The organism is Streptomyces sp. LMG1-1-1.1 (genome assembly GCF_040815545.1).
Classification (GTDB): domain Bacteria; phylum Actinomycetota; class Actinomycetes; order Streptomycetales; family Streptomycetaceae; genus Streptomyces.
Genome location: NZ_JBFPNH010000021.1, coordinates 55,991 through 112,067, shown reverse-complemented (window position 1 = coordinate 112,067; position 56,077 = coordinate 55,991). Strand labels below are relative to the sequence as shown.

Here is a 56,077-nt window from a genome sequence, read left to right as displayed (position 1 = left end):
GCGGCATGAACGCCATCAGTTGCTCGCGGCTGCGTTCCATGTGCCGGCGGCGGGCGCGCATCTCGCGTTCCAGCGGCCCGAGCGTGCGCTGGACGGCGTCGTCGGGCGCCACGGGCAGCACGGCGCGTTCCGGGGTGCGGCGCAGCAGGCCCATGTCGAGGAGGGCGGAGACGGCGGACTCCACCCGGGCCAGGGGGAGTTCCAGTTCCTCCGCGAGCTCGGCGGAGTGTGCCGCGGGCCGCGCCGGGTCGCGGTCGAGGACGCGGCCGTAGACGCGGGTCAGCGGGTCGTCGTCGGCGGTGGCCGCCTCGGCCGCGGGAAGTGCGGGGAGCGGGGTTCCCGGGTCGGCCTCCCGGACCGTTCGAGTGCTGCCGAAGCCCTGCCTTCTGTCGGTTATCGACACTTTGTCCCCCGTTTGTCATGGCGTCCTGTTGCTGCCATGCAGGCTCATGAGCCATGCGGTCGGACCCATAGGCATGCAGTCGCGGGATACGTTCATCCCACCGCCCAGAAGGTCAAAGCTCACCAAGCTCGCACAGCCCGTGAAGCTCGCAATCCCGCTCAGACCATCACGACCTCCTCGTGACCTCCTCGCGGCGTCCTCGCGACGCCCCCTCGCGGAAAGAGACACCCGACATGAAGCGGCGGATCCGCAGCAGCCTCCTCGCCACCACGCTGATCACCGGCCTCGCGGGTCTGGCCACCGGCACCGCGACCCACGCCGCCGGCGGCGCCGGAGCGCACGACACCGGATGGGGCGCGGCCGTCCTGAGCGGCCCGAACGGCACCGAAGGCACCGGAACGGGCACGTCGGTCGCCGGACCCGGCACGCACGACACCGGCTGGGGATGAACATGACCCTGCTCGACTGCACCCTGCGCACCGGCGGGCAGCTCACCGGCGGCTCCGTACCCCCCGCGCTGGCCGCCGACTACCTCGCGGTCTGCGCGCGGATCGGCGTCGACATCGTCGAGTTGGGCACCGTCCACGACCCCGCCGGCCCCGGCACCCCCTTCGGCGACCTGCTGCCGGTCCCCCTTCCCGGCGACCACGACGAGCGGTACGGGCCGCGCTTCTCCGTCCTGCTCGACACCGCCGCCCTGCCCGCCACCGACACCGCCGCCACGGCCGCCGCCGGCCGGATCGCCGAGGCGCTCGCCGCCGGCTCCGTCCCCGTCGGCCTGGTACGGCTCGCCGTCCGGTACGACCGGGTGGCCCGCGCCGCCGCCCCGCTGCGGCGACTGCGGGAATCCGGGCTCGGCGTCTGCCTCTTCCTCACCGACATCGACCTCGCCTCCTACCGCGAACTCGACGGCTGTCTCGGCGAGGCCGCGGCGCTCGGCCCCCTCGACGCCGTGTTCCTCGTCGACTCGCTCGGCTCGTTCCGTCCGGAGCGGGTCATCGAACTCGTCCAGTCCACCCGCGCCGCCGTCACCGCCCCCGTCGGCATCCACGCCCACGACAACCAGGGCTTCGCCCTGCACAACACCGTCGTCGCCCGCAGCGCCGGCGCCACCTGGCAGGACACCGCCGTGCACGGGATCGGCCCGGGTGCCGGACTGACCCGCACCGAGCAGCTCCTCGCCCTACTCGGCGCCGCCCCCGCCGACCTCACCCCGCTGCTCGCGCTCATCGCCACCCATGTCGCCCCGCTGAAGCGGCGGTACGGGTGGGGGGCCGGGCCCCGCCACATCATGGCGGGCCTCGCCCGCATCCCGGTCTCGGCGGTACGGGGACTGGACCCGCACGCCGGGGCCTGAGCGGCGGGGGCTGAGCCGGGGAGGCCTGGGCTACAGGGGCCTGGGCGGCGGGGCCGCTCGGCCTCGCCTCGCTGTGCCGCTGTTCCGCCCTGTCGGTCTTCTGCTGTGCCGCCCAGTCGCTGTGTCGCTGTGCCGTGATTCCCCCTGCCCGTCGCCGTCGCCGTCGCCGTCGTCGCCTGCCGCCCGCCGTCGTCGCCCGTCCGAGGAGACCCGTATGCCGTTCACCGCGCCCATCCCGCCGCCGGGAGAGCAGCCCCTCGCTCCGACCCCGTACGGCGATCTCGCCGAGACCACCGGAGCCGCGGCCTTGGCCAACCGCTTCCGCATCGACCGCAGTTCCGCCACGGAGGAGTTCGGTCTCGCCTGTCAGCGGCTGATCCCGTGGTCCGGCGGGGAGGAGACGCCCGTCGGGGCGATGGCCTGCTTCCTGCGGCCCGGGGGCGATTCGGACCCGGACTGCCACAACCAGGACGAGGTCATGATCATCCTGGCGGGCTCGGGGGCGGTGACGCTCGACGGCGTGCTCGAACCGCCGTTCCGCGCTGGCGACATCGTCGTCCTGCCGCGCAATCAGGAGCACGTCGTCCACAACACGGGCGACACCGAGCTGAGTTGGGTCTCCCTGTACTGGCCGCTGCGCGAGCCCGCGCTGCCCGCCGACAGCACCGACAGCTCCGATCGCACCGGCGGCACCGAAAGCACCGAAAGCGCCGACCGCACCGCCAGCGCCGACGACACCGAACGCACCGACGAGAACGAGGAGGTTGCCGCATGAGCGACAACGTGACGACCCAGACGACCGAGGCGACCCAGACGACCCAGACGACCCGGACGGCCCAGTGGATCACCGCCACCCCGCCCACCCCCAACGGCGACCTGCACATCGGCCACCTCGCCGGCCCGTACCTCGCCGGTGACGTGCTGCGCCGCTTCCTCGCCGCCGAGGGCACCGGACCGGTGCGGTACACGACCGGCCTCGACGACCACCAGAGCTACGTGCCCGTCCGCGGCATCAACGACGGCGGACGCAAGGGCGAGGAGGTCGCCGACGGCTACGGCGCCTCCATCGAGGCCGTGTGGAGCCGGGCCGGCGCGGACTTCGACGCGATCGTCCGCCCGCGCCGCGACGTCGGCTACCAGGCGGCCGTCCAGGAGTTCTTCCAGCGCCTGTACGACGCCGGGCACATCGTCGCCCGTACGGCACCGCTGCCGTACTGCACCGGCTGCGAGCGCTGGCTGTACGAGGCCTATCTGAAGGGCGACTGCCCGCACTGCGGATCCGGCTCCAACGGCAACGCCTGCGAGCCCTGCGGCCGCCCCAACGACTGCGCCGACCTGGCGAACCCCGTCTGCACCGGCTGCGGCGCCACCCCCGAACTCCGCGACTGCGAACGGCTCTACTTCCCCCTCGCGCCCTGGGAGCAGCAGCTCGCCGACTTCTGGGAGCAGGTCGACATGCCGCCGCACCTGCGGGCGCTGTGCGAAGGGATGCGGGCCGAAGGGCTCCCCGAGATCGCCGTCAGCCACCCCTCCGAGTGGGGCGTGCCGGTGCCCGTCGCGGGCTTCACCGAGCAGCGGATCTACGTCTGGTTCGAGATGGCCCCCGGCTACCTCCTGGAGTGGACCGCCGCCGGAGGCACCGGTCGCGCGCCCGCCCCCGTCCAGTTCTTCGGCTTCGACAACGGCTACTTCCACGCGCTGCTGTTCCCCGCCGCGTTCCGGGCGTACGACCCCGAGATCGCGCTGCCGAAGGCCTTCGTGGTCAACGAGTTCTACCGGCTCGAAGGCCTCAAGTTCTCCACCAGCCGCCGCCACGCCATCTGGGCGCACGAGGAGCTCGCCCGCACCGGCGCCGACGTCCTCCGCTACCACGTCCTGGCCGACCGCCCCAACGGCCGCCAGACCAGCTTCAGTTCCCAAGCCCTCGAAGTCAGCCGCGCCCGTCTCGCCGACCGCTGGGACGGCTGGCTCGGCCGCCTCCTCGCCGCCGTCGCCGAGGACACGGACGGCGTCGCACCCGCCGAGGCACCGCACGGCCCCGCATGGGAGCGGCTCCGCGACCGCCTCGCCGGAACCGTCGGCCAGCTGAGGGACGCGTACGGCATCGAGGGATACGACGCGCGGCGCGCCATCGCGCTGCTCGACGAGATCGTCGGTCTCGCCGAGGACTTCGGACACGTCACCGGCTTCGAGCGGGAGCGCCCGGCCGGCGGCCGCGCCTACCGGGCCGCCCTCGCCGCCCAACTCGCCGTCGCCGCCGCCCTGTCGGCCTGGGCCGCGCCCGCCCTGCCGTACGGCTCCGCTCGTCTCGCCGGCCTGCTCGCGCTCGCGCCCGAGCCGCGGCGGGTGGACGTGGACGCCCTGGCCCCCCTCGCCCCGGGGACGCCGGTGGCCGCCTGGCCCGGGGCGGTCTTCAGTGCCTGAATTCCTCTGGGACGCCGAGGCCGGCATCGGGGCCGCGGACACGGCCCCGGGCCCGATCGAGACCGAGGCCGTGTCCGGGGACGCGTCCGCGGTCGTCACCCCGGGCGGCGTCGTGTCCGCCCTCGGCACCTGGGCCGGCGCCGTGACCGGCCTGCGGTCCGCCGAGGCCGAGGCCGCGGCGGACGCGCTGCCGCGCGGGGCGGTGGTCGGCCCGTTCTCCGGCGAACGGGCCGCCTGGGGCGAACACCTGGAGCGGGCCGCCGACCACTACGGGTCCGCCGTCACCTGGGAGCTGTACGACGACCGGGGCGAGACGGAGACCGCCCGGCAGATCGCCGAGGCCGTCGTCGCCGAGGGCCGGCACACACTGGTCGTCGGGCACTTCAACAGCGCGGGCGCGCGCGTGGCCCTACCCGTCTACCGGGCCGCCGGACTCCCCGTCCTGCTGCCCCTCGCCACCACGCCCGACCTGCTCGCCGACAGCGCCGGCACCATCCTGCGCTGGTGCCCGGACGACCGGGCCCAGGCCGCCGACCTGCTGGCGGCCGTGCGGTCCGCCGGGCACACCCGGATCGCCGTCGCCCACGACGGCACCCCGTACGGATCGTGCCTCGCCCGGCTCGTCCGCGAACCCCGGCCCGCGCCCCCGGGAAGCCCCGCCCTGCCGTCGGGCGCCGTCGTCTCGGACGGCAGCGGCCCCGCGACGGGCGCGGTGGCGGTACCGGCGGTACTGACGCGGAGGCCCGGAGGCCCCGACGCGCCGTCCGGCACCGGACCCGACGCCCCCGACGGGCCCGCGGCGGTCGAGGTGCTCGACGGGAGCGGCGGGCCCGCCGCCGAGACCGCCGCCCGGATCACCGCGCTCGTCGTGTGCGGCACCCACGCCGGGGCCGCGCGGATCGGGCGGGAGTGGCGGGCCGCCGGGTTCGGCGGGGCGTTCTACTTCACCGACGACTGCGCGGTGGACGAGTTCGCCGCCCTGCTCGCCGAGCCGCCCGGCCGCCCCACCGCCCACGTGGCCCGGATGCGCGGGGGCCCCGAGACCCACGTCGACGCGGCGTTCGCCGCCGCCACCGCCGCGCTCACCGAGGACCCGGAACGGACCGGACGGACCCTGGTCGCCGCCGTCCGGGCCCATGCCGACCGGGGGTTCACCGCGCGCGGAGAACCGGAGGCCGGGAGCGTCGGATGGGACCTCGTGCCCGTGGCGGCCGCGCCCCGCACCAGCGCGCCCGTCCGCGGCCGGGCCTACGACGTGATCATCGTGGGCGCCGGGGTCGTCGGCGCCGCCACCGCGTCCGTACTCGCCCGACACGGAGCCCGGGTCGCGCTCGTCGCCCCCATGGACGGCGGCCAGGACCACGCCACCGCGATGTCCGGCGGGCTCGTACGGTCCTACGAACCCGACCCGTACCTGCGGGGGCTCGCCCTGCGCAGCCACCAGCTCGCCTGGGGGCCGGCCGCCCTCGCCCCCGGCCCGTACGGCTTCATGGCCACCGGATCGCTCGTCCTCTGCGGCGACCCCGACATGGAACAGGCCCGGAAGGGCGTCGCGGAACTCAACGGTGCCGGCGTGCCCGCCGATCTCCTCGCCCCCGACGAGATCGCGGCCCGCTTCCCCGGGCTCGCCGTCGACGGCGTCACCGCCGCCGTCTGGGAACCCGAGGCCGGCTACGCCGACCCGCCCCGCGCCGCCCGCGCCTACCGCGACCGCGCACTCGCCCACGGGGCCCGACTGCTGCCCGCGCTCGTCCGCGAACTCGTCGCCCCGCCCGGGGCCGACCGGGTCCGCGTCCTCCTCGAACCCGGCGGCCCCGTAGAAGCCCGCGCCATCGTCCTCGCCGCCGGCGGCGGCACCGGTCGCATCGCCGGACACCGGCTCAGCGGCGCGGACGCCGGACGCACCAAGAGCATCCGCTACGGCTTCTTCCACCACCCCGCCACGGTCGGCCTGCCGACCGTCGTCGACCTCGTCACCGGCGTCTGGGGCCGGCCCCAGCTCAGCGGCGAAGCCGCCGGCGGGTACATGGCCGGGCGGCCCGTCGACGAATGGGACGTACCCCCCGGGGGAGACGACACGCTCACCGACGAACAGGTGGCGTACATCCGCCAAGGTGCCGCCGTCCGCTGGCCCTGGCTCGCCGACCCCGCCACCCGCTTCCTCGCCGGGCGCCAAGGCGTCGACCTCTACACCCCCCACTCCCGCCCCCACCTCGGGCGCTCCCACCCCGGGAGCCGCGTCGTCCTCGCGACGGGGTGGTCCGGCGCCGGCTTCAAAACCGCGCCCGCCGCGGCCGAACTCGCCGCCGCCGAAGCCCTGGAGGCCCTCACGAACCTTTGACTCCAGCCGGTGCTGAACTCCGCTCCCGGCGACCCTGGGCTCCGCCCCGGCGACCCTCCGAACAGGGGCTTGCGCCCCGGGCTCGGGCTCCGGCCGGCTCCCGCCCGGTTGTGGGCAACTGTTCCGCAAGGGCGGAACGGGTGGGCACAACCCGACCACGGCGATCAGCCGCCCCCTGTCTGTAACCCGGGCCTTTTGGTGGGGGCGCTGGTCAGAGGTCTGGGCCTGGTGGGTGCCGTAGGTGCGGGGAGCCTAGGCCCGGCAGGGGCGCCGTCCGTTGTGCCCACCCGTTCCGCCCCAGCGGAACGATTGCCCACAACGGGGGTGGGCCCCGACCCGGCGGAACGCGTGCCCGTAGCGGGGTTGGCCCGCCCGGCGGAAGGAGTGCTCACGGCGGTGGGGAGGCCCGCGGGGCCGTGGGTGGTGAGTTGGTTGGTTGGTTGGTTGGTTCGTTGGGATGGAGGTGGCGGTGTGACGGATGTGGTGGCTCGGCCGGAGGTGGTCGAGGGGGGCCGTGAGGGGCTCGGGGTCAGGGCGTTGGTGGTGTTCTACGTCAGCAGTTTGGTGGGGACCGGCATTTTGCTGGTGCCGGGGCTGACGGAACGGCAGGCGGGTCCCGCGGCGCTGGTCGCGTGGGTGGCGCTGGCGGTGAGTTCGTATCCGTTCGCGCGGTTCTTCGCGGAGATGTCGGCGTGGCGGCCGGACGCGTCGGGGCTGGCCGCGATGGTGGAGGCGGGGTTCGGGCGGAGGCCGGGGCGGGCGGCGGGGCTGCTGTTGGTGGCGACGTACGTGATCGGGAACCCGGTGATGGGGATCGTGTCGGCCCGGTGTCTGCTGGGGCTGCTGGGTGAGCCGGACGGACCGGTGTACCCGATCGCGATCGGGTTCATGGTGGTGTCGGCTGCGTTCACGCTGCTGGGCCTGACGGCGGGTGCCCGGGTGCAGGCCGCCGCGCTGGTGGTGCTGCTGCTGGGGTTGGGCGGGGCGGTGGTGCTCGCGGTGCCGCGCTTCGACGCGGGGGAGTACACGCCGTTCGTCACGCACGGCTGGGGCGGGGTGGGGATCGCGGTCGTGACCGCGTTCTTCTCGTTCCTGGGCTGGGAGAACGTCTCGACGCTCGCCGAGCAGGTCGACGATCCGGCCCGGAGCTACCGGCGGGCCATCCGCTGGGCGGTCCCGATCGTGGGGCTGCTGTACGTGGCGGTGACGGCGGCGTATCTCGCCGTCCCGGGCGACGAACCGGTCGTCATCACGGCCCTGTTGGGTGCCTCGCTCGGCGAGGGCGGTGCCATGGCCGGTGATCTGCTGGCCCTGGGGCTCGCGGTGGTCGCCACCAACGCGTGGGTGCTCGGAGCGACGCGGGTCGTCCGGGCGGCGGCCCGCGAGCGGATCCTGCCGGGGCGGCTGGCGGACCGGCCGGTGTGGGCCACGGTCGCCCTGGCCCTCGCCTACGCGGCGGTGCTCGGTGCGCTGACCGTCGCGGGGACCGGCGAGGAGCCGGTGCTCGTCGTCACCAGCAGCGCCTTCCTGCTCCTGTACGTGGCGGCCGCGGCGGCCGCTCTGAGGGCGCGCGGCACCGGCCGCGCGCTGCGTGTGACGGCCGTCGTGACCCTGCTGATCGCGGCCGTGTTCCTGTCCTTCGCCGGCAAGGGGCTGCTGTTCGCCCTGGTCCTCGCCGCCGGGTGCGTGGCGTTGACGGCCGGCCGTACCCGTACGCCTACCCGTACCCCTGCCGGCACTTCCACCGGCACTTCTACCGGCATCCCTACCCGTACCCCTACCCGTACGTCCTGAAGACGTTTCTCCGATTCCGAAAGGCTTTTCGCCATGAGCACGAACGAGACCACTCCCGTCTACGACGTCGTCGGTGTCGGCTTCGGGCCCGCCAACCTCGCCCTGGCCATCGCGATCGAGGAGCACAACGAGCAGGCCGCGCCCGGCGAGGAGCTGACGGCGGTCTTCCTGGAGAAGCAGCCGGCGTTCGGCTGGCACCGGGGGATGCTCATCCCGGACGCCACCATGCAGGTCTCGTTCCTCAAGGACCTGTCCACGATGCGCAACCCGGTCAGCCGCTTCGGGTTCGTGCCGTACCTGCACGACCGGGGCAGGCTGGTCGACTTCATCAACCACAAGGCGCTGTTCCCGACCCGGGAGGAGTTCCACGACTATCTCCAGTGGGCGGCCAACGGCGTGGACCACATGGTCCGTTACGGCCTTGAGGTCACGGCCATCCGCCCCGCGGACCAGGCGGACCGGACGGACCGGGGCGGGCCCGTCGTCGAGGTCGACGTCGCCGCGCTCGGTGGTGCCGGCAGCGGCGCCGAGGCGGAGGCCGTCACCTACCGGGCACGGAACCTGGTCATCGGCACCGGCCTGGTGCCCCGGCTCCCCGAGGGCGTCGAGTCGTCCGAACGCCTCTGGCACAGCAGCGAGTTCCTGCACCGGCTCGCCGCGCTGCCGAGCGCGAACCCGCGCCGGTTCGTGGTGGCGGGGGCGGGGCAGAGCGCCGCCGAGATCGCCGACCACCTGCACCGTACGTTCGAGGACGCGGAGGTCGTCGCCGTGCACACCCGCTACGGGTACAGCCCGGCCGACGACAGCCCGTACGCGAACCGGATCTTCGACCCGGAGGCCGTCGACCTCTACCACGGCGCCGATCCGTCCGTCCGCCGCACGCTCATGGACTACCACCGCAACACCAACTACGGCGTGGTCGACATGGACCTCATCGAGGAGCTCTACCGCCGCTCGTACCAGGAGAAGGTGCGCGGCGAGCAGCGGCTGCGGATCCTCGGCGTCACCCGGCTCACCGGGGTCGAGGAGGGCCCCGACGGCGTACGCGTCGAGGTGCGGAACCTCGCCACGGACGAGACGGAGACGATGACGGCCGACGCCGTCGTCTACGCCACCGGCTACGGCGAGCCCGACCCGACCGTGCTGCTCGGCGAGCTCGACGCCGCCTGCCTGCGCGACGAGGACGGCCGGCTGCGGGTCCGCCGCGACTACCGGGTGGAGACCGCTCCGGGGATGGAGGCCGGGATCTACCTGATGGGCGGCACCGAGCACTCGCACGGCATCACCGCCAACCTGCTGTCGATGGCCGCCGTCCGGGCCGGCGAGATCTGCGACTCCCTCGCGGAGCACCGCCGTTCCGACAGGCGGGCGCCGGTGGCGGTGGCGGGCTGAGACCCCGTACAACATCTCCACACCGGTATGCGGAGCGAGAGGGAACCATGAGCACCACCATCGACACTCCCGACGACCAGTTGGTCGTCACCGAGCGGACCCGGCTGCGCCGCCTGCGCGAGAAGGGCAGTCACCGCCGCGCCGACCTGGACGCGGTGCTCGCGGCGGGCTTCCTCTGCCACCTCGGCGTCACCGTCGACGGGACGACGATGGTGGTGCCCACCGCGTACGGCGTGGACGGCGACCGGCTCTACCTGCACGGGTCCGTCGCCAGCCGCAGCATGGTCCAGGCCCCGGACGCCACCGTCTGCGTCACCGTCACGCACGTCGACGGCCTCGTCCTGGCCCGTTCCGTCTTCGAGCACGGCGTCAACTACCGCTGCGCGATGGTCTACGGCGTCCCCCGGCTGGTCACCGACCCGGACGAGAAGCTGCGCGGCCTGCGGGCACTCACCGAGCAGAGCTCCCCGGGCCAGTGGGAGTACGCGCGTCAGCCCAGCCGCAAGGAGCTGGCCGCGACCTCCGTCCTCGCGCTCGACCTCACCGAGGCCTCGGTGAAGACCCGCAGCGGTCCGCCGGACGACGGCGACTCCGAGGACGCGGCGCTCGGCCTGTGGGCGGGGGTCCTTCCCGTGGTGACCACCTTCGGCGAGCCGGTCACCGACCCCGTCCTCCCCGCGGACCTCGCCCCGCCGGCCCACGTCTCCTCGCGCACGGGCCGGCCGACGGACGGCCGCTGAACGGTTTCGTCACGCGACGCGGTCGGGGGTGCCTTACGCGGCCCGCGGGGGTGTCCTCCAGCGGCCGGGCGGGGTGGCCTGACGCGGTCCGGTCTGTCCTGATGCGGTCCGGTCTGTCCTGAGGTCGTCCGTCCTGACGCCGTCCGTCCTCCCGCCGTCTGTTCCGACGCCGTCCGTCCTCCCGCCGTCCCCCGTCCTCACGCCGCCGGGGGCAGCCGCGTCCCGTCGAGGAGCTGGAGGTCCAGACGGCTGACGTGGTCCTCGTCGGCGAGGAGGTCGACCGAGGTGATCAGGTCGTGGAGGACGGTGAAGCCGAGGACCGTGGCGTCGCCGGTGCCGGCGGGGTCGCCCTCGACCAGGCCCGCCATGCCGTCCACCAGGGCGGGGCGCGCCGCCCGCGCGTGCCGGGCGACCGGTCGGGCGACCGCCGGGGCTCCGTGCGCCGCGGCCGTGCCCGCGCGGACGGCGGCGGCGTCGGCCCTGAGCACCACGTCCGGGTCGAGCAGTACGAGGAGGCCGTCGAGGTCACCGTTGCGGGCGGCGGTCAGGAGGGCCGCGACGATCTCGCGGCCGCGGTCGGGATCGGGGTGCGGCATCTCCTCCGCGCCGCCCACCCGGTGCCGGGCCCGGCCGGCCAGCTGACGGGCGGCGGACGGGGAGCGGTCCAGGATGCCGGCGATCTCCTCGTAGGGTTCGGCGAACAGGTCGTGGAGGACGTACGCCAGCCGTTCGGAGGGCGTCAGGCCGTCCAGGACCTGCGGGAGGTCCGGGGCCGTGGAGTCGCTGTCGGCGGCGAGCAGGGCCCGCCGGCCGGGGTCGGAGACCTGCTCGGGCCGGTGCGGCCGGTTCGGTGCGCCGACGGCCCAGGGGTCCCAGGGATCCCACGGCTTCCCCCGGTGGGTCTCGCGGGCCCGGAGCCGCTCCAGGCAGACCCGTGCCACGACCTCGGTCGGCGGGTCGCCGCGCCGCACCGAGGCCCGTACCGCCTCCCGTGCCGCGCGCAGCACCGCCTCCCGTACGGCGTCGTCGGCCTCGTCGAACGTGCCGAGCAGGCGGTACGCGACGGCCCGCAGCCGCTGCCGCTCCTCCTCGAAGCGGGCGGTGACGGCCCGGTCGTCCCTGTCGTGCGTGTCGTCATCCACGGGGTGTGACCTCCGTGACGCGGGGTGCGGCCGCCGTCGGGGTCCCGGCGGCGGCCCTGGGTTCGCCCGGCGTCAGTCGCCGTGTCCGGTGCCCCCGCTGCCGAAGCCGCCGCTGGAGATCCCGCCCCACTTGCGCTTCTCCTCGCTGGGCGGGTCGGGCGAGCTCTCCGTACCGCCGGAGCCCTTCAGCTGGTACGGCATGAGCCGGTGCTCGCCGTCGGTCCGCGGCATCTCCTCGGCCCTGCGGTATTCGGACGTCTCGCCCGGCAGGGCGTCGGTGTCGGGCCGCTGCGGCTGTTCGTCGGGCTTCGGCGGCGCGGGTTCGCGGTCGCGGACGCGGAAGCCGAGCCAGACGGCGCCGATGAGCACGGCGACGATGACGAGTCCGCCGAGAACTTGTCCAAGCCCTGACTGCCAAACCCCAGCGGCCAGGATCTCTGCTGCGCTGAGAGTGTTCATACCTTCAGGATTACCCGATTCCGCTTGTTCGGATACGTCGGGCGGGAGATCCCCTCGGAATTCGTCGCGACCCGCTGAAACATTTCTCCGCCCCCATCGCGTCAATGAGGTGTACGGCGACCACACCACGTGACCGTGAGGGAAGGGAGGGGCATGAAAAAGTCCCGCGCGGACGAGTTCCTGGAGTTCGCCGCCGCACGCACGGGGCACCTTTTCCGGTCCGCATGCCTGCTGACCAGCGGCGACACCCACCTCGCCGAGGACCTCACCCAGGAGACGCTGGGCCGGATGTACGCGCTGTGGGGGCGCATGGCCCGTATCGGCAACCCCGCCGCGTACGCCCAGACCGTGCTGGTGCGCACCTTCCTCAATCACCAACGGCGCCGGTCCGCCACCGAGCGCCCGCTCGGCGAGCTGCCGGACCGCGCCCCCGACAACGGCGAGGACCCCGCACTCCGCATCGCGCTGCTCGACGCGCTGGCCGGACTCGCACCCAAGGACCGGGCGGTCGTGGTGCTGCGGTACTGGGAGGACCGCAGCATCGAGGAGACCGCCGACGCCCTGCACGTCAGCTCCGCCGCGGTACGCACCCGCTCGGTACGGGCGCTGGCGAAGCTGCGGGAACGACTCGGCGGCAGCATCACCGAGTTCGCCGCCCGCTGACCGCAGACGGTCGCCCACGGGCGACCGACCACTGGACTTCTTCACCCACGACCCGGAGACGGTGATTTCGGCATGCCTCAGAACGACGATTCCCAGTCCCAGTACGAAGGCTTCGAGGAGGAACTCGGCGCGGTCCTGCGCCGGGCCGGCGACGGCTTCTCCGTCGAGGGCCGGGGCGAGCTCGTCGCGGGCGGGCTCTCCCGCGGCCGGCGCCGCCTCGTGCGCCGCCGCCTCGCGGTGACGGGCGGCGCCCTCGCGCTCGCCGCCGTCGGCGTCGGCGGCGTGTACGGCGGATCCCTGATCGGCTCCGGCGGACAGACGACGACCGCCTCCGTGGCCGCGGCCCCCAAGCCGGGCAACGCCTCCGGCACCGCGACCGCCGCCGCCGACCCCAAGAAGGCCGCCGAGGCGCAGATCCCCGTCAAGGACATCGCGGCCGTCCTCAAGGCCCACACCCCGGCCGGGAAGTGGGAGATCCTCGACCTCGCCGGCAAGGGCCAATCCGCGGCAGGCGTCTACGACGACGGGCGCGGCAAGGCGGCCGTCTCCGTCGGCCTCTACCGCGGCTCCGGCGACGGCGAGGGGGGCGCGAGCCAGGTCACCTGCCCCGACAAGGTCGCCGTCCCCTTCGACGACTGCACCACGGAGCGGCTGCAGAACGGCGCCCGGCTGATGATCCTCCAGGGGTACGAGTACCCCGACAAGCGCGAGGAGACCAAGTCCTGGCGGGCGGTCCTGCTCACCAAGGACGGCTTCCTCGTCGACGTGAGCGAGTACAACGCCGCCGCCGAGAAGGGCGCCGCCGTCAGCCGGGAGAACCCGCCGTTCACCCCGGCCCAGCTGAAGGCGCTCGTCACCACCGACGCCTGGCGTCCGCTGCTCAGGCAGCTGCCCCAGCTGCCCCCGGCGAAGGTCGCCCCGGGCAACGTGGCCCAGCGGGCGGCCGAGCCGGTCGGCGACTCGGTCCCGGCCACCCTGCGTTCCCTCCTGCCCCAGGGCCTGAAGGTCACGGACAAGGGCGGCAGCGGCGGGTTCGGCTTCCTCGTCGTCGACGACGGCCAGGGCAAGAGCCTCGTCCAGATCAACGTCCAGGCGAACATGCAGAACGCCACCGACGACCTCTTCGGCTCCGGTGACGTCACCACGCTGCCCGACGGCCGCAAGGTCAAGGTCACCCAGCAGGCCGGCGAGAAGGGCGGCGCCGGCGTCGTCTGGTGGACCGTCGACACCATCACCCCGGCCGGCTTCCGGGTCGTCGTCGGTGCCTTCAACACCGGCGCCCAGCACGAGGCCGCCACGCGCGCCGAGCCCGCGCTCACCCTCGACCAGATGAGGACGATCGCCCTGAGCCCGAGGTGGCAGAAGCTCCCCCGCAAGTAGGCCGCTCCACACGGGGGAGAGGGGCGGCGGTCCGACCCGCCGCCCCGCGTGCCCGCGGGGGGCGGGCAAGTGCGTACGCCGGGGGGGGAAGGGGAGCCGGGCGGAAGGGGAGTCGGGCGGACGGGGGCCGGGCGGACGGCGAGTCGGGCGGACGGGAGCGGGGTGTGCCTCTACTTGGCTTCCGAGTAGCGCTCGACCGTGGCCGTCGTGAACGGGAACCGCACCGGCGTCTCGCCGAAGGCGATCCGCCCCGCCTCGTCCCCGGCCGCCCGGATCGCCGCGGTGACCGCCTCGGCCTCCTCCGCGGGACAGTGCACGATCACCTCGTCGTGCTGGAAGAACACCAGCTCCGCCCGCATCCCGGTGAGGGAGCGCCGCAGCGCCGCCAGCATCAGCAGGGCCCAGTCGGCGGCACTGCCCTGTACGACGAAGTTACGGGTGAACCGGCCGCGCGCCCGGGCGTTCCCGGAGGCGTAGCCCGGGACGAACTCGCCGCTCTCCGGCTCCGGTTCGCCGGAGTCCTGCGGCAGGCCGGCCTCGTCGTCGTCGCCCGAGCCGACCGCGCGCGGACTGGTCCTGCCCAGCCACGTCCGGACGAGCCGGCCCTCCTCGCCGGCCTTCGCCGCCTCGTCGACGTAGGCCACCGCGCGTGGGAAGCGGCGCCGCAGCGCCGCCAGGTTCTTCAGGCCGTCACCGCTGGTCTGCCCGTAGATCGCCCCGAGCAGCGCGATCTTCGCGTGGGCGCGGTCGCCGGAGAAGGCCCGGTCGGAGAGCCGGGCGTACAGATCGTCGGGGTGCCCCGCCACCTCCATCAGACCCGGGTCCCGGGAGATCGCGGCGAGCACGCGCGGCTCCATCTGGTCGGCGTCCGCCACCACGAGCCGCCAGCCCTCGTCGGCGACCACCGCCTGCCGGATCACCTTCGGGATCTGCAGCGCCCCGCCGCCGTTCGTCGTCCAGCGTCCGCTGACCGTCCCCCCGGGCAGGTACTCCGGCCGGAACCGGCCGTCCCTGACCCAGTCCGCCAGCCACGACCAGCCGTGCGCCGTCCAGATCCGGTACAGCTTCTTGTACGCGATCAACGGCTCCACCGCCGGGTGGTCGACCTCCTCCAGCTCCCAGCGGCGGGTCGACTTCAGCCGCACCCCGGCCTGCGCGAAGGCCTTCACCACGTCGGCCGGCAGATCCGGCCGGACCCGGCGGCCGAACGCCGCCGACACCTCGTCCGCGAGCTCCGCGAGCCGCCGCGGCTCGCCCCCGCCCGCGTACCGCTCGCCCAGCAGCTCGTTCAACAGCTCCCGGTGCACGTCCGCCCGCCACGGCAGCCCCGCCCGGTGCATCTCGGCGGCCACCAGCATCCCCGCCGACTCCGCGGCCGTCAGCAGCAGCATCCGCCCCGGATGCCCCGTCCGCTCATGGCGGCGCAGCTGCTCCGCGTACACCGCCAGCAAGCCCTCGAACGGTACGGACACCACCGGGCGCGGCTCGAACAGCGAGTCCTGCGAGCCCGGCTCCGCGCTCCGCTGCGGGGGATCCGGCGGCACCGGAGCGTTCCGCAGGCGCGCCCACGCCGCCGCCGCCGAACGGGGCTCCCCCAGCCGCCCCTCATGCCCCAGCAGCAGCTGCTCGGCGTCCTCCACGTCGTAGCACCGCTCCACCCTCACCCCCGCGGCCAGCAGCCGCGGGTACACCTCCGCGGTCGACCGCCACACCCACCGCGCCACCCCCGGCCGGCGCCGCACCGCCTCCACCAGGTCCGGCTCCCACAGCACCTCCCCCAGCGGCTCCCCGGCCGCCCCCACGGGCACCACCCACACCCCTTCCTCCTCGACCCCCAGCGCCCATCTCTCACCCATACGTCCGAGTCTGGCACCCGCCACTGACACACCCCTGGGCAGCGGGAGCGCGGGTCGCGGGGCCGGGTGGGGGGCCGGCCCGGCGGGGCCGGCCCGGCGGGGTCAGGCCGCGGCGTGGAAGAGGGCGGCGGCCTCGCCGCGCGAGTCGACGCCGAGCTTGCCGAGGATGTTGGCGACGTGGAACTTGACGGTGGACTCGCTGATGTGGAGCTCCTCGGCGATCCGCCGGTTGCGGTGCCCGAGCGCCAGATGCCGGAGGACCTGCACCTCACGCTCGCCGAGCCCGGCCAGGGGGTGCGCGGCGTCGGCCGGCGCCGAGGGGGTCGCGAGGGGCAGGATCGCGGTGAGGGTGGTGCCCCAGCCCGGGACGGCGTCCATGTCGAGGCGGCCACCGAGGACGTCGAGGCGGTCGCGGATGGTGCCGGCGCCGAGGTCGCAGGCGGCGAGCGCTCCGGCGCCGTCGTCGCGTACGGAGGCGCGCAGTTCGTGTTCGGTGAGCTGCCAGCCGACGTGGACGCGGCGCACCGAGTCCTGTTCGAGGACGACGAGGAGCAGGGCGCGGACGATGGCCCGCGCGCTGTGGGCGACGTCCGCGGCCAGGCCGCGGGTGGAGTCGGGGGCGCCGAGGTCGAGCCGCACGGTGCTGTGGCGCAGCATGGGCCGCAGCTCGCCGGCGAGGCGTTCGAAGGCGTCCTGGGCCGGCTCCTCGGCGAGTGCCCGGTCGTGCCGCTGGGCCGCCCGCATGTCGATCAGCGCCGAGGCCGCGAGATCGGTCGCGGTGGCCCGGGCGGTCGTGTCGCCGAGGGCGCGGCTGCGGAGCACGCCGAGGACGCCGGAGAGTGCGGCCGTGTGCGAGGCCGTCAGTTCGGCGATCACGCGCGCACGTGTGTCGGCCGCGGCCCGCGACCGCGCCAGCGCACCCGGCATGGCCTCCGTGGCGAACCGGTCGAAGTGGCTGGTCACCAGGTCCCACAAGGCCTGGGCGACGGCGAGTCCGGCCGCGTCCGCCGGCGCGGTGCCGTCCTCCCGTACGAGCACGAGGAGCGCACCGCGCCGGGTCGCGTGGCTCGTCACGGCGACGACCTCGCGCTCCCGGCCGCCGATCACCGCCACGCCCTGCCACGGACTACCGGGCACGCCCGCCGCGAGCAGCGGCGCCAGTTCGGAGCCGGTCAGCCCCTCCGTACCGCCGATCGCCTTGAACGGGGAGTGCGCGCAGTGCGTGGACAGTTCGGCCGCGTCCACATGCGGCACCACCGGCGCGAGGGCCGCGGAAACCCTCGGAAGGATCTCCCCGAGCGGCTGCCTCAGGATCTCGTACGCGGCGGTCAGCGTGAGCGCGTCCATGCGGTTCAGCCTAGTCGGGAGCGGCAGGTCGGGGCCGGTCTTTCGGCCAGGTGGGACTGGCCGTTGGGAGGGCGGGGGCGGGGTGCGCGCGGGCGCAGGATGAAGGCGTCGGAGATCGGAAGACAGTCCGGGAACGGGTCCGAGGACGGGTCCGAGACGGTTCCTGGATCTGGTCCGAGAACAAGTCCGAGAACAGCTCCTGGAAGAGTTTCGAGGACGCTTCCGACGGCAGTGCGGAATTCGGTAACTAGCAGCGGTGGAGGCTGAGATGGAAGCGATCACATACGAGGAGTTCGGCGGCCCCGAGGTGCTGCGCCACACGACCGGTGTCGACGTGCCGGAGCCCGGCCCCGGCGAGGTCCGCGTGAGGGTCGCCGCGGTCGGCCTCAACCCGGTGGACTGGAAGCGCCGTTACGGCTGGGTCGAGGAGTTCTACCCGACGACCTTCCCCGCCGTCCCCGGCCTCGAGTTCGCCGGCACCGTCGACGCGCTCGGCGAGGGCGTCACCGACCTGGCCCTCGGCGACGAAGTCCTCGGCTGGACCAAGACCGGCGCCTACGCCGAGTACGCCATCGCCGGCACCGTCGCCCCCAAGCCCGCGGGGCTCTCCTGGGAGGCCGCCGCGAGCCTTCCGGTGGCCGGCGAGACCGCGCAGCGGGTCCTCGACCTGATCGGCGTACGGGAGGGCGAGACGCTGTTCCTGCACGGCGCCGCCGGCGTCGTCGGCTCGGTCGCCGTCCAGCTCGCGGTCGCCGCCGGGATCACGGTCGTCGGCAGCGCCTCCGAGTCCAACCACGCCTACCTGCGCGAGCTCGGCGCGATCCCCGTGGCCTACGGCGACGGCCTCGCCGACCGGGTCAGGGCCGCCGCCCCCGACGGCGTCGACGCCGTCTTCGACGCGGCCGGCCACGGCGTACTGCCCGTCGCCATCGAACTCCTGGGCGGGGAGGGGGCGGCGGACAAGAACCGGATCGCCACCATCGCCGCCACCGACGCCGCCGAGTTCGGCATCACCTTCTCCGGCGCCTCGGGCGACCCCGACGACGTGCGGCGCGGCCTCACCGCCCACGCCCGCCTCGCCGCCGAGGGCACCCTCGCGGTCCGCCTGGCCGACACCCTCCCCCTCAAGGAGGCCGCCCGCGCCCAGGAGTTGAGCGAGTCCGGCCACGTGCGCGGCAAGCTGGTCCTGATCCCGTAGGGCCGCCCTCTCGTGGCGGAGGAGTGAGAAGATCCCTCCGCTGTGAGTGCTGGACCCCGACCGTGGAAGGCGACGACGATGTACGCGATATCCCTGGGAGACGACGGCGCGGAACTCCGCCCCCTCGAAACCTGGCAGGCCGACGAATTCCTCGCCCACATGGACCGAGGACGCGACTTCATCGGCGCCCGCAACGGCCTCCCCGACGTCGTCACCGACCTCGAGTCCAGCCGCGCCTTCCTCCGCCTCTACGCCGAGAAAGCCGCCGCCGACACCGGCCGCATCCACGGCATCTGGTCCCACGGCACCCTCGTCGGCGCCGTCATCCTCCGCACCCTCGACACCAAGAACGGCACCGCCGAAGCCGGCTGCTGGCTCGAACCCGCCGCCACCGGCCGCGGCCTCGTCACCCGCGCCGCCCACGCCCTCATCGACTGGGCCATCCGCGTACGCGGCATCCACCGCGTCGAATGGATCGTCAACTCCGACAACGCCCCCAGCATCGCCGTCGCCCGCCGCCTCGGCATGACCCTCGACGGCACCCTCCGCGAAAGCGCCCCCTACCGCGGCACCCGCCACAACCAACAAATCTGGTCCATCCTCGCCCCGGACTGGCCGAAGGCTTAGCCCTTGGGGCGCAACGGCGGACCCCACCCCCGCCCGGGTCGCTGGGCGGGGTCGGCGGGGGGCGGGGCGGTGACCCGGCTCCGACCCTTGTCACCGCCCCGTGGTCCCACCTTGGGGGGTCAGCGGGTGAGGCGCCACGCGGGGAGGGCTGAAGAGGCGAGGGCGACGAGGGTGCAGAGGGCGGTGGAGGTGGCGAGGGGGGTGAGGGGGAGGGCGAGGGCGACGGGGGCGGAGAGGGCGGAGAGGGCGGCGCCGAGGGTGGAGAGGACGGCGGCGGTGACGGCGAGGCCGAGGGCGGCGCCGATGGCGACGGCGAGGGTCGCCTCGCCCGTGACCGTTCGGAGGATCTGCGCCCGGGTGGCCCCGGCGAGCCGGAGCGAGGCGAGTTCGGCGCCCCGTACGGACGTCGCCATGAGGAGCGTGTTGGCGAGGCCGATCACGGTGTAGAGGAGTGCGATGCCGAGGACGAGGATCATGCCGAGCCGGGTCTGGGGGGTGTTCGTCGCGTGGCCGGCGGCGGCCCAGGCGTCGGCGGTGCGGACCGTCCCGCCGGCGGCTTCCAGGGCCCGTGTCGTCGCCGTGCCGCCGCCGCTCGCGTCGATGCGGTCGACGCCGGAGCCGGGGGCGTTGGCGCGGGTGACATAGGGGCCGTTGTCGCCGGTGCCGAGGGCGAGGACGGCGGCGACCCGCAGGGGCACCGGGCCGCTGCCGTCGGCCCGCCACACGTCGACGGTCTCGCCGACGCGGTGATGTGCGAACTCCTCGTTGACGACGATCGACCGGTCGTCCAGGTCGTGGAGGTCGCCTGCGACCACCGGCAGGTGAGCGAGGGCGGCGAAGGCCGCCGGGTCGGTGACCGCGCGGGCGCCGTACTTCACGACGGCCTCGTCGCCGTCCCGGACGAAGACGGAGGTGGCCGCGGTGGGGGAGATCAGGGCTTCGTCCGGTGCGGCCACCGGCCTCAACGCGGTTCCGGTCGCTACGTACTGAGCGGTTGTCTGCTCCCGCGCTTCGGCGCCACGCGTGCGCGTGACGCTCGTCGCCGCACCGAAGAGGGTGCCGGCGAGGGCGACGGTGACGAGGACGGGGGCGGCGACGGCGGCGGTGCGGCGGACGGAGGCGGCGCTGTTCTCCCGTACGAGTGTCGCGACGGCGCCCGGGAGCCGGAGGAGCCGGGCCGCGGGGCGGACCAGGAGGGGGGAGAGCAGGGCGACGCCGCCGATCAGGAGCATCGGGAGCGTGGTGTACGTCTTCCGCTTGAGCAGCTCGGACGGTTCGGTGGCGTAGGTCCAGGCGAGCAGTGCGGCTCCGGCCACGAGGAGTCCCGTGCCGAGCAGGGCCCGGCCGAGGGGCAGGGTGTCGGTGTCGACGTCCGCGTCGCGCAGTGCGGCTGTCGGGCCCACTTTCCCGGCCCGCCGTGAGGCGGCGACGGCGCCGCAGAGGGAGACGGTCACTCCGGTCCAGAAGGCCGTGTGGAAGGGCCAGCCGGCCCCGCCGATCGTGAACCACGCGGGCGCGAGGCCGCCGTCGACGAGGGTGCGGGCCAGCAGGGGCGCGCCCAGGGCGCCGAGCGCGCACCCGGCGGCCGACGCGATCACGCCGAGCGCGGCCGCCTCGGCGAGGAGGAGTCGCCTGACCTGCCCGGGGGTGGCCCCGGCGGTCCGCAGCAGCCCGAACTCGCGGCGGCGCAGCGCGACAGCGAACGCGAACGTGGAGGCCACCACGAACACGGAGACGAAGCCGGTCACCCCGCCGGCGGTGCCGAGGAGCGCGTTCAGCGCGGTGAGCGCCCGGGCGTCCCGCTCGGGGTCCGGGTCGGCGCGCACCCGGTCGGCGCCGGTGAGGACCTGGGCCCGGTCGCCGACCAGGGCCCTGACCTCGTCGGCGGGCGCGTCGACCCCGACGGCGTCCACCCCGACCCCGACGGCGTCCGGGCCTGCGGCGCGATCGCCGGCGACGCCCGAGCCGGCGGCATCCACACCTGCGCCGTCCGGGCCGCCGTCGCCCGTGGTCACCGTCCACCGGACCCGCAGTTCCCGAAGCAATTCTTTGTCCACAGGCTGTGGACGATCGAGCGGCAGCGCTACGGACACCGTCTCGGGCCCGCGCAGTACGTCGAGCACCAGCCGGTCCCGGCCCTGCACCACGACCGGCGACGAGGCGAACCGCTGGGGGGAACGCTCGGGCGCGTGAAAAGTGGCGGACAGGCCGAGGCCCATCGTGGTGAGCAGCCCGACCCCGAGGGCCAGCGCGACGAAGCCGCCGAGGAAGGAGGCCCAGCGGGCCCGGAGCCCGGAGAGGAGGACGGTCAGCATGCGGAGCTCCCCACGAGCCCGCCGGTACGGGCCGCGGCCGTCCCCGCTCCGGGCCCCGCCTCAAGGCCTGCCATCCGGGCCGCGACCGTCTCCACCGTCGGGGTCGGCAGTTCGCCGGCCACGCGTCCGTCGACGAGGAAGACGACGCGGTCGGCGCGGGCCGCCGCGACGGGGTCGTGGGTGACCATGACGATGGTCTGTCCGTCCCGGTCGACGAGGTCCCGGAGCATGTCGAGGACCTCGCGGCTGGTGGTCGAGTCGAGCGCGCCGGTGGGTTCGTCGCCGAAGAGGACGGCGGGGTGGGTGATCAACGCCCGGGCGATGGCGACGCGTTGCTGCTGCCCGCCGGAGAGTTCGCCGGGGCGGTGGCGTTCGCGCCCGGCGAGGCCCACGCGCGCGAGTGCGTCCTTTACCCGCGTGCGGGACGGGCGGCGGCCGGCGAGGCGGAGCGGCAGGGCGACGTTCTGCGCGGCGGTGAGGGAGGGCAGGAGGTTGAACGACTGGAAGACGAAGCCGGTGCGGTCCCGCCGGAGGAGGGTGAGGCGCCGTTCGCTCAGCCCGTCGAGGGCGACGCCACCGACCTCGACGCTGCCGGTGGTGGGCCGGTCGAGGCCGGCGGCGCACTGGAGCAGGGTGGACTTGCCGGAGCCCGAGGGGCCCATGACGGCGGTGAAGGTCCCGGCGGCGAAGTCGAGGTCGACGCCGTCGAGGGCGCGGACGTCCCGGTGGTGCCGGGTGATCCCCCGCAGCCGTACGGCGACGGTGGGAGCGTCGGGGGCGGCGGGGGCTGGGGTCGTCGTGGTCATGACTCAAGCGAACCGTTCCTGCCCGCCCGGATCACGACCACTGGCGGGCGTCCGGGGGTATGCCTGGCCCTACCTCTGCCGTACGGCCTCCCTCTCTCCCGTACGGCCTCCCTCCCTCTCTCCCGTACGGCCCCTCCGCCTCTCCCCGTACGGCCTTCGCGTATCCGTCCGCCCGGCCGGGTTCCCCGGGAGGCTGTGACGGCTGAGACCATCGTGGTGGGGGCGTGGGACGCGGGAGGCGTGACCGGCGTAAGAGATGTAACCGGTGTACGCGACCTAACCGGTGTTCGTGACGTAACCGGCGTACGAGAAGCGACCGGCGTACGAGAAGTGACTGGCGTACGAGAAGTGACCGGCGTACGAGACGTAAGGGATACGAGGGGCGCGGCGTGAGCACCACCAGCATCGACAGGGCCTTCGAAGCGCTGTACGCGAGCGACGACGGTTCGCTCGACACGGCGGCGTCGCTGCTCGCCGCCGACAGGGGCGCGGACGGGGAGCTGGTCCGGCGCGGCGAGGAGTTCGTCCGCGTGCTGTGGGGGCGTGGCTGGCAGCCGGCGGATCTGGTCCGGACGGCCCGCCGCGAGTTGTCGGACGAGCACGTCCGGCTCCTCTGCGGGCTGGTCAGGACGGAGACGGCCGGGTACGGCAGGCTGCCGCACCGCTGGCAGGCGCAGCTCGACGAGCTGGACGAGGGGATGGTCCGCCCGACGGACCGCTTCTCGTACGCGACGACCGTCCTGGAGCTGTACCGGCTGCTGGTCCGGCTGCCGCGCCTGGACGCGGTGGGCCCGGTCCCGGGGGACGTCCTGCCTCCGGCGGCGGCAGGCGAGCCCCGGATGCTCACGCGCATCAGGGCGCTGCTCGCGAAGGCGGAGGCGACGGGGTATCCGGAGGAGGCGGAGGCGCTGACGGCCAAGGCTCAGGAGCTGATGGCCCGGCACAGTCTGGACGAGGCGACGCTCGCGGCGGGCGCGCCGTCCCCGGAGACGCCCGGGGCGATCCGGATCGGGGTGGAGCCGCCGTACGAGCAGGCGAAGGCGATCCTGCTCGACGCGGTCGCCACGGCGAACCATTGCCGGGCCGTGTGGAACGAGGCGTACGGCTTCTCGACGGTGGTCGGCTTCGAGGCGGACCTGGACCCGGTCGAGCTGCTGTACACGTCGCTGCTCGTCCAGGGGACGGCGGCGATGACGCGGGCGGAGGCGGAGCAGCGGGCGGGCGGCCGCAAGCGCACCAAGTCCTTCCGACAGTCGTTCCTGCTCGCGTACGCCAACCGGCTGGGCGCCCGCCTGGCCTCGACGTCCCGCCGCGTCGCCTCCGAGGCTCCCTCGCTGCTGCCCGCCCTGGCCTCCCGCGATCTCGCCGTCACCAGCCGCACCGACGAGCTCTTCCCCGAGACCCGCACCACGCGCGTGCGTGCCGCCTGGGACGAAGCCGGCTGGAACCACGGCTCCTCCGCCGCCGACCGCGCCGGGCTGCACCCGGACCGCGCCTCCTTGCGCGACCGCCCGGAGTCGTAACAGAGCCGCACCCGGACCCCACCTCTTTGCGCGACCGCCCGGAGTCGTAACCCGAGCCGCACCTGAGCCGCACCCGAGCTGCACCCGGACCATGCCTCCTTACAGGAGCGCCCGATGCCGTCGCAGATGGGCTGAATGTCGGATAAGGGGTGGATCGCGGATACGCTCGGCCCATGAGCTGGCTTCGGGCGTTGAAGGCGACCTCCCGCTCGGGGCTCACCGTGGAGCGGCGTCCGCTGGAGCCCGCCATCGCGGCGAGGGGCGCGCTGGGGCTGGCGCTGGTCGTGGGGTTCTCGCTCGCGCTGTTCGGCCCGGCGGTCGCCGCGTCGTCGGCGTTCGGGGCGTTCCAGGCAGCCATCGCCACGTTCCAGCGTTCGTGGCGCCCCCGGCCCACGCTCGCCCTCGCGTCCGGGGCGAGCCTCGCCGTGTCGACGTTCCTCGGCTACCTCACGGGCGCGAACGAGGTGCTGTTCCTGGCGCTGCTGCTCTCGTGGACGTTCCTCGCGGGGCTGACCTGGGCCGCGGGTCCGACCGCCGGGATCATCGCCGCGTCCAATGTGGCGATCATGCTGGTGACGGTCACGCTCCCCACGTCCGTCGCCGAAGCCGCCGGCCACGCCGTCGTGATCTTCGCGGGCGGTGTCGTGCAGGCCGCGCTGGTCGTGCTCCTCCCGGTGCGCCGCTGGGGCGCGCAGCGCGACGCCCTGGCGGACGCGCTGGCCGCGGAGGCGGACTACGCCCGCCGCCTCCGCCACGACCCGGTCGCGCCCTTCGATCCGGTACCGCTCATGACGGCCCGCAGCGCCGCCGCCGTCACGCCCCGCCAGGCCCGCCGCCGCCCGGCGGAGCTCCACGGCGCGCGCGGGCTCGCCGAGCGCATCCGCCCGGTACTCGCCTCGCTGGCCGACCCGGCGGTCGGCGTCCCGAAGGAGGGCCCGCAGCGGGACCGGGTGCGGGAACTGCTCGCCGCAGCGGGAGAGCTCCTGGACGCCGCCGCCCACGCCATCCGGCACGGCGAACCGGTCACGCTCCCGCCGGCCGCCGTCGCCGCGCTCCGCACCCCCGACACGGGCGCCATCCTCTCCGGCCCCTCCCGCCGCGCCGCCGTCCGCCTCGCCGCCCTCCTCGGCGACGTCGTGGAAACGGCGGAGCCGCGCACGGAGACCTCGCCACGAGAAGCCCCGGCCCCACCGCCGGAGGAGGCGACCACCGAGGCCGCAGGCTCACCAGCACCCACAGCACCCATAGGAGCCACAAGAGCCACAGCACCCTCAGCACCCTCAGAAGCCACAGAAGCCCCAGCAACCCCAGCGCCCCCACCCACCAGGCCTCCGACCCGCACCACCCGGACCCGGCCCTCCCTCGTCCGGCTCGCGCCCGTCGCGGCCGCGAGCATGCGCGCCGAGCTGCGCCCCGACTCGCCGATCCTCCGCCACGCGGTGCGGATCTCGGTGGTCACGGCGGCCGGCTACCTCCTGGGGGCGGTGCTGCCGTTCGGGCACGGTTACTGGGCGCCGATGGCCTCGGTGATGGTGATGCGGCCGGACTTCTCACAGACGTACGCACGCTCGGTGGCCCGGTTCGGGGGCACGCTCGTCGGGGTGGCGCTGGCGACGGGGGTGGTGCAGTGGGCGCACCCGGGCACGTACCTGCTGGCGGCGCTGGCCGTGCTGAGCGCGTTCGGGATGTACCTGCTGATGCGGACGGGGTACGCGGCCGGACAGGTCTGCGTCTCCGCGTACGTCGTCTTCCTGCTGGGCATGGACGGCGCGGGGGTGACGCAGACCGTGCGGGACCGGGTGCTCCTGACCCTCGTCGGCGGGCTCCTCGCGATGCTGGCGTACGCCGTCTACCCGGCCTGGGAGACGCCCCGGCTGCGGGGCCGGCTCGCGGACTGGCTGGCGGCCGCGGGCCGGTACGCGGCCGCCGCCACCGCGCGGTACGCCGACCCGGTCGGTTCCGTCTGCCCCGACGTCCGGGAGGCGCTCCTGGACACCCGCGCGGCCAAGGTCGCCTGGCAGGAGGCCCTGGAACGGGCGACCCACGAGCCGGTGCGCCACCGGGGCCTTTCGCACGCGGCGGCGGAGCAGGCCGAGCATGCCCTCGCCCAGTTCGGCCGGGTGTCGATGCTCTTGGAGGCGCATCTGCCGGAGCGCGGCGCGCCGCCCGTTCCCGCCGCCGCGACCCTGGCGGAGTCCGTGCACCGGGCGACGGAGCGGGGTGCGAAGCAGGTGCGGGAGCGTAAGGAGCCCCAGTGGGACGACCTGCGCGAGACGGTCACCGCCTGGTCCGCCGATCCGCCGGACCACTTCCTCCTCCACAAGGGCGCCGTCCTCCTCCTGGAGGCCCTGGACGAGGTCTCGGTGGCCCTGGCGGAGTCCCGGCGCGCGCGTTAGGGCGTCGTCCTGGTGCCGCGTCGGTCGAGCGTGACCCAGCTCTCCTCCAGATTATTGGCAATGGATCCCATTTTCATTTACTCTCACTTCCATGGCACGCAATGAGCTCCGCCCCGTCGTCAAGATCCGGTCCACCGCCGGCACCGGATTCACCTACGTCACCCGCAAGAACCGGCGCAACGACCCCGACCGCCTCACCCTGCGCAAGTTCGACCCGGTCGCCGGCCGGCACGTCGACTTCCGAGAGGAGCGCTGACCCCGTCGTCGCGGACCGGGAGCCGTAGGATCGCGCGAGGGCCGCGCGGGGAACCGCACGGCCCGTCAGGAACGTCTGATCAGGGGAAGTTGCCCTGAAGGCGCTGGTGGCACGCTGTGTCGCGTAGCCACTACGCCACCCCTCGTGCACGTGCATCTGCTCATGCATCGGCATGTGAACACAGCTATGATCCGAGGAAGTTGACACCTGCACCAAGCAACTCGGGGAGCGACCAGTGCACCATGCGCATCACGCGTACAACGGCATGGCTGCCACGGAGCTGTCCGGTGTCGTGTGGCAGAAGAGCAGGCACAGCAACTCTCAGGGATCCTGCGTCGAGTTCGCCAAACTCCCGGGGGGAAACGTTGCCGTGCGCAACTCGCGCCACCCCGACGGTCCCGCGCTCGTCTATACGCCCGCGGAGATAGAGGCGCTCCTGCTGGGCGTCAAGGACGGCGAGTTCGACCACTTGGTGTGACCGCGGGCGCCGGCGAAGGCACGCGGAAGGCGCTCAAAAGACGTGCGGAAGACGTGCGGAAGGCGCGCGGAAGGCGCTCGACAGACGTGCGGAAGGAAGTCGGCGGTGGCCGACCGCGCGCGGAAGACGTGCGAAAGGTGCGCGAAAGACGTTCGAAGGGCACGGCGAAGGGCCCCGGCGGTGTGCGCCGGGGCCCTTTCCCGTGTCTGTCTCTCCCGCGGCGGTGCCGCTACTCCGGACCGACCCGGAACAGCGCCCACACCACCTTGCCCTGGAGTGTGCCGGCGAGGGGGTGCCACCCCCAGCTGTCGCTGAACGAGTCCACCAGGAACAGTCCGCGCCCCGACTCGGCGGAGAAGTCCTCCTCGCCGCCGCGCGCCTCCGGGCTCTCCCCGCTGGGGTCGCGCACGGCGCACACCAGGCGCGAGGCCCAGCGCATGAGGTGCAGCCTGACCGGCGGGTTCTGGCCTTCTTCCTGGGGCGCTTCGGTGGGTACGGCGTGGCGCAGCGCGTTGGTGACGAGCTCGGAGACGACCAGGGCCACGTCGTCGAAGCGTTCCGTCAGCTCCCAGCGGTCGAGCGTGGTGCTGGTGAACTTCCGGGCCCCGCGCACGGCTTCGTACCGGGCGGGCAGGGCGCAGGAAGCGGAGGTGGAGACGGCGCCGGGATCGAGCGGCGGTAGGCCCTGCCGTAACGGCTCGAGCACGGTCGATCCATTCGTCCCCATGCGAGGCACTCCCGGGAATCGCGACTGTGGTGCGACAACACGAACGAGTACGCGGCTGCGCGGGGTCCATGGTTCCGAATGCGACCACTGGATGCAAGGGCAGATGCACGTGCACGCGCCGGACCTGTCCGTCCCCGTGCGGAATCTGTGCATAAGTCGTCCGCCTGGTGAGGGGAACTTTCCGCGATGTGCGTGCCGCGTGCCCGCGCCTGCCCGGATCTCGCCGCCTTTCCGTAATCGAATGTGTACGCGCTGAAGCGTTTGGTGGCAGAATCCGGGGCTCGACGGGGGCTCGACACCGTAAAGGGGAGGCTGGGAGCCGTGACCGCAGGCGAATCGAGCGGAGCGAGCGGGAGTGTGGTGCGGCGCATCCTGCTGGGCTCCCAGCTGAGGCGGTTGCGCGAGTCGCGCGGCATCACCCGCGAAGCGGCCGGCTATTCGATCCGGGCGTCCGAATCCAAGATCAGCCGTATGGAGTTGGGGCGGGTGAGCTTCAAGGCCAGGGACGTCGAGGATCTGCTCACGTTGTACGGGGTCGGGGACGAGGCCGAGCGCGGCTCGCTCCTCGGGCTCGCCCGCGAGGCCAACGTCGCCGGGTGGTGGCACAGTTTCGGCGACGTCCTGCCGGGCTGGTTCCAGACGTACATCGGCCTGGAAGGCGCCGCCTCCCTCATCCGGGTCTACGAAGTCCAGTTCGTCCACGGCCTGTTGCAGACCGAGGCGTACGCCCAGGCCGTCGTCACCCGAGGCATGCCCGACGCCCCGCGCGCCGAGATCGACCGCCGGGTCGCCCTGCGCCTTGAGCGCCAGAAGGTCCTCGTCTCCGAGCGAGCCCCGCAGTTCCACGCCGTGCTCGACGAGGCCGCGCTGCGCCGCCCGTACGGCGACCGGGCCGTCATGCAGGGGCAGTTGAGGCATCTGATCGAGATCTCCGAGCACCCCGGCGTCACCCTCCAGGTGATGCCCTTCAGCTTCGGCGGCCACGCGGGCGAGAGCGGCGCCTTCACGATGCTGAGCTTCCCCGAGTCCGACCTCTCCGACATCGTCTACCTGGAGCAGCTCACCAGCGCCCTCTACCTCGACAAGCGCGAGGAGGTCGCCCAGTACCAGCGGGTCATGGAGAAGCTCCAGAAGGACGGGCCTGATCCGGCCGAAACCCGTGACCTTCTCCGAGGTCTCCTTCAACTCTCCTGATACATCAGTACGATGACGCCACATCAGTCGCACTGCAGGTAGCGGGTAGAGGGGTCTTCCACCATGTCGCACTTCACCGACCTGGCCCACCAGTACATCGACGGCGAGTGGAAGCCGGGCAGCGGCTCGTGGGACATCATCGACTTCAACCCGTACACCGGGGAGAAGCTCGCGTCGATCACGGTCGCCACCGCCGGTGAGGTCGACCGCGCCTACCGGGCCGCCGAGCGCGCCCAGGCCGCGTGGGCCGAGACGAACCCGTACACGCGCCGACTCGTCTTCGAGCGCGCGCTGCGGATCGTCGAGGACCGCGAGGAGGAGATCGCCGAGACGATCGTCGCCGAGCTCGGCGGCACCCGCCTCAAGGCCGCCTTCGAGCTGCACCTCGCCAAGGAGTTCCTGCGCGAGGCGATCCAGCTGGCGCTGCGCCCCGAGGGCCGCATCCTGCCCTCGCCGGTCGACGGCAAGGAGAACCGCGTCTACCGCGTCCCGGTCGGCGTCGTCGGTGTCATCTCCCCCTTCAACTTCCCCTTCCTCCTGTCGATCAAGTCGGTCGCGCCCGCGCTCGCCCTCGGCAACGCGGTCGTCCTCAAGCCGCACCAGAACACCCCGATCTGCGGCGGCACCCTCGTCGCCAAGGTCCTGGAGGAGGCCGGCCTGCCGGCCGGGCTGCTGAACGTCGTCGTCACCGACATAGCCGAGATCGGCGACGCGCTCCTGACCCACCCGGTCCCGAAGGTCATCTCCTTCACCGGCTCCGACAAGGTCGGCCGCCACGTCGCCACGGTCTGCGCGCAGAACTTCAAGCACGCCGTCCTCGAACTCGGCGGCAACAGCGCCCTGATCGTCCTCGAGGACGCGGACGTCGACTACGCGGTCGACGCGGCCGTCTTCAGCCGCTTCGTGCACCAGGGTCAGGTCTGCATGGCCGCCAACCGCATCCTGGTGGACCGCACGCTGGAGGAGGAGTTCACCGAGAAGTTCGTGGCGAAGGTGAAGACCCTGCGCGTCGGCGACCCGGCCGACCCCGCCACCCACATCGGCCCGCTCATCAACTCCCAGCAGGCGGAGTCCGTCTCCTCGCTCGTCGACCAGACGGTGGCGGCCGGCGCCACGGCCCTGCTGCACGGCACGGTCGACGGCAACCTCGTCTCCCCGTCCGTCCTCACCGGGCTCGCCGCCGACTCCCCGGTCCTCGGCCAGGAGATCTTCGGCCCGGTCGCCCTCATCGTCCCCTTCGACGGCGAGGAGGAGGCCGTCCGGATCGCCAACGACAGCCCGTACGGGCTCAGCGGCGCCGTCCACACCGCGGACGTCGAGCGGGGTGTACGGGTCGCCAAGCGCATCCACACCGGCATGATCCACATCAACGACGGCACCGTGCACGACGAGCCGATCGTGCCCTTCGGCGGCGAGAAGCACTCGGGCGTCGGGCGGCTCAACGGCGACGCGATGGTGGACTCGTTCACGACCCAGAAGTGGATCTCGATCCAGCACGGCCGCAGCCGCTTCCCGTTCTGAACCGGCCGGGGCGGGCAGACCGAGAGCAGTTTTCCCTTGAGGACAGAAGGTGTCCGCAAGGGTTCGTAACGTGGTCTGTGTCGAAAGAAGCCACCACCACGTAAGGCGGACAGCATGGTTGCCCTTGTTCCCATCGAGGCCCCCGGTGACGAGCGCGGCGCGTTCCTCAACTTCATCGAGGAGCAGCGCGCCGCGCTCCGCCGCTCCGTCCACGGACTCACCGAGGAGCAGGCGGCCGGGCGCCCCAGCGCCAGCGAGCTCAGCCTGTCCGGCCTGCTCAAGCACGTCGCCGAGGTGGAGCTGAACTGGCTCCGCCTCGCGCAGCAGCGGCCGAACGAGCGCCAGCGCACCCAGGACACCTGGGGCGACGGCTTCCGGCTCGTCGAGGACGAGACGATCCCGGAGATCATCGCCTTCTGGGCGGGCGTGGCCAAGGAGACCGAGGACTTCGTCCGCTCCGTGCCGAGCCTGGACGACACCTTCCCGCTGCCCCAGGCGCCCTGGTTCCCGAAGGACGGGTACGTGTCGATCCGCTGGATGCTGCTCCACCTCGTCCAGGAGACGGGCCGGCACGCCGGTCACGCGGACATCATCCGCGAGTCCCTCGACGGCAAGGGCTCCTTCGAGCTGATCGCGGCGGAACGCGGCGACCAGGGGGCGTGACGCCCGCGCGTACCCTGGTCGAAATGAACCAGGGAGGTAGGGGGATGTCGGCGATCCGGCTTCTCGTCCTGGGCGCGGTGAGGCAGCACGGCCGCGCCCACGGCTACCAGGTGCGCAACGACCTCGAGTACTGGGGCGCGCACGAGTGGTCCCACGCCAAACCCGGCTCGATCTACCACGCGCTGAAACAGCTGGCGAAGCAGGGAATGCTGCACGCCCACGAGAGCGCGCCGAGCACGGTCGGCGGTCCGCCGCGCGTCGAGTACGAGCTGACGGAGCAGGGCACCGAGGAGTACTTCGCGCTGCTGCGCGAGGCGCTGACCACGTACGACCAGAAGACGGACGTCCTGTCGGCGGGCATCGGCTTCATCGTCGACCTCCCCCGCGAGGAGGCGGCGGAGCTGCTGCGCCGCCGCGTCCGCGCGCTCGACGAGTGGCGGACGCGCGTCACGGAGTACTACACCCCCGAGGACGGTCCGGCGCAGCTCGGGCACATCGGCGAGATCATGCACCTGTGGGTCCACTCGGCGGACGCGGGCAAGGAGTGGACACTCGGCCTGATCGAGCGCATCGAGGGCGGGGCGTACGTGTTCGCGGGCGAGGGCGAGCCGTTCGTGGGCGTCCTCGCCGAGGGCGAGGAGAACCCCTTCGCGACCTGAGCCGGCGTGATCGGGCACCCACTCATCAAGTTTGACTAGCCGACTTCGAGGGCATACCTTGCTCCGTCGGCGACAACTGGCACCGTCGGCGGCAACTGGTCAAATTTGACTACGAAGCTTTCGGGAGGAATCGACATGGCGGCGGACGCGATCCTCGTCCAGGGCGCGCGCAAGCGGTACGGGGAGAAGGACGCCCTGGCCGGCCTCGACCTCACCGTCGGGCGCGGCACCGTCCACGGCCTGCTCGGGCCCAACGGCGCGGGCAAGACCACGACGGTACGGATCCTGGCCACCCTGCTGCGCCACGACGAGGGCCTGGTCCGGGTGGCGGGACACGACGTGCGGACCGAGGCCGGGGAGGTACGGCGGCGGATCGGGCTGCTCGGTCAGCACGCGGCGCTCGACGAGGAACTGGGCGGGCGGCAGAACCTGGAGATGTTCGGCCGGCTCCACCACCTGGGCGCCCGACGCGCCGGGACGCGGGCCGACGAGCTCCTGGAGCGCTTCGGCCTCGGCGACACCGGGCGCAAGCCCGTCAGGCGGTACAGCGGCGGCATGCGGCGGCGGCTCGACCTGGCCGCCTCGCTGATCACCGAGCCCGAGGTGCTCTTCCTCGACGAGCCGACGACCGGGCTCGACCCGCGCGGCCGCGCCGAGGTCTGGGAGTCGGTGCGCTCGCTCGTCGGCGGCGGCACCACGGTGCTGCTGACCACGCAGTACCTGGAGGAGGCCGACCGGCTCGCCGACCGCATCTCCGTGGTGGACCGCGGGCGGATCGTCGCCGACGGCACGCCCGCCGAGCTCAAGGCGCGGGTCGGCGTCGACCGCATCGACGTGGTCGTCCGGGACGCCCACCGGCTCGACGAGGCGGCCTCGCTGCTGCCCGTGGCACGCGGCGAGGTGGACGTCGACGCGGACCGGCGGCGGCTCAGCGCGCCCGCCCGCGACCGGATGGCCTCGCTCGCCGAGACCGTGCGGGCGCTGGGGGCGGCCGGGATCGAGGCGGAGGACATCGCCTTGCGCCGGCCGACGCTGGACGAGGTCTTCCTGCGCCTGACGGAAGGGGAGCCGGACGCGGGCGCGTCCGGGTCGACGGAGGGGGAGGAGGGCCGGGACGCGTCCCGGCGGACGGACGGGGAGTCGGATGGGGGCGCCTCCGGGCGGGCGGAGGGGGAGCCGGACGCGGGCGCGTCCCGGCGGACGGAGGTGACGGCATGAGCAACGCGTATGTGGTGAGCGACTGCTGGACGATGACCCGCAGGGAGCTGGCGCACTGGGCCCGGCAGCCGGTGGCGGTCGTGGTCGGGATCGCCTTCCCGGTGATGATGCTCCTGATGTTCGGCTACCTGGTCGGCGGCGGGCGGGGCGTCGACGGCGACTACGTCGACTTCCTGGTGCCCGGGATGCTCACCCTGACCATGGTGTTCGGACTCGAAGGCACCATGACGGCCGTGACGCGGGACCTGGACAAGGGCGTGATCGACCGCTTCAGGTCGATGCCGATGGCCGACGGCGCGGTGCTCGTGGGGCGGGCGGCCGCCGACATGCTCCAGTCGACGGTGGGGCTGCTCGTGATGGTCGGCGTCGGGTACGCGATCGGATGGCGGACGCACGGCGGTCTCGTGAGCACGCTGGGGGCTCTGGGACTGCTGCTTCTCCTGCGGTTCGCGATGCTCTGGATCGGGATCTTCCTCGCCCTGGTCGCGGGGCGTGCCGAGCTGGTGCAGGCGGTGCAGATCCTGGTCTGGCCGCTCGGCTTCCTCTCCAACGCCTTCGCCTCGCCGGACTCGATGCCGGGCTGGCTCGGCGCGTTCGTGGAGTGGAACCCGATGTCGGCGACGGCGACGGCGGCCCGCGAGCTCTTCGGCAACCCGGGCGGCGAGCCGGGGCACGTCACGGCCGCCGTGGTGTGGCCGCTGGTGCTGCTGGCGGTCTTCCTCCCGCTGGCGGTACGGAAGTTCGGGCGCCTCGGGAAGTAGGGGCGCGGAAGTGGGAACCCGGAGGTGGCGAGCGGTGTATTGAAAGCAGCGGCTCATCGCGGGCCGCCCGAGGGAGGACGGGGGGGGACGTGCGATGCGCAGGCCGGTGGCAGTGGCCGGCGCCGTCGTGGCGCTGGTGCTGGTCGTACTGAGCGGGTGTACGGGGGGTTCGGGCGAGGCCCCGAAGTCAATTGCGGGGAAGGGGGGTTCGGGGGCGCCGACCGTCGCGGGGGCGTTCGGGGCGCCGCCCCGGATGCCGTCCGGGGACGGGCTGCCCGGTTGGGCGCACAGCCTGGGATTCGCCCGGGACGGCAGCGGGTTCGCGCTGCTCGTCGGGTGCGTGAGCGCCGAGGCGGCGCCGGGGACCGGGTTCTGCCGGCAGCAGGTGGCCGTGCGGGACGCGGGGGCGGAGGAGTGGGTCGTGCGGCGGTCGCCGCTGCCCGAGATACCGGTGTCGGACGGCGCCTCGGCGAACCTGCTGGCGCTCGGGCCCGGCCGGGCCCTGATCGAGGACGGCGGCGGCGACCGGCCGGAGCGGACCTGGTTCACCCGGGACGGGGGCCGGAGCTGGCAGCCCGTGGACCGGCGGACGGTCGGCGTGGCCGCGGAGATACCCGCCGGCGCGGTGCTCACCACCGAGTGCGCGGCACCCGCCGGGGCGCTCCCCGACGCGTGCGTACGGGAACGGCTGGTCGTGGTGTCGCCGGACGACGGGCGGCGCCGCACCCTGGCCGCGGCGCCGCCTCTCGGAGCGCACCCGCAGCCCGCGGGGCAGCCGGAGCCCGACGGGTCCTGGTGGGTCTCGGGGACGGATCCGCTGACCGGGCGGGTGGCCGTCGCCTTCTCCCGGGACGCGGGCCGGAGTTGGACCGTGAGCCGACTGCCGAGCCCGACGGACCGGCCGGGGTGGCGGGTCGTGGTCGCGGTCGGACCGGACGCGGTGTACGCGGCGGAGATGGGGGAGCTGACGGGCGGCGAGCCCGTCAAGAACCCGATGAGGGCGCTGCATCGCTCGGTCGACGGCGGCGCCACCTGGCAGCGGATGTGGACCACGGGTCCGAAGGCGGAGCCGCGCACGCTGATGGGTCTGCCGGTGCCGGGCCCGGGCGGCCGGGTGGAGATCGGCGGAGAGCTGTCCGGGTACGCGAGCGTGGACGGCGGCCGTACGTTCGTCAGGCTCGGCGGCGGCCACTACACCCGCCGCACCCCGCTCGGTCTGCTGCGCGAGGGGTCCCGCTGTCAGTACGCGCTGACCGCGGACGGGGTGCGGTGGTCGGAGTTCCGGCTCGCCTGCGGGGACGACGCCGGTTGAGTGCCGGCCCTCAGCGGGGCCCACCCTCAGCCGGGCCCACCCTCAGCCGGGCCCACCCTCAGCCGGGCCCACCCTCAGCCGGGCCCACCCTCAGCCGGGCCGGCCCTCGGCCGGGCAGACCCTCAGCCGGGCCGGGCCGGTCCGGTCCGAGCCGGTCCGGTCCGAGCCGGTCCGGGCCGGTCCCAGCCGGGCCGTCCCCCACCCGGGCCGGTCCGGGTCGGCTCAGTGGTGGAAGGAGGTCGCTGCTTCCGTGTCGTTGGTGAAAGGTCCTGACTGGCGGCGGAGTTCGGGCAGGAGCTGGTGCAGGTCGCGGGCGAAGAGGTCGGCGAGGTCGGCGGAGAAGCCGTTGCGGCAGACCACACGCAGGACGGAGAGGTCCTCCCGGTGGGCGGGGAAGGTGTAGGCGGGGACCAGCCAGCCCTGTTCGCGCATCCGCCGCGAGACGTCGAAGACGTTGTAGGCGGTGACGTCGGGGGTGGTGGTGAAGGCGAACACGGGCAGTTCGTTCCCGTGGGTGAGGAGGCGGAAGTCGCCCATCGCCTCGATCCGTTCGGCGAGGCCCCGGGCCACGTCCCGGGCGGTCTGCTGCACCGCCCGGTAGCCCTCCCGGCCGAGCCTGAGGAAGGTGTAGTACTGCGCGACCACCTGGGCACCGGGGCGGGAGAAGTTGAGGGCGAAGGTGGGCATGTCGCCGCCCAGGTAGTTGACGCGGAAGACCAGCTCCTCGGGGAGTTCGTCGGGCGAGCGCCACAGCGCCCAGCCGACGCCCGGGTAGACCAGGCCGTACTTGTGCCCGGAGGTGTTGATCGAGGAGACGCGGGGGAGCCGGAAGTCCCAGACGAGGTCCTCGTCGAGGAAGGGGGCGACCATCGCGCCGGAGGCGCCGTCGACGTGGACGGGGATGTCGAGGCCGGTGCGTTCCTGCAGGGCGTCCAGGGCGGCGCAGATCTCGGCGACCGGCTCGTAGGAGCCGTCGAAGGTCGAGCCGAGGACGGCGACGACGCCGATGGTGTTCTCGTCGCAGAGCGCGGCGGCGGATTCGGCGTCGAGGTGGAAGCGGTCGCCCTCCATGGGGACGAGCCGCGCCTCGACCTCCCAGAAGTTGCAGAACTTCTCCCAGCAGACCTGGACGTTGACGCCCATGACCAGGTTGGGGCGGGCGCTGCCCGGGTAGCGGTCGGCGTTCCGCTTCGCCCAGCGTCGCTTGAGTGCGAGGCCCGCGAGCATGCAGGCCTCGCTGGAGCCGGTGGTGGAGCAGCCGACGGCGGTCGTCGGGTCGGGTGCGTTCCACAGGTCGGCGAGCATGGCGACGCAGCGGCGCTCCAGTTCGGCGGTGCGCGGGTACTCGTCCTTGTCGATCATGTTCTTGTCGCGGCACTCGGCCATGAGCACACCGGCCTGGGGTTCCATCCAGGTGGTGACGAAGGTGGCCAGGTTGAGCCGGGAGTTGCCGTCGAGCATCAGCTCGTCGTGGACGAGCTGGTAGGCGCTCATCGGCGGCAGCGGCCCGTCCGGCAGGCGGTGGTGCGGGGGAGCCTCGGTCATGCCGCCGACCGGGTTGGCCTCCCCGTAGAAGGGGTTGAGCGCGAGTCGGCGCTCGGACGGGGAGGGGTGGGGGCCCTGGTGGAGCGGCATGGGTGACTCCTTCTGTCCGGTGGGGCGGCCCGCCCGGTGAGGGCGGGGAGAGCGGGGGCGGGCGGTCAGCGCAGGGAGTTGCCCTGCTTGTCGAGTTGGAGCTGGGGGCGGCCGGTGACGATCAGCCAGGCCGGGAGGGAGGCGAGGCAGAGCAGGGCGAGCATCGCGGGGGAGGCGGCGAGGACGGCGCCGGTGAAGAGGCTGATCCAGCCCTGCCGGGTGGTGGCGAGGAGGACGCCGAGGACGGCGGAGGAGACGGCGACCGCCGGGTGGACCTCGGGGACGAGGGCCTGGACGAACAGTCCGAACGCCGCCCCGATGAAGACGGCGGGGAAGATCCGGCCTCCCCGGAAGCCGGCGGAGGCGGCGACGAGCAGGGCCACGAGTTTGACGACGGCGAACTTGGCGAGCTCGCCCGAGGACCAGCTGCCGATGGAGGAGGTGAGTTCCTTGGTCTCCTCCAGTCCCTTGAAGAGGGTCAGGTGCCCGCCGACGGCACCCAGCAGGCCGAGGACGAGGCCGCCGACGGGCAGCATCACCATGGGATGGCGCAAGCGGTGGAAGGCGGCGTGGACGTACGGGAAGAGGTAGCAGCAGAGGAGGCCGAACGCGGCGGCGACCGAGGCGATGACCAGGGCGGCGAGGACGTCGCCGTAGTCGGGGTCCGTCAGCGGCGGGAGCCCCATCGCGAAGCTGGGTTCGGCCAGCAGCTGCGTGGTCATCGCGGCGGCGCTGGCGGCCGTGAGCGGGGCGAGGAGCCGGTCCCAGAGGGAGCCGTGGCCCGGCCGGGCTGACAGGGCCTCGGAGAGGACGAGGGCGGCGGCCACCGGCGTACCGAAGAGGGCGCCGATGGTGGCGGCCGAGGCCAGGGCGACCCAGGCGGCGCCGGGCAGCGAGGGCTGGGCCTTGCGGCCGATCCAGTAGGCGAGGGAGACGTTGGCCGCGATGATCGGGTTCTCGGGGCCGAGGCTGATTCCGCCGGCCAGCGCGAGTGCGGCAGCGAGGAGGAGTCCCGGCACCACCATGGGAGGGAGCGGTGCTTCGTCGAGTCCTTCGGAGGCCGGGTCCGGTCCGGCGTGGCCGGGGATCTTCCAGATGACCAGGCCCACGGCGATGCCGGTGGCCGTGAGCATGACGATCATCCAGAGGGACGAGAAGCCGCCGATGCCGAGCGCGTCCGGCAGGTCGTCCCACAGCACGTGCTGGAACTCCTCCGCCAGGGTGCTGATGCCCAGGAACAGCAGGCTCCCCAACACGCCGACGACGAGGGCGGGCAGGATCTGCGGCAGCAGGATCCGCAGGGGGCCCTCGTGGGTGGGGGGCGACGGCGCGGGCGGAGCATGATCGGTGGCCACCGACCCACCATAAGTGAGCAAAAGCCGCATAACATCCCGAGATTCGGGCCCGACGGGACTTGCACCTCACGTCGCGTCAGGTCCGAGGCTGTCAGGCGTACCGACAGAGAAAGGGGCGGAAAGTCGATGGACCACTCCGTGGGACGGGTCGCCGGCCTCGCCGGGGTCACGGTGCGCACCCTGCACCACTACGACGCGATCGGGCTGCTCTCGCCGAGCGGCCGCAGCGCGGCGGGGCACCGCCGCTACGACGACGCGGACCTCGACCGGCTCCAGCAGATCCTGTTCTACCGGGAACTCGGCTTCCCCCTCGAAGAGGTCGCCGTCCTCCTCGACGACCCGCACGCCGACCCGCAGGAGCACCTGCGGCGCCAGCACACCCTGCTGACCGCGCGGATCGGCGAGCTCCAGAGGATGGCGGCGGCCGTCGAGCACGCCATGGAGGCGAAGAAGATGGGCATCAACCTCACCCCCGAGGAGAAGTTCGAGGTGTTCGGGGACAAGGACCCCGAGCGGTACGCCGAGGAGTCCGCCCGCCGCTGGGGCGGCACGCACTCGCACGAGCTGGCGCAGGCCCGCGCCGCCGCGTACGGCCAGGAGGACTGGCAGCGCATGAAGGACGAGGTGGACGCCTGGGGCGCCGCCTACGGGGCTTTGATGGACGAGGGCCTCGCCCCCGGCTCCGAGGAGGCGATGGACCTCGCCGAAGCCCACCGCCGCCACATCACCACCTGGTTCTTCGAGTGCCACCCGAAGACCCACGAGGGCCTCGCCGAGATGTACGTCGCCGACGAGAACTTCCACGCCTTCTACGAGTCGATCCACCCCGGCCTCCCCGAGCACCTCCTCGGGGCCGTCCGAGCGAACGCCGCCCGCCGGACGACCTGACCGAAGAAGACGCCGCCTGACCGGCGACCAGACCGGCCCCGCGAAGAGACGACGAGATCGGCCCCGCGACGAGTCCGGCCCCGCGACGAGATCGGCCTCGCCACGAGTCCGGCCCCGCCACGAGTCCGGCCCCGCCGAGAGGCCGTCTCGGGAGCCGGCCGGTCAGGGGGCCTGCGGTGCGATCACGACGGCCGTGCCGTAGGCGCAGACCTCCGTGCCCACGTCCGCCGCTTCCGTCACGTCGAAGCGGAACATGAGCACGGCGTTCGCACCGCGCGCCTTGGCCTGCTCCACCAGGCGTTCCATCGCCTGGTTGCGGGTCTGCACGAGGGTCTTCGTCAGGCCCTTCAGCTCACCGCCGATCATGGACTTCAGCCCCGCGCCGATCTGGCTGCCCAGATGGCGCGAGCGCACGGTGAGCCCGAAGACCTCACCGATCACCTGCCGGACCTCGAATCCCGGCACGTCGTTCGTGGTCACGACCAGCACGTCGGGGTGCGGCCCCTGGCCGCCTCCGTACTCCTCGATGCCCATCGGCATGCACCTCCTGATCCCCTACCCTCGGGGGCGCGGGCCCGGTCCGCATCCCGTGGAATCCGGGTGGAACCGGGGGCGTCCCGCCCGCGTTGATAGCTTGGGACCCGCCGTCCCCCACACCCCCACCGACCGCAGGAGCCCGGAACCCGTGAACACGCTTGCCCTCGGACCGAGCTGGCTGGACCCGGACTATCTGATCCAGACCTTTGGTCTGATCGGTGTCCTGGTGATCGTCTTCGCCGAGTCCGGACTCCTCATCGGGTTCTTCCTGCCCGGCGACTCGCTCCTCTTCACCACCGGCCTCCTCGTCACCACCGGCAAGCTGGACACGCCGCTGTGGCTGGTGTGCACCCTGGTGGTGGCCGCCGCCATCGTCGGCGACCAGGTCGGCTACCTCTTCGGCCGGAAGGTCGGCCCGTCCCTCTTCAAGCGCCCCGACTCCAAGCTCTTCAAGCAGGAGAACGTCGAGAAGGCGCACGAGTTCTTCGAGAAGCACGGCCCGAAGTCGCTGATCCTTGCCCGCTTCGTCCCCATCGTGCGGACGTTCACGCCGATCATCGCCGGTGTCAGCCGGATGAACTACCGCTCGTTCATCACGTTCAACGTCATCGGCGGTGTGCTGTGGGGCGCCGGCGTGACCCTGCTCGGCGCCTCCCTCGGCAAGATCGACTTCGTGCACAAGCACATCGAGCTGATCCTCGTCGGCATCGTCCTGATCTCCGTCATCCCGGTCGCGATCGAGCTCCTCCGAGCCCGCTCCCAGTCCAAGAAGGCGGCGGCCGAGGACGAGAGCGACCACGACGCCCCCGGCACCCCGAACCCGGGCGCGCCCCGCGGCCGCCACGCCAAGCGGTAGCAGCGCGCTCCACGCGGTGTCCCGCCGCACACGACGGGACACCGCCGGACGCTGATCCCTGATCTCTGAGACCTGAGCCCTGAGCCCTGGCCCTTGGTCAGCCGGTCTGATCGGCCGGACAGCGGCCTCTAGAAGCCTCGGGTCCGCTTCGCCGCCCGCCGTGCCGACGCCGCGGCGGGCGCCTGCATGAAGAGCCGGGCCAGCTCGCTCCCCAGGTTCACCCCGATCGCGATGGCCAGGGCCAGCGCCGCCGCCTTCGCCAGCGACGCGAAGCCCTGGTCCAGGTTGTTCTGGGCGATGGCGAGCACACCGAAGTACGTCGCCGAACCCGGCAGCAGCGGGCCGATCGCCGCCGTCACGTACGGCAGCGACGAGGTGTGGTGGTAGCGGGCGATCAACTGCCCGAAGAGCCCCACCAGGCCCGCCGCCACCGCCGTCGCCATCACCGTCGAGCCCTGCGCGGTCACCGCGATCGACGCGTAGATCACCCACGCGACCCCGCCGTTCAGCGTCGCGAACAGCACCGTCGACCGCGACTGCTGCAGCAGCACCGCGAACGTCGCGCACAGCACCATCGACGCCAGGATCTGCGTCACCGGCCGCTCCACCGCCCGCAGCGCCCCCTCAGGGTTCAGCTGCGCGTCGAACTGCACGGCGATGTACAGCACCGACAGTACGCCCACCACGATCGCGACGAAGAAGTACGCGACCTCGAGGAGCCGGGCCGAAGCCGTGATGTAGAAACCGGTCAGGCCGTCCTGCACGGCCGCGACGAGCGCCCGCCCCGGAATCAGCGCGAACAGGCCACCGGTGATCACCGCCGACGGCCGCAGATCCGCGTGCAGCAGCGTCAGGAGCACCCCCATCGCCGCCGGCGGCATCGCCGCCACCAGGAACTGGTAGAACTCCGGCAGCCCCCGCCCCGCGCACAGCCACGCGAGACGGTCGCCGAGCACCGCGCCGAGCGCGGCCACGAGGAACACCGTCGGACCGCCGCCGAGCAGCACCGAGGCCGCACCGGCGAGGACCCCCGCCGCCGCCGTCAGCACCCACCCCGGATACGGATGCCGGTTCCGCCGTATCTCCGCGAGCCGCCGGTACGCCTCCTCCGGCGTCACCTCGTGCGCCCGCGCGTTGATGTCCGCGAGCAGCTGGTACACCGCCGCGAGCCGCGTGTAGTCCGTGCCCCGGCGCCGTACCGTCCGGTTCGCCGTGATCGGATCGTCCACGAGCGACGGCTGGTACGTGACGGCCAGCAGGGTGAACGTCACCGTCGGCTCCACCCGGTCCAGACCGTACGAGCGGCAGATGGCGAACATCGCCGCCTCGACGTCCTCCGCGCCCTCCCCGCCCGCGAGCAGCAGCTCGCCGATGCGCAGAGTCAGGTCGAGCACGCGCGGTACCGAAGGCCCGGACTCGTCCCCCTTGCCGGCCGACTCCGGCACCGGCCGCTCGTGCACCGGCAGCCGCAGCATGGTCCGCATCCGGTCCTGCCACGGCGCGTCCTGCGAGAGCCGCACCAGGGGAACCCCGTACGCCGGGGTGAACACGGGCGGCGAGGTCTTCGCCGAGTAGGTGGCGGGCGTCGCGAACGCCGAACCCTCCTGCTCCTGCGGCGGCTCCGTCGTCGTACCGGGCGGCAGCGCGAACTCGGAGGTCGGATGCTCCTCCTCGGGCGGGACGGGCTGCTCCACCCCGGCCGGCGGGACGAACGCGCTCCGCGCCTCGTCCGACTGCGGCTTCCGGTCCTCAGGAGCCTCCTCGGGGCCCTCCGGCTCCGCCACCACTGTCTCCGCCTCATCCCCAGGGAATCGTGAATTCCAGTATGAAGGTGCGACGGATGTGCGAAAGGCGGTACACCCGGAGAGGTGCACCGCCTTCACACGATCACGACAGCGCGGTCTCAGTGACCGCCCTGCTCCTTGGCGCGAGCGTAGGACTTCTCGATCTCTTCCTCGGCCTCGGCGCGGCCGACCCAGTCGGCGCCCTCGACGGACTTGCCCGGCTCCAGGTCCTTGTAGACCTCGAAGAAGTGCTGGATCTCCAGGCGGTCGAACTCCGCCACGTGGTGGATGTCCCGCAGGTGCTCCATGCGCGGGTCCGTCGCCGGGACGCACAGCAGCTTGTCGTCGCCGCCGGCCTCGTCCGTCATGCGGAACATGCCGATGGCGCGGCACTTGATCAGGCAGCCCGGGAACGTCGGCTCGTCGAGGATCACGAGCGCGTCCAGCGGGTCGCCGTCCTCACCCAGGGTGTTCTCGACGTAGCCGTAGTCGGTCGGGTAGGCCGTCGACGTGAAGAGACGACGGTCCAGACGGATGCGACCGGTCTCGTGGTCGACCTCGTACTTGTTCCGCGATCCCTTGGGGATCTCGATGAGAACGTCGAACTCCACGGGTGGCTCCTCCTGAATCAACACAAGTGAATGCTCGCGACGGCGCGCGGTGGTTAAGTGTCCCTCACGCACGTGCGTGATCGCGAAAGGGGCTGGTCAGCAGATGCCGGAGCCGAGAACGTGGCAGCTCACGGCGGGCTCCGCCGCCCTCGGACTCGCCCTGGCTGCCGTGGCGGTGACCGCGGCCGGACCATGGGACGGAGGTCAGCGTACGGCCGAGCGGGCCCGCGCCGCCGCCCCCGCGACGGGTGTCACGCGTCACGCCGCCGCCCCGGCCCCCGCAGCACCCCGCCGCCCCGCCCCCGCGCCCAGCGCCCCCGGCGTCCTCGCCGCCCTGCAGACCCCGGCCCCCGCGGGACCGTCCGCGGACCTCGCCGGCGTCCTCGCGCCGCTCCTCGCCGACCCCGGCCTCGGCCCGCTCCGCACCGCCTCGGTCGTCGACACCGCCACCGGCGGGCAGCTGTACGGCGAGGGCGCGGCCACCGCCATGACCCCCGCCTCCACGGTCAAGATCGCCACCGTCGCGGCCGCGCTCTCCGCCCTCGGCCCCGACCACCGCATCGCCACCACCGTCACCGCGGCCCCCGACGACAGCGCCGTCACCCTCACCGGCGGCGGTGACCCCACCCTCGACCCCGCCCGCCTGAAGGCCCTCGCCGCCGACACCGCGCGCGCCCTGACGAAGCGGGGCCGCACCTCCGTACGCCTCGCGTACGACACGCACCTCTACCAGGGCCCCCGGCTCCACCCCATCGGCCCCAACGAGAACATCGCCCCCGTCGTCGCCCTCATGACCGACGAAGGCCGCCTCGACGACAGCCGCAGCGGCCCCGCGCCCCGCACCGCCGACCCCGCGGGCGACACCGCGAGGACCTTCGCCGCCCTGCTCGCCCGGGCCGGCGTCAAGGTCACCGGCGACCCCGCGCCCGGCCGCGCCCCGCAGACCGCCCCGCTCGCCCGGACGTACTCCGCGCCCCTCGCCGACCTCGCCGAGCGCACCCTCACCCACAGCGACAACGACCTCGCCGAAGCCCTCGCCCGGCAGACCGCCCTCGCCCACCGGCGCCCCGCCAGCTTCCAGGGCGCCGAGCGCGCCGTACGCGACGAGATCGCCCGGCTCGGCCTCCCCGTCACCGGGGCCCGCTTCGCCGACGGCAGTGGACTCGACCGCCGCGACCGGGTCTCCGCCGCCCTCCTCACCGGACTCCTCACCCGCGCGGCCGATCCCGCCCGCCCGGCCCTGCGCTCCGTCCTCACCGGCCTCCCCGTCGGCGGCTTCACCGGCACCCTCGCCGGCCGCTACGGCGCCGCGCCCGCGGGCGCCGGACTCGTCCGCGCAAAGACCGGCACCCTCACGGGCGTCAACACGCTCGCCGGCACCGTCGTCACCCCCGACGGCCGCCTCCTCGCCTTCGCGTTCCTCGCCGGCCGCACCCTCTCCCCGTACGAGGCGCAGCCCGCCCTCGACCGCCTCGCCACGGCACTCGCCGGAACCGACTGACACCCGCCCGGACCCGTACCGACCCGCACCGAACCGACACCGATCGGGCGCCGAGACCGTACGGTTGACGCATGACGAGCACCGGTGGCGCAGGCACATCAGGGATGGTCGACTGGAACCTCGCGGTCGCGACCGCGACCCGCCTCGTGCGGCCCGGACCCGAAGTCAGCCGCGACGAGGCCCGCGAGGTCGTCGCCGAACTCCGCAGGCACGCCAAGGCGTCCGAGGAGCACGTCCGCGCCTACACGCGGATGATCCCCGAGGGCGCCGCCCCGCACGACACCCCCGTCCTGGTCGTCGACCGCGCCGGCTGGATCAAGGCCAACGTCGCCGGCTTCCGCGAACTCCTCACCCCACTCCTCGGCAAGATGCAGGACCGCCGCGCCGGCACCCCCGGCAGCGCCGTCCTCGGCGCCTTCGGCGGGAAGATCACCGGCGTCGAGCTCGGCATGCTGCTGTCCTTCCTCGCCTCCCGGATCCTCGGCCAGTACGAGACCTTCGCCCCCGCCACCCGCGATCTCCCCGCCGGTGCCGACGGCGGCGGACGGCTCCTGCTCGTCGCGCCCAACATCGTCCACGTCGAACGCGAACTCGACGTCACCCCGCACGACTTCCGGCTCTGGGTCTGCCTCCACGAGGAGACCCACCGCACCCAGTTCACCGCCGTCCCCTGGCTCCGCGACCACCTCAAGGGCGAGATCCAGTCGTTCCTCACGGCCACCGACGTCGACCCCGGCACCGTCGTCGAGCGCCTCCGCGAAGCCGCCCAGACCCTCGTCGGCGGCCGCCCCGAGGGCGAGGAGGGCGAGCCCACCCCCTCCCTCGTCGAGCTCGTCCAGACCCCCGAGCAGCGCGAGATCCTCGGCCGCCTGACCGCCGTCATGTCCCTCCTCGAAGGCCACGCCGACTACGTCATGGACGGCGTCGGACCGCAGGTCGTGCCGACCGTCGCCGAGATCCGCGAGAAGTTCCAGCAGCGGCGGGCCCGCGGCGCCTCCCGCCTCGACCTCGCCCTGCGCAAGCTCCTCGGCCTCGACGCCAAGCTCCGCCAGTACCGCGACGGCGAGCGCTTCGTCCGCGCCGTCGTCGACCAGGTCGGCATGGACGGCTTCAACCGCGTCTGGACCTCCCCCAACACGCTCCCCACCAAGGCCGAGATCGCCGCCCCCGCCGACTGGATCGCGAGGGTGCACCGTAAGGCAGACTCGTGAGACAGGTGCGGCAGACGTCATAGGAACACGTGAGAACACCCCACCAATCACCCATCCGAGGGACCCTGGGTAGGGGGTGAGGCGTGCAATGCTCGGGTAACGGCCGGGTTTCTGTCACCATCGTCGCACTCTGAGTGACCGAAACCCCCTTTCCGACCGTTAAGACTCCGACCGAGGCACCCCACCCCCATCACGAAGGGCACCGGACATGGGTCCCCATCCTGCGGTCGCGGCGATACGCCTGGCGGTCCGCCGCGTACTCCACGACGTTCTCACCGAGCACCAGACCGACCCCACCACCGCACCCGACGCACCCGGCCCCCTGGTGCTCGTCGCGTGCTCCGGAGGCGCCGACTCCATGGCGCTCGCCTCCGCCCTCGCCTTCGAAGCCCGCAAGCTCCCCGTGCGGGCCGGCGGCGTCACCGTCGACCACGGCCTCCAGGACGGCTCCGACAGCCGCGCCACCGAGGTCGCCGGACGCATGACCGCCCTCGGCCTCACCCCCGTCGAGGCCGTCACCGTCACCGTCGGCCGCGAAGGAGGACCCGAGGCCGCCGCCCGCGACGCGCGCTACGCCGCGCTCGACGCCGCCGCCGCACGCCACGGAGCCGCCGCGATCCTCCTCGGCCACACCCGCGACGACCAGGCGGAGACCGTCCTCCTCGGCCTCGCCCGGGGCTCCGGCATCCGCTCCCTCTCCGGCATGGCCGCCGTCTCCGGCGCCGCCCGCCGCTACCGGCGCCCCTTCCTCCAGCTCGACCGCCAGACCGTCCGCAAGGCGTGCATCGCCCAGGAACTCGCCGTATGGGACGACCCCCACAACAGCGACCCGGCGTACACCCGCTCCCGGCTCCGCCACGAAGGCCTCCCCGCCCTCGAGAAGGCACTCGGCAAGGGCGTCGTCGAAGCCCTCGCCCGAACGGCCCAGCTCTCCCGCGACGACGCCGACGCCCTCGACACCTGGGCCGCCGACGCCGAGACCGCCGTACGCGACGAGGCGGGCGCCCTCGAATGCGCCAAGCTCTTCGGGCTGCCCCCCGCCGTACGCCGCCGCGTCCTGCGCCGCGCCGTCATCGCGGAGGGCGCTCCCGCCGGCTCCCTCTTCGCCCGGCACATCGAAGAAGTCGACCGGCTCATCACCGGCTGGCGCGGCCAGGGAGCCATCAACCTGCCCGGCCGCGTCGAAGCCCGCCGCCAGGGTGGCAGACTGGTCATCCGGCAAGGCTGACGCACGCTGCAACGAAAGTGACCCGGGTGAACGAGAAGGACATGGGCACCGACCTCCAGTCGGTGCTCATCACCAAGGAAGAGATCGACGCCAAGCTGGCTGAGCTGGCCGCGAAGATCGACGCGGAATACGCGGGCAAGGACCTGCTCATCGTCGGTGTCCTCAAGGGCGCCGTGATGGTGATGGCGGATCTGGCACGCGCCCTTTCCACCCCCGTCACCATGGACTGGATGGCCGTCTCCTCCTACGGCGCCGGCACCCAGTCCTCGGGCGTCGTCAGGATCCTCAAGGACCTCGACACCGACATCAAGGGCAAGCACGTCCTGATCGTCGAGGACATCATCGACTCCGGCCTGACCCTGTCGTGGCTCCTGTCGAACCTCGGCTCGCGCGAGCCCGCCTCCCTCGAGGTGTGCACCCTGCTGCGCAAGCCCGAGGCCGCCAAGGTCGCGATCGACGTCAAGTGGATCGGCTTCGACATCCCCAACGAATTCGTCGTCGGCTACGGCCTCGACTACGCCGAGAAGTACCGGAACCTTCCGTTCGTCGGCACTCTCGCCCCGCACGTATACGGCGGCTGAGCACGTCGTCGGCATTCCCGCCGTTCGGGGAACCCGGACCGCCTTCCCTCCGTTGAACCACGGGAAGGCGGTCGCGGGCGACGATGCTGAGGTACCGTCCGAAGAACAGCTTTTTCACATAGCAGCACTCACAGCAGCATTTTCCTACGGGCAGGAGGGACGGGGCGTTCTCGCCCCGTATGGATGGACGTGAAGCGATACTTCCGTGGGCCGGTCATGTGGATCGTGCTGGCCGTCCTCGCCGTGGTCGTGCTGATGCAGGTCGTCGGCTCGTCCGAGGGCTACAAGACGGTGGACACCGGCAAGGTCGTCCAGGCGATCGACAAGAACCAGGTCAAGCAGGCAAAGGTCACCACCGGCGACGAGCAGATCATCAAGATCGAGCTCATCGACGGCCAGAAGATCGACAAGAGCAGCAAGGTCCAGGCCAGCTACATCGGTAGCCAGGGCGTGGACATCGCCGACAAGCTCCAGGAGAAGTTCGAAGCCGGGCAGATCGAGAAGGGCTACACCGTCTCGCCGACGAAGCAGTCGCCCTTCGTCTCGATCCTGCTCTCGCTCCTCCCCTTCGTCCTGATCGTGGTCGTCTTCCTCTTCCTGATGAACCAGATGCAGGGCGGCGGCTCCCGCGTCATGCAGTTCGGCAAGTCCAAGGCGAAGCTCATCACCAAGGACACGCCGAAGACCACCTTCGCCGACGTCGCCGGCTCGGACGAGGCCGTCGAGGAACTCCACGAGATCAAGGAATTCCTCCAGGAACCCGCGAAGTTCCAGGCCGTCGGCGCCAAGATCCCCAAGGGCGTCCTGCTCTACGGCCCGCCCGGAACCGGCAAGACGCTCCTCGCGCGCGCCGTCGCCGGAGAGGCCGGCGTGCCGTTCTACTCGATCTCCGGCTCCGACTTCGTCGAGATGTTCGTCGGCGTCGGCGCCTCCCGTGTCCGCGACCTCTTCGAGCAGGCCAAGGCCAACGCCCCGGCCATCGTCTTCGTCGACGAGATCGACGCGGTCGGCCGCCACCGCGGCGCCGGCCTCGGCGGCGGCCACGACGAGCGCGAGCAGACCCTCAACCAGCTCCTGGTCGAGATGGACGGCTTCGACGTCAAGGGCGGTGTCATCCTCATCGCGGCGACCAACCGCCCCGACATCCTCGACCCCGCCCTCCTGCGCCCCGGCCGCTTCGACCGGCAGATCGCCGTCGACCGCCCGGACATGCAGGGCCGTCTGGAGATCCTCAAGGTCCACCAGAAGGGCAAGCCGGTCGCCCCGGACGTCGACCTCGGCGCCGTCGCCCGACGCACCCCCGGCTTCACCGGCGCGGACCTCTCCAACGTCCTCAACGAGGCGGCGCTCCTCACCGCCCGCGGCGATCAGAAGCTGATCGACAACAACGCGCTGGACGAGGCGATCGACCGTGTGGTCGCGGGCCCGCAGAAGCGGACCCGGATCATGTCGGACAAGGAGAAGAAGATCACCGCGTACCACGAGGGCGGTCACGCCCTGGTCGCGGCGGCCTCGCCGAACTCCGACCCCGTCCACAAGATCACCATCCTGTCCCGCGGCCGCGCCCTGGGCTACACGATGGTCCTCCCGGACGAGGACAAGTACTCGACCACCCGCAACGAGATGCTCGACCAGCTCGCCTACATGCTGGGCGGCCGCGCGGCCGAGGAGCTCGTCTTCCACGACCCGACGACGGGCGCGGCGAACGACATCGAGAAGGCCACCGCCACGGCCCGCGCGATGGTCACCCAGTACGGCATGACCGAGCGGCTCGGCGCCATCAAGTTCGGCGGCGACAACACGGAGCCGTTCCTCGGCCGCGAGATGGCGCACCAGCGCGACTACTCGGAAGAGGTCGCGGCGCTGGTCGACGAAGAGGTCAAGAAGCTCATCGAGACCGCGCACAACGAGGCGTGGGAGATCCTCGTCGAGAACCGTGACCTTCTCGACAACCTGGTCCTCGCCCTCCTCGAGAAGGAGACGCTGGGCAAGGAGGAGATCGCCGAGATCTTCGCCCCCATCGTCAAGCGCCCGGCCCGTCCGGCCTGGACCGGCTCCTCCCGCCGCACGCCCTCGACGCGTCCGCCGGTGCTCTCCCCCAAGGAGCTCGCCCTGACGAACAGCGCCAACGGCACCGCGAACGGCTCGGCCACCCCCGTGGACACCACCAAGGGCATCGAGATCGCCCCGGTGGACACCCCCGAGGACTGACCGTCCCACCCCGGAATGGCTGCCGCGCCCCCACAGGTTTTAGCCTGTGGGGGCGCGGCTTTTCGCGCACCACAGTCAGACGGAACGAGGCACAGAGATGACCGACCCGGTGACCCTGGACGGCGAGGGCACGATCGGCGAGTTCGACGAGAAGCGCGCCGAGGCCGCCGTCCGCGAACTCCTCATCGCCGTCGGCGAAGACCCCGACCGCGAGGGCCTGCGGGAGACGCCCGGGCGGGTGGCGCGGGCGTACAAGGAGATATTCGCGGGCCTGTGGCAGACGCCCGACGACGTCCTGACGACCACCTTCGACCTCGGTCACGACGAGATGGTGCTGGTCAAGGACATCGAGGTGTACTCAACCTGTGAGCACCACCTCGTACCGTTCCGCGGGGTCGCCCACGTCGGGTACATCCCGTCCACCTCGGGCAAGATCACGGGCCTGTCGAAGCTGGCCCGGCTCGTGGACGTCTACGCCCGCCGTCCCCAGGTGCAGGAGCGGCTCACCACGCAGGTGGCGGACTCGCTGATGGAGATCCTGGAGCCGCGCGGCGTCATCGTGGTCTTCGAGTGCGAGCACATGTGCATGTCGATGCGGGGCATCCGGAAGCCGGGCGCCAAGACCATCACGTCGGCCGTGCGCGGCCAGCTGAGGGACCCGGCGACCCGCGCCGAGGCGATGAGCCTCATCATGGCGCGCTGACGCGCCACGACCGAGGAATGCCTCAGGCCCGGGCCTTGCCCGGGCCTTCGTCGTCGTCTTCGGGGAGTTTGCAGACGCGCTCGAGGAAGAGGGCGGCGGCGATGACGCCGATGCCGGCCACGACGGCGAGGGCGGCGTAGAGGGCTTGGTCGCGGCGGGCGGGGACGTCGAGGGAGCCGAGGAGGAAGACGCCGGTGCCGCCGTACATGCCGGCGACGATGGCGGCGACGAGGGCGCTGGCCTGGCCGAAGACGACGGCGCGGGCCGCCATGAGGGGTTCGACGCCCTTGGCGCCGGGGCGCCGCTCGCGCTGGGCCTTGAGGCGGACCCGGATGGAGAGGGCGGTCGCGGTCAGGACGACGGCGATCACGGCGAGGACGATGGGCGCGGCGATCGGCACGCTGGGGAGGGTGCCGACCGAGTCCCAGAGACGGGCGGCACCCCACGAGAGGATTCCGGCCACGAGGAACAGTCCGGTGAGCACCTTGAGCCGCAGTTGTTTCACCGGGTGTCCTTCATGTGGTCGCGGGGCGGTCTGGCACGAGCCTAACGACTACTCGGGCAGACGGAGTTCCAGATCGACACGGGGAGTGACGCCTTCGCTGCCGAGGGCGGCGAGGATCGAGGCGACGGGGCCGTGGCCGGGGAGCTGGGCTTCGGGGTCGACGTCGTGCCACGGGACGAGGACGAAGGCGCGCTGGTGGGCGCGGGGGTGCGGGAGGGTGAGGACGGGGTCCTCGGAGACGACGTCGGCGTACGTGATGATGTCGACGTCGAGGGTGCGGGAGCCCCAGCGCTCCTCGCGGACGCGGTGGAAGGCCTCCTCGACGGCCTGGGCCCGCTCCAGGAGGGAGGAGGGCGGCAGGGTGGTCCGTACGAGGGCGACGGCGTTCAGGTACGAGGGCTGGCTGCCGGGCTCGACGCCCCAGGGCTCCGTCTCGTAGACGGGGGAGACGGCCTTGACCCGGAGGCCCGGGGTGTCCGCGAGGGCGTCGAGGGCCCCCTGGAGGGTCTCCAGGCGGTTGCCGAGGTTGGCGCCGAGGGCGAGGACGGCCCAGCGGGGGTTGGAGAGGGTCGTGTCGGCGGCGTCGACGGTCGCGACGACGGAGGCCGGTACGGGCTGGACGGTGGGGTCGCTCTGCGTCGGCTTCATCGTCGGCTCCGGGTGATCGTGATGGTGACGTCGTCGAAGGGCACGGTGATGGGTGCGTCCGGCTTGTGGACGACGACTTCCACCTCTTGGACCCCGGCGTGGCTGAGGCACTGCTGGGCGATGCGCTCGGCGAGGGTTTCGATGAGGTCGACGGGCTCGCCCTGGACGACGTCGACGACCTCTTCGGCGACGATGCCGTAGTGCACGGTCTTCGCCAGGTCGTCGTCGGCCGCCGCGGGGCGGGTGTCCAGGCCGAGGACCAGGTCCACGATGAAGGTCTGGCCCTCCTCGCGCTCCTTGGGGAAGACGCCGTGGTGGCCTCGGGCCTTGAGGCCGCGCAGCGCGACACGATCCACGCGAATCACTCCTGCTGTCGTAGTTCGGGTGGCCACGCAGCCGGGTGCGGACGGCCGGGTGTCCACTCTCGAATCTACCTGCGGGGACCGACAGCGCTTGCCCTCGGGGGCCTTGGGCGGGTCAGACGGGGGGTTCCGCGCCGTCGGGGCCGGGCTCCTCGGGGGTGTCCTCGTCGGTGTCGGTGAGGACGGGGGAGGCGTGGTGGGACCAGATCTTCCAGCCCGCGGGCGTGCGGCGGAACACGTTGGTGGCGACGACGAGCTGGCCGACGAGGGGGCCGAGCTCGGCGCCGTCCTCGGCGGGGCCGCCGCTGAGGATGTTCTCGGTGCAGGTGACGACGGCGGTGCCGTCGGCGAGGGAGATCTCCAGGTCGGTGAGGAAGAACTGGATGTACTCGGTGTTCGCCATGATCAGGGCGTACGAGCGGAGCACCTCGCCGCGGCCGGTGAGGACGGGCCAGCCGGGGTGGACGCAGGTGATGGGGGTGGCGCCGTCGTCGAGCCACAGGCCGGAGACGCCTTCGAAGTCGCCGGTCTCCATCGCCTCGTAGAAGGCGGTGTTGGCGGCTTCGACGGCCGCCTCGTCGGTGCTGCGGTCCGTGCGGCTCACGCGGCTCCCTCGACGGCTCGGGCGACCCGTACGGCGTCGGCGGTGGCGCGGACCTCGTGGACGCGGACGGCCCACGCGCCGGCGTGGGCGGCGAGCGCGGAGACGGCGGCGGTGGCGGCGTCGCGTTCGCGGGCGGGGGGTGGGGCGGCGCCCTCGCGGGTGAGGACGTGGCCGAGGAACCGCTTGCGGGAGGCGGCGACCAGGAGGGGCCGGCCGAGGGCGCGGAGCTCGGGGAGGTGGGCGACGAGGGCGAGGTCGTGCGGGGCGAGTTTGGCGAAGCCGAGGCCGGGGTCGACGACGATGCGCTCGGGGTCGACGCCGCCGGCGACGACGGCCTCCAGGCGGGTGCGGAGCTCGCCGACGACCTCGCCGACGACGTCGTCGTACACGGCGAGGCTGTTCATGTCCTGGCTGAATCCGCGCCAGTGCATGACGACGAAGGGGACCTCGGCGGCGGCGACGGCGGGGACCATGCCGGGGTCGGCGAGGCCGCCGCTGACGTCGTTGACGAGGACGGCGCCGGCTTCGACGGCGCGGGCGGCGACACGCGCGCGCATGGTGTCGACGGAGACGGTGACGCCCTCGGCGGCGAGGCCGCGGACGACGGGGACGACGCGGCGGAGCTCTTCCTCCTCGTCGACGCGGGTGGCGCCGGGGCGGGTGGACTCGCCGCCGACGTCGACGAGGTCGGCGCCTTCGGCGACGAGGTCGAGGCCGTGTTTGACGGCGGCCGTGGTGTCGAACCAGCGGCCGCCGTCGGAGAAGGAGTCGGGGGTCACGTTGACCACGCCCATGACCGCGCAGCGGTCCCACTCCGGCAGGCCTCGGGCGGTTCCCCGGTCGATCGTCGTACTCATGTGTCCAGCGTAGGGCCCAGGGGCGAGATCAGGCCGCGCGGACCTCGCGCTCGCCCGCGGGGGCGGCGACGATGTGGGTGCAGGGCCGGGGGGCCGGTGCGGGGCGCCTGCGGGTGAAGGGGCGGGGCAGGGAGAGGTTCACGAAGCCTTCGGCCTGCATGGCGGCGAAGCCGATGCGGGGCAGGTCGCGGCTGGTGCGGTAGACGACGAAGCGGGGTTCCCAGCGTGGCCGGAACTTGGCGTTGAACTTGTAGAGCGACTCGATCTGGAACCAGCGGGAGAGGAAGACGAGGAGCCCGCGCCAGACGCGCAGGACGGGGCCGGCGCCGATCTTCTCGCCGCGGGCGAGGGCGGCGCGGAACATGGCGAAGTTCAGGGAGACGCGCTCGATGCCGAGGGCGGGGGAGGCCTGGAGGGCGGCGACGATGAGGAGTTCGTTCATGCCGGGGTCGGCGGAGCGGTCCCGGCGCATGAGTTCGAGCGACATGCCGTCGGGGCCCCAGGGGACGAAGTGGATGATCGCCTTGAGGTCGCCGTAGGGCGAGTCGGGGCCGTCGGCGTCGTCGGTCTTGTGGGCGGTCGCTATGACGGCGTCGCCGTCGCCGGGGGCGCCGATGCGGCCGAGGGCCATGGAGAAGCCGCGCTCGGTGTCGGTGCCGCGCCAGTCGGCGGCGGCGCGGCGGACGCGGGCGAGTTCGGCTTCGTCGAGGTCGCGGACCCGGCGGACCTGGGTGGTGTAGCCGTTGCGCTCGATGCGCTTGACCATCTGGCGGACGTTGCGCATGGCGCGGCCGGAGAGGGAGAAGTCGGCGACGTCGACGACCGCCTCGTCGCCGAGTTCGAGGGCGTCGAGGCCGGTCTCGCGGGTCCAGACCTGGCCGCCGGTCTCGGAGCAGCCCATGACGGCGGGGGTCCAGGAGTGGGCCTTGGCCTCGTCCATGAACCGTTCGATGGCTCCGGGCCAGGCCTCGACGTCGCCGATGGGGTCGCCGCTGGCGAGCATGACGCCGGAGACGACGCGGTAGCAGACGGCGGCCTTGCCGCTGGGGGAGAAGACGACGCCCTTGTCGCTGCGGAGCGCGAAGTGGCCGAGGGAGTCGCGGCCGCCGTGCTGGTCGAGGAGGGCGCGCAGCCGGGTCTCGTCGTCGGCGGTGAGGCGGGCGGCGGGGTGCTCGGGGCGGAAGGCGAGGTAGATGGTGGTGAGGGCGGTGAGCATGCCGAGGGCGCCGAGGGAGTAGCCGACGGTCCAGTCGACGCCCTTGGTGTAGCCGACGGGGCCTTCGACGCCGAGGAGTCCGTAGAGGACGTGTTCGAGGCGGTCGGCGAGGCTGGGGTCGCCGATGACGCGGCGGGGGTGGGCGCTGACGATCACGAGGCCGAGGGCGATGGATCCGGCGCCCATGACGACGAAGTTGGCGAGGGCGCGCCAGCGGCTGCGGGGGTCGGGGAGGGCGGCGAACTCGCCCCGGTGGCGCAGCAGGAGGGCGAGGAGGGCGAGGGAGAGCAGGGCGCCGAGGACGGAGTGGCGCCAGACGAACTGGGCCAGGCCGCCGAGGGGGAGGAGGACGACGGCGGCGCGCCAGGCACGGCGCTTGTGGCGCTTGAGGCCGTGGGCGAGGAGCAGGAGGAGGACGCCGGCGCTGAGGGAGAGGGCGGCGGACAGGGGGCCGAGGGTGCCGGGGAGGACCTCGGCGACGGCGTGCATGCGGCTGGCGCGGAAGCGGGGGAAGACCCCGGCGGCGATGTCGATGAGGCCGATGAGGGTGCAGGCCGTGCCGACGAGGGCCGGGACCTTCTCGGGTCGGGGGCCGCGGAGAATCCGGCGTGCTCGAACCGGAACCATTCCTGATTTGTCCCCATCTACCGTGACAGACATGGCTTCCCGTGCTCCCGTGGTTCCTGTGGTCCCGCGAGGGGTCCTGCGAGGGTTCTCGACTCCGGTCGGGCCCCGTCGCGCGTTCGGCGGGGGTCTCTCCGGCTGGTGCGCCTTCTAGGACGGAGCCGTGCGGAGTCGGGTTCATCGGTGCACAGGAAATTCTCGGAAAGAAGGCTCGGGCGTCTCATGGGTCTCACCAGCGACAAGGTCCTCTGGTCGTCAGTGGTGCTGGCAGTGGTGCTGTTCGCGGCCACGGTGCTGCTGTGGCCGCGGCTCGCGCGCGGCGGGTGGCGGAGCGTGGTGGGGCGGGTGGCACTGCTGCTCGTGACGCAGGTGGCGCTGTTCGCGGCGGTGGGCCTGGCGGCGAACCGGTCGTTCCTCTTCTACGGCTCGTGGGCGGACCTGTTCGGGCAGGAGCAGGACATGGGGGTCGTCGTCGACCACGCGGCGGGCTCGAAGGACGTACGGGTGGTGGGGACGCGGGCGCTCGACGTGCCGGGCGGCGGCCGTCCGGAGGTCGGCGGCCGGATACAGCAGGTCGTCATAGCGGGGGACCGGTCGGGCATCGTCTCGCCGGCGTACGTGTACCTGCCGCCGGAGTACTTCCAGGCGCGGTACGCGAAGCGGACGTTCCCGGCGGCTGTGGTGCTCACCGGGTACCCGGGCACCGCGGAGAACCTGATCAAGGGGCTGAAGTACCCCAAGACGGCCTACCTCCAGGCGAAGGAGGGCCGGATGCAGCCGATGATCCTGGTGATGCTGCGGCCGACGGTGGCGCCGCCGCGGGACACCGAGTGCGTGGACGTCCCCGGGGGCCCGAAGACGGAGACCTTCTTCGCCGAGGACCTGCCGAGGGCCGTCTCGGAGACGTACCGGGTGGGGACGAACCCCCGGAACTGGGGGTTCATGGGGAACTCGACGGGGGCCTACTGCGCCCTGAAGATCGCGCTGCGCCATCCGGACCGGTTCGCGGCGGGGGCGGGGTTCTCGGCGTACTACCGGGCCGCGGAGGACGTGACGACGGGTGACCTCTTCCGCGGGGACGAGGCGCTGCGCCGGCGGTCCGACCTGCTGTGGAGCCTGGACCACCTGCCGCAGGGGCATTCGTCCTTCCTGGTGACGACGTCGAAGCGGGGCGAGGACAACCTGAAGGGGACGCGGGAGTTCGTCCG

The 56,077-nt window shown here is 73.0% G+C and carries 51 protein-coding genes (2 of these 51 cut by a window edge); 32 read left to right on the top strand and 19 right to left on the bottom strand.

All coding sequences use genetic code 11. The features are described 5' to 3' along the window. Positions 1-403: the start of a LuxR C-terminal-related transcriptional regulator gene (locus MRBLMG1_RS11160; protein WP_367823215.1), read on the bottom strand. The gene continues 701 nt to the left of window position 1, outside the view; 403 of the gene's 1,104 nt are visible here — the first part of the coding sequence; the start codon lies at positions 401-403; the stop codon falls past the left edge of the window. 233 nt (positions 404-636) lie between these two features. Between MRBLMG1_RS11160 and MRBLMG1_RS11155 the strand changes: the two genes are divergently transcribed. The 8 genes from MRBLMG1_RS11155 (at position 637) to MRBLMG1_RS11120 (ending at position 10,451) form a co-directional block, all read left to right on the top strand. Further along, positions 637-852, top strand: coding sequence for a hypothetical protein (locus tag MRBLMG1_RS11155; RefSeq protein WP_367823213.1), 216 nt, complete (start codon positions 637-639; stop codon positions 850-852). Then, entirely contained in the window at positions 849-1,760 is a 912-nt protein-coding gene (locus MRBLMG1_RS11150; protein WP_367823211.1) for a hypothetical protein, read from the top strand. Before MRBLMG1_RS11155 ends, MRBLMG1_RS11150 begins: the two co-directional genes overlap by 4 nt. A 214-nt stretch (positions 1,761-1,974) precedes the next feature. Then, positions 1,975-2,535, top strand: coding sequence for a cupin domain-containing protein (locus tag MRBLMG1_RS11145; protein WP_367823209.1), 561 nt, complete (start codon positions 1,975-1,977; stop codon positions 2,533-2,535). Then, positions 2,532-4,184: a methionine--tRNA ligase gene (locus tag MRBLMG1_RS11140; protein WP_367823207.1), complete on the top strand. Its 1,653-nt coding sequence runs from the start codon at positions 2,532-2,534 to the stop codon at positions 4,182-4,184. The genes MRBLMG1_RS11145 and MRBLMG1_RS11140 overlap by 4 nt, the downstream gene beginning before the upstream one ends. Further along, the gene (locus MRBLMG1_RS11135; RefSeq protein ID WP_367823205.1) at positions 4,177-6,525 is read left to right on the top strand and encodes an FAD-dependent oxidoreductase; all 2,349 of its coding nucleotides are present in this window, start codon (positions 4,177-4,179) and stop codon (positions 6,523-6,525) included. The genes MRBLMG1_RS11140 and MRBLMG1_RS11135 overlap by 8 nt, the downstream gene beginning before the upstream one ends. A gap of 9 nt (positions 6,526-6,534) precedes the next feature. Then, positions 6,535-8,319, top strand: coding sequence for an APC family permease (locus tag MRBLMG1_RS11130; protein WP_367823204.1), 1,785 nt, complete (start codon positions 6,535-6,537; stop codon positions 8,317-8,319). Between the two features lie 33 nt (positions 8,320-8,352). Beyond that, positions 8,353-9,711 carry a lysine N(6)-hydroxylase/L-ornithine N(5)-oxygenase family protein gene (locus tag MRBLMG1_RS11125; protein WP_367823202.1) on the top strand — a complete coding sequence of 453 codons (1,359 nt, stop codon included), beginning with the start codon at positions 8,353-8,355 and terminating at the stop codon, positions 9,709-9,711. A gap of 47 nt (positions 9,712-9,758) precedes the next feature. After that, positions 9,759-10,451, top strand: a complete 693-nt coding sequence (locus MRBLMG1_RS11120; RefSeq protein WP_367823200.1) for a pyridoxamine 5'-phosphate oxidase family protein — start codon at positions 9,759-9,761, stop codon at positions 10,449-10,451. Positions 10,452-10,648: 197 nt separating this feature from the next. On the opposite strand, the gene MRBLMG1_RS11115 is transcribed toward MRBLMG1_RS11120, so the two are convergent. Further along, complete coding sequence (locus MRBLMG1_RS11115; protein ID WP_367823198.1) at positions 10,649-11,593, bottom strand: sigma factor-like helix-turn-helix DNA-binding protein; 945 nt, start codon at positions 11,591-11,593, stop codon at positions 10,649-10,651. A 72-nt stretch (positions 11,594-11,665) separates the two neighbouring features. Then, a complete protein-coding gene (locus MRBLMG1_RS11110; protein WP_367823196.1) occupies positions 11,666-12,052 on the bottom strand; it encodes a DUF6479 family protein in 387 nt (128 codons plus the stop codon). Positions 12,053-12,205: 153 nt separating this feature from the next. Here MRBLMG1_RS11110 and MRBLMG1_RS11105 point away from each other — a divergent pair, with 153 nt between their 5' ends. Further along, positions 12,206-12,715 (top strand): SigE family RNA polymerase sigma factor, encoded by a 510-nt coding sequence (locus MRBLMG1_RS11105; protein ID WP_367823195.1) that lies wholly within the window; start codon positions 12,206-12,208, stop codon positions 12,713-12,715. Positions 12,716-12,787: 72 nt separating this feature from the next. Then, positions 12,788-14,095: a hypothetical protein gene (locus MRBLMG1_RS11100; protein WP_367823193.1), complete on the top strand. Its 1,308-nt coding sequence runs from the start codon at positions 12,788-12,790 to the stop codon at positions 14,093-14,095. Positions 14,096-14,265: 170 nt separating this feature from the next. Here MRBLMG1_RS11100 and MRBLMG1_RS11095 read toward each other — a convergent pair whose 3' ends face one another. Beyond that, complete coding sequence (locus tag MRBLMG1_RS11095; protein ID WP_367823191.1) at positions 14,266-15,951, bottom strand: bifunctional 3'-5' exonuclease/DNA polymerase; 1,686 nt, start codon at positions 15,949-15,951, stop codon at positions 14,266-14,268. Positions 15,952-16,053: 102 nt separating this feature from the next. Beyond that, the gene (locus MRBLMG1_RS11090) at positions 16,054-17,298 is read right to left on the bottom strand and encodes a LuxR C-terminal-related transcriptional regulator (RefSeq protein WP_367823189.1); all 1,245 of its coding nucleotides are present in this window, start codon (positions 17,296-17,298) and stop codon (positions 16,054-16,056) included. 268 nt (positions 17,299-17,566) lie between these two features. Here MRBLMG1_RS11090 and MRBLMG1_RS11085 point away from each other — a divergent pair, with 268 nt between their 5' ends. Both MRBLMG1_RS11085 and MRBLMG1_RS11080 read left to right on the top strand, forming a co-directional pair. Beyond that, positions 17,567-18,496, top strand: a complete 930-nt coding sequence (locus MRBLMG1_RS11085) for an NADP-dependent oxidoreductase (RefSeq protein WP_367823188.1) — start codon at positions 17,567-17,569, stop codon at positions 18,494-18,496. Positions 18,497-18,574: 78 nt separating this feature from the next. Continuing rightward, positions 18,575-19,123 carry a GNAT family N-acetyltransferase gene (locus MRBLMG1_RS11080; protein WP_367823186.1) on the top strand — a complete coding sequence of 183 codons (549 nt, stop codon included), beginning with the start codon at positions 18,575-18,577 and terminating at the stop codon, positions 19,121-19,123. Between the two features lie 119 nt (positions 19,124-19,242). Here MRBLMG1_RS11080 and MRBLMG1_RS11075 read toward each other — a convergent pair whose 3' ends face one another. After that, the gene (locus MRBLMG1_RS11075; RefSeq protein WP_367823184.1) at positions 19,243-21,438 is read right to left on the bottom strand and encodes an FtsX-like permease family protein; all 2,196 of its coding nucleotides are present in this window, start codon (positions 21,436-21,438) and stop codon (positions 19,243-19,245) included. Beyond that, a complete protein-coding gene (locus MRBLMG1_RS11070) occupies positions 21,432-22,244 on the bottom strand; it encodes an ABC transporter ATP-binding protein (RefSeq protein WP_367823182.1) in 813 nt (270 codons plus the stop codon). Before MRBLMG1_RS11070 ends, MRBLMG1_RS11075 begins: the two co-directional genes overlap by 7 nt. Before the next feature lie 389 nt (positions 22,245-22,633). Here MRBLMG1_RS11070 and MRBLMG1_RS11065 point away from each other — a divergent pair, with 389 nt between their 5' ends. The 4 genes from MRBLMG1_RS11065 (at position 22,634) to MRBLMG1_RS11050 (ending at position 26,897) form a co-directional block, all read left to right on the top strand. Further along, complete coding sequence (locus MRBLMG1_RS11065) at positions 22,634-23,767, top strand: DUF2786 domain-containing protein (protein ID WP_367823181.1); 1,134 nt, start codon at positions 22,634-22,636, stop codon at positions 23,765-23,767. A gap of 173 nt (positions 23,768-23,940) precedes the next feature. Continuing rightward, complete coding sequence (locus MRBLMG1_RS11060; RefSeq protein ID WP_367823180.1) at positions 23,941-26,163, top strand: FUSC family protein; 2,223 nt, start codon at positions 23,941-23,943, stop codon at positions 26,161-26,163. A gap of 91 nt (positions 26,164-26,254) precedes the next feature. Further along, positions 26,255-26,419 (top strand): 50S ribosomal protein L33, encoded by a 165-nt coding sequence (gene rpmG, locus MRBLMG1_RS11055; protein WP_367823178.1) that lies wholly within the window; start codon positions 26,255-26,257, stop codon positions 26,417-26,419. 265 nt (positions 26,420-26,684) lie between these two features. Further along, a complete protein-coding gene (locus tag MRBLMG1_RS11050) occupies positions 26,685-26,897 on the top strand; it encodes a DUF397 domain-containing protein (protein WP_367823685.1) in 213 nt (70 codons plus the stop codon). Between the two features lie 229 nt (positions 26,898-27,126). Here the strand turns inward: MRBLMG1_RS11050 and MRBLMG1_RS11045 are convergent, their stop codons facing one another. Beyond that, a complete protein-coding gene (locus tag MRBLMG1_RS11045) occupies positions 27,127-27,624 on the bottom strand; it encodes an ATP-binding protein (protein ID WP_367823176.1) in 498 nt (165 codons plus the stop codon). A 321-nt stretch (positions 27,625-27,945) separates the two neighbouring features. Here MRBLMG1_RS11045 and MRBLMG1_RS11040 point away from each other — a divergent pair, with 321 nt between their 5' ends. The 7 genes from MRBLMG1_RS11040 (at position 27,946) to MRBLMG1_RS11010 (ending at position 34,952) form a co-directional block, all read left to right on the top strand. Then, positions 27,946-28,818, top strand: a complete 873-nt coding sequence (locus tag MRBLMG1_RS11040; protein WP_367823174.1) for a helix-turn-helix domain-containing protein — start codon at positions 27,946-27,948, stop codon at positions 28,816-28,818. Positions 28,819-28,881: 63 nt separating this feature from the next. Then, entirely contained in the window at positions 28,882-30,339 is a 1,458-nt protein-coding gene (locus MRBLMG1_RS11035) for an aldehyde dehydrogenase family protein (RefSeq protein ID WP_367823173.1), read from the top strand. A 114-nt stretch (positions 30,340-30,453) separates the two neighbouring features. Beyond that, positions 30,454-31,002: a DinB family protein gene (locus MRBLMG1_RS11030; RefSeq protein ID WP_367823171.1), complete on the top strand. Its 549-nt coding sequence runs from the start codon at positions 30,454-30,456 to the stop codon at positions 31,000-31,002. Positions 31,003-31,046: 44 nt separating this feature from the next. Continuing rightward, positions 31,047-31,661: a PadR family transcriptional regulator gene (locus tag MRBLMG1_RS11025; RefSeq protein ID WP_367823684.1), complete on the top strand. Its 615-nt coding sequence runs from the start codon at positions 31,047-31,049 to the stop codon at positions 31,659-31,661. 135 nt (positions 31,662-31,796) lie between these two features. Beyond that, on the top strand, positions 31,797-32,879 hold the full coding sequence (locus tag MRBLMG1_RS11020; RefSeq protein WP_367823169.1) for an ATP-binding cassette domain-containing protein: 1,083 nt from the start codon (positions 31,797-31,799) through the stop codon (positions 32,877-32,879). Further along, positions 32,876-33,640, top strand: coding sequence for an ABC transporter permease (locus MRBLMG1_RS11015; RefSeq protein ID WP_367823167.1), 765 nt, complete (start codon positions 32,876-32,878; stop codon positions 33,638-33,640). Before MRBLMG1_RS11020 ends, MRBLMG1_RS11015 begins: the two co-directional genes overlap by 4 nt. 94 nt (positions 33,641-33,734) lie before the next feature. Then, positions 33,735-34,952: a WD40/YVTN/BNR-like repeat-containing protein gene (locus MRBLMG1_RS11010; RefSeq protein ID WP_367823165.1), complete on the top strand. Its 1,218-nt coding sequence runs from the start codon at positions 33,735-33,737 to the stop codon at positions 34,950-34,952. Positions 34,953-35,174: 222 nt separating this feature from the next. On the opposite strand, the gene MRBLMG1_RS11005 is transcribed toward MRBLMG1_RS11010, so the two are convergent. Together MRBLMG1_RS11005 and MRBLMG1_RS11000 are read right to left on the bottom strand one after the other, a co-directional pair. After that, complete coding sequence (locus MRBLMG1_RS11005) at positions 35,175-36,587, bottom strand: glutamate decarboxylase (RefSeq protein WP_367823163.1); 1,413 nt, start codon at positions 36,585-36,587, stop codon at positions 35,175-35,177. Between the two features lie 65 nt (positions 36,588-36,652). Next, positions 36,653-37,942 carry an ion channel protein gene (locus MRBLMG1_RS11000; RefSeq protein ID WP_367823161.1) on the bottom strand — a complete coding sequence of 430 codons (1,290 nt, stop codon included), beginning with the start codon at positions 37,940-37,942 and terminating at the stop codon, positions 36,653-36,655. A 126-nt stretch (positions 37,943-38,068) separates the two neighbouring features. On the opposite strand from MRBLMG1_RS11000, the gene MRBLMG1_RS10995 reads away from it, so the two are divergent. Next, positions 38,069-38,830, top strand: a complete 762-nt coding sequence (locus tag MRBLMG1_RS10995) for a MerR family transcriptional regulator (RefSeq protein ID WP_367823159.1) — start codon at positions 38,069-38,071, stop codon at positions 38,828-38,830. Positions 38,831-38,992: 162 nt separating this feature from the next. Here the strand turns inward: MRBLMG1_RS10995 and MRBLMG1_RS10990 are convergent, their stop codons facing one another. Then, a complete protein-coding gene (locus MRBLMG1_RS10990) occupies positions 38,993-39,364 on the bottom strand; it encodes a YbjQ family protein (protein WP_367823683.1) in 372 nt (123 codons plus the stop codon). A 151-nt stretch (positions 39,365-39,515) separates the two neighbouring features. On the opposite strand from MRBLMG1_RS10990, the gene MRBLMG1_RS10985 reads away from it, so the two are divergent. Next, the gene (locus tag MRBLMG1_RS10985; RefSeq protein WP_367823157.1) at positions 39,516-40,223 is read left to right on the top strand and encodes a DedA family protein; all 708 of its coding nucleotides are present in this window, start codon (positions 39,516-39,518) and stop codon (positions 40,221-40,223) included. A gap of 128 nt (positions 40,224-40,351) precedes the next feature. On the opposite strand, the gene MRBLMG1_RS10980 is transcribed toward MRBLMG1_RS10985, so the two are convergent. Beyond that, positions 40,352-42,010 carry a threonine/serine exporter family protein gene (locus MRBLMG1_RS10980; RefSeq protein ID WP_367823155.1) on the bottom strand — a complete coding sequence of 553 codons (1,659 nt, stop codon included), beginning with the start codon at positions 42,008-42,010 and terminating at the stop codon, positions 40,352-40,354. Positions 42,011-42,126: 116 nt separating this feature from the next. Next, positions 42,127-42,618 (bottom strand): inorganic diphosphatase, encoded by a 492-nt coding sequence (locus tag MRBLMG1_RS10975; RefSeq protein WP_024758444.1) that lies wholly within the window; start codon positions 42,616-42,618, stop codon positions 42,127-42,129. A gap of 103 nt (positions 42,619-42,721) precedes the next feature. Between MRBLMG1_RS10975 and dacB the strand changes: the two genes are divergently transcribed. The 6 genes from dacB (at position 42,722) to folE (ending at position 50,053) form a co-directional block, all read left to right on the top strand. Continuing rightward, the gene (gene dacB / locus MRBLMG1_RS10970) at positions 42,722-44,119 is read left to right on the top strand and encodes a D-alanyl-D-alanine carboxypeptidase/D-alanyl-D-alanine endopeptidase (RefSeq protein ID WP_367823153.1); all 1,398 of its coding nucleotides are present in this window, start codon (positions 42,722-42,724) and stop codon (positions 44,117-44,119) included. Between the two features lie 71 nt (positions 44,120-44,190). Beyond that, a complete protein-coding gene (locus tag MRBLMG1_RS10965) occupies positions 44,191-45,330 on the top strand; it encodes a zinc-dependent metalloprotease (protein ID WP_367823151.1) in 1,140 nt (379 codons plus the stop codon). 208 nt (positions 45,331-45,538) lie between these two features. After that, positions 45,539-46,558 (top strand): tRNA lysidine(34) synthetase TilS, encoded by a 1,020-nt coding sequence (tilS, locus tag MRBLMG1_RS10960; RefSeq protein ID WP_367823149.1) that lies wholly within the window; start codon positions 45,539-45,541, stop codon positions 46,556-46,558. Positions 46,559-46,599: 41 nt separating this feature from the next. Continuing rightward, entirely contained in the window at positions 46,600-47,139 is a 540-nt protein-coding gene (gene hpt / locus MRBLMG1_RS10955; protein ID WP_030219931.1) for a hypoxanthine phosphoribosyltransferase, read from the top strand. Between the two features lie 183 nt (positions 47,140-47,322). After that, complete coding sequence (gene ftsH / locus MRBLMG1_RS10950; protein WP_367823147.1) at positions 47,323-49,350, top strand: ATP-dependent zinc metalloprotease FtsH; 2,028 nt, start codon at positions 47,323-47,325, stop codon at positions 49,348-49,350. A gap of 97 nt (positions 49,351-49,447) precedes the next feature. Then, positions 49,448-50,053, top strand: a complete 606-nt coding sequence (folE, locus tag MRBLMG1_RS10945) for a GTP cyclohydrolase I FolE (RefSeq protein ID WP_367823145.1) — start codon at positions 49,448-49,450, stop codon at positions 50,051-50,053. 22 nt (positions 50,054-50,075) lie between these two features. On the opposite strand, the gene MRBLMG1_RS10940 is transcribed toward folE, so the two are convergent. The 6 genes from MRBLMG1_RS10940 to MRBLMG1_RS10915 all read right to left on the bottom strand — a co-directional run bounded on the left by MRBLMG1_RS10940 (position 50,076) and on the right by MRBLMG1_RS10915 (position 54,872). Then, entirely contained in the window at positions 50,076-50,558 is a 483-nt protein-coding gene (locus tag MRBLMG1_RS10940; protein WP_367823143.1) for a DUF3180 domain-containing protein, read from the bottom strand. A 48-nt stretch (positions 50,559-50,606) separates the two neighbouring features. Beyond that, a complete protein-coding gene (folK, locus tag MRBLMG1_RS10935) occupies positions 50,607-51,206 on the bottom strand; it encodes a 2-amino-4-hydroxy-6-hydroxymethyldihydropteridine diphosphokinase (RefSeq protein ID WP_367823141.1) in 600 nt (199 codons plus the stop codon). Then, positions 51,203-51,562, bottom strand: a complete 360-nt coding sequence (gene folB, locus MRBLMG1_RS10930; protein ID WP_017240053.1) for a dihydroneopterin aldolase — start codon at positions 51,560-51,562, stop codon at positions 51,203-51,205. The genes folK and folB overlap by 4 nt, the downstream gene beginning before the upstream one ends. Before the next feature lie 121 nt (positions 51,563-51,683). Next, positions 51,684-52,103 (bottom strand): nuclear transport factor 2 family protein, encoded by a 420-nt coding sequence (locus MRBLMG1_RS10925; protein WP_414721569.1) that lies wholly within the window; start codon positions 52,101-52,103, stop codon positions 51,684-51,686. A gap of 65 nt (positions 52,104-52,168) precedes the next feature. Beyond that, positions 52,169-53,029 (bottom strand): dihydropteroate synthase, encoded by an 861-nt coding sequence (gene folP / locus MRBLMG1_RS10920; protein WP_367823139.1) that lies wholly within the window; start codon positions 53,027-53,029, stop codon positions 52,169-52,171. Positions 53,030-53,057: 28 nt separating this feature from the next. After that, positions 53,058-54,872 carry a phosphatidylglycerol lysyltransferase domain-containing protein gene (locus MRBLMG1_RS10915; RefSeq protein WP_367823138.1) on the bottom strand — a complete coding sequence of 605 codons (1,815 nt, stop codon included), beginning with the start codon at positions 54,870-54,872 and terminating at the stop codon, positions 53,058-53,060. Between the two features lie 219 nt (positions 54,873-55,091). Here MRBLMG1_RS10915 and MRBLMG1_RS10910 point away from each other — a divergent pair, with 219 nt between their 5' ends. Beyond that, positions 55,092-56,077, top strand: partial view of an alpha/beta hydrolase gene (locus MRBLMG1_RS10910; RefSeq protein WP_367823137.1) — the 5' portion only. 127 nt of this gene lie beyond the right edge of the window; only the first 986 of its 1,113 coding nucleotides appear in the window; the start codon lies at positions 55,092-55,094; its stop codon lies beyond the right edge, outside the window.

What these genes read in the sequence shown, in the direction of transcription:
- MRBLMG1_RS10915 (WP_367823138.1), bottom strand. Translation starts at nt 54,872, where the DNA reads ATGGTTCCGGTTCGAGCACGCCGGATTCTCCGCGGCCCCCGACCCGAG.
- MRBLMG1_RS11015 (WP_367823167.1), top strand. Translation starts at nt 32,876, where the DNA reads ATGAGCAACGCGTATGTGGTGAGCGACTGCTGGACGATGACCCGCAGG.
- MRBLMG1_RS11035 (WP_367823173.1), top strand. Translation starts at nt 28,882, where the DNA reads ATGTCGCACTTCACCGACCTGGCCCACCAGTACATCGACGGCGAGTGG.
- MRBLMG1_RS11125 (WP_367823202.1), top strand. Translation starts at nt 8,353, where the DNA reads ATGAGCACGAACGAGACCACTCCCGTCTACGACGTCGTCGGTGTCGGC.
- MRBLMG1_RS11155 (WP_367823213.1), top strand. Translation starts at nt 637, where the DNA reads ATGAAGCGGCGGATCCGCAGCAGCCTCCTCGCCACCACGCTGATCACC.
- tilS (WP_367823149.1), top strand. Translation starts at nt 45,539, where the DNA reads ATGGGTCCCCATCCTGCGGTCGCGGCGATACGCCTGGCGGTCCGCCGC.
- MRBLMG1_RS11140 (WP_367823207.1), top strand. Translation starts at nt 2,532, where the DNA reads ATGAGCGACAACGTGACGACCCAGACGACCGAGGCGACCCAGACGACC.
- folP (WP_367823139.1), bottom strand. Translation starts at nt 53,029, where the DNA reads ATGAGTACGACGATCGACCGGGGAACCGCCCGAGGCCTGCCGGAGTGG.
- ftsH (WP_367823147.1), top strand. Translation starts at nt 47,323, where the DNA reads ATGGACGTGAAGCGATACTTCCGTGGGCCGGTCATGTGGATCGTGCTG.
- folE (WP_367823145.1), top strand. Translation starts at nt 49,448, where the DNA reads ATGACCGACCCGGTGACCCTGGACGGCGAGGGCACGATCGGCGAGTTC.
- MRBLMG1_RS11030 (WP_367823171.1), top strand. Translation starts at nt 30,454, where the DNA reads ATGGTTGCCCTTGTTCCCATCGAGGCCCCCGGTGACGAGCGCGGCGCG.
- MRBLMG1_RS10965 (WP_367823151.1), top strand. Translation starts at nt 44,191, where the DNA reads ATGACGAGCACCGGTGGCGCAGGCACATCAGGGATGGTCGACTGGAAC.
- MRBLMG1_RS11020 (WP_367823169.1), top strand. Translation starts at nt 31,797, where the DNA reads ATGGCGGCGGACGCGATCCTCGTCCAGGGCGCGCGCAAGCGGTACGGG.
- MRBLMG1_RS10925 (WP_414721569.1), bottom strand. Translation starts at nt 52,103, where the DNA reads ATGGAGACCGGCGACTTCGAAGGCGTCTCCGGCCTGTGGCTCGACGAC.
- MRBLMG1_RS10990 (WP_367823683.1), bottom strand. Translation starts at nt 39,364, where the DNA reads ATGGGCATCGAGGAGTACGGAGGCGGCCAGGGGCCGCACCCCGACGTG.
- MRBLMG1_RS11060 (WP_367823180.1), top strand. Translation starts at nt 23,941, where the DNA reads ATGAGCTGGCTTCGGGCGTTGAAGGCGACCTCCCGCTCGGGGCTCACC.
- MRBLMG1_RS11085 (WP_367823188.1), top strand. Translation starts at nt 17,567, where the DNA reads ATGGAAGCGATCACATACGAGGAGTTCGGCGGCCCCGAGGTGCTGCGC.
- MRBLMG1_RS11075 (WP_367823184.1), bottom strand. Translation starts at nt 21,438, where the DNA reads ATGCTGACCGTCCTCCTCTCCGGGCTCCGGGCCCGCTGGGCCTCCTTC.
- rpmG (WP_367823178.1), top strand. Translation starts at nt 26,255, where the DNA reads ATGGCACGCAATGAGCTCCGCCCCGTCGTCAAGATCCGGTCCACCGCC.
- MRBLMG1_RS11100 (WP_367823193.1), top strand. Translation starts at nt 12,788, where the DNA reads ATGCCTCAGAACGACGATTCCCAGTCCCAGTACGAAGGCTTCGAGGAG.
- dacB (WP_367823153.1), top strand. Translation starts at nt 42,722, where the DNA reads ATGCCGGAGCCGAGAACGTGGCAGCTCACGGCGGGCTCCGCCGCCCTC.
- MRBLMG1_RS11045 (WP_367823176.1), bottom strand. Translation starts at nt 27,624, where the DNA reads ATGGGGACGAATGGATCGACCGTGCTCGAGCCGTTACGGCAGGGCCTA.
- MRBLMG1_RS11090 (WP_367823189.1), bottom strand. Translation starts at nt 17,298, where the DNA reads ATGGACGCGCTCACGCTGACCGCCGCGTACGAGATCCTGAGGCAGCCG.
- MRBLMG1_RS11110 (WP_367823196.1), bottom strand. Translation starts at nt 12,052, where the DNA reads ATGAACACTCTCAGCGCAGCAGAGATCCTGGCCGCTGGGGTTTGGCAG.
- MRBLMG1_RS11050 (WP_367823685.1), top strand. Translation starts at nt 26,685, where the DNA reads ATGGCTGCCACGGAGCTGTCCGGTGTCGTGTGGCAGAAGAGCAGGCAC.
- MRBLMG1_RS10995 (WP_367823159.1), top strand. Translation starts at nt 38,069, where the DNA reads ATGGACCACTCCGTGGGACGGGTCGCCGGCCTCGCCGGGGTCACGGTG.
- MRBLMG1_RS11010 (WP_367823165.1), top strand. Translation starts at nt 33,735, where the DNA reads ATGCGCAGGCCGGTGGCAGTGGCCGGCGCCGTCGTGGCGCTGGTGCTG.
- MRBLMG1_RS11105 (WP_367823195.1), top strand. Translation starts at nt 12,206, where the DNA reads ATGAAAAAGTCCCGCGCGGACGAGTTCCTGGAGTTCGCCGCCGCACGC.
- MRBLMG1_RS11005 (WP_367823163.1), bottom strand. Translation starts at nt 36,587, where the DNA reads ATGCCGCTCCACCAGGGCCCCCACCCCTCCCCGTCCGAGCGCCGACTC.
- MRBLMG1_RS11070 (WP_367823182.1), bottom strand. Translation starts at nt 22,244, where the DNA reads ATGACCACGACGACCCCAGCCCCCGCCGCCCCCGACGCTCCCACCGTC.
- MRBLMG1_RS11120 (WP_367823200.1), top strand. Translation starts at nt 9,759, where the DNA reads ATGAGCACCACCATCGACACTCCCGACGACCAGTTGGTCGTCACCGAG.
- MRBLMG1_RS11145 (WP_367823209.1), top strand. Translation starts at nt 1,975, where the DNA reads ATGCCGTTCACCGCGCCCATCCCGCCGCCGGGAGAGCAGCCCCTCGCT.
- MRBLMG1_RS11080 (WP_367823186.1), top strand. Translation starts at nt 18,575, where the DNA reads ATGTACGCGATATCCCTGGGAGACGACGGCGCGGAACTCCGCCCCCTC.
- hpt (WP_030219931.1), top strand. Translation starts at nt 46,600, where the DNA reads ATGGGCACCGACCTCCAGTCGGTGCTCATCACCAAGGAAGAGATCGAC.
- MRBLMG1_RS11025 (WP_367823684.1), top strand. Translation starts at nt 31,047, where the DNA reads ATGTCGGCGATCCGGCTTCTCGTCCTGGGCGCGGTGAGGCAGCACGGC.
- folK (WP_367823141.1), bottom strand. Translation starts at nt 51,206, where the DNA reads ATGAAGCCGACGCAGAGCGACCCCACCGTCCAGCCCGTACCGGCCTCC.
- MRBLMG1_RS11150 (WP_367823211.1), top strand. Translation starts at nt 849, where the DNA reads ATGAACATGACCCTGCTCGACTGCACCCTGCGCACCGGCGGGCAGCTC.
- MRBLMG1_RS11095 (WP_367823191.1), bottom strand. Translation starts at nt 15,951, where the DNA reads ATGGGTGAGAGATGGGCGCTGGGGGTCGAGGAGGAAGGGGTGTGGGTG.